Below are 45596 nucleotides of genomic sequence, written 5' to 3'. Positions count from 1 at the left end.
GCAAGCACATCAACCCCTTTGGGCGATACCACTTCGATCTGGGCCGCCTTCGGGACTGACTGGCACGGCGTTTAAGCCCTTAACGGGGGTTTTCGGGCGATTGAGGCTATAACGCGAGATACCTGTAGGCGAGCGCGCTCTTGCCCTGCCCGGAAGCACCCCGAACGACCACCAAGGGAGCGTGGGTGAACGCCTCGTCGATACTCCGCAAACGATCCTCGCGCGCAACGTCCACGTTCGCCAGGATGTGCTCGTAGCGCGCCGAGACGCCTTGGTAAAACTCAGCCTCATACGCACTCCCGGCCTGGACCGAGTCGCCCGTCAGGGGCACCAAGCTGGTGAACCACTCTGCGTGATGGGCAGCCCGGTCAGCGAGGAAGCGTCCAATAGCGCTTAACTTCTGCTGTACGTCCCGAAGGGAGATTCGTTCCTGCCTCTCGGCCAGGCGGAAGAGCCAGGCGTGCAGCAGGTCAAAGGCCGCGTGGGGATCGTAACCAGTGAACGTCGAGCACAACCAAGTGAAGACCTCAGCTTCAAGTACCTGTTCGTCGGCACGGTCAAGCTCGACGGCTCCCAGCAGGTACTCAGCCTCGTCCCGCGTGTAGCCCCAGGAAATGAACTGTGTGACCACGTCATGTCGTGCCACCGGATCATTCGCCCAGGCCCTGCCAAGGTCATCGCCATACGGACCGAAGCTAACGACGCGCTCGACAACGCCCGAAAGCTCACCCCGCCGCTCCAGCACCCTCCGGAAGAATGAGCGGTCCTTTTTGGGTTTTAGAATGGAAAGCGTGAGGTCACGCTCGTAGGCCTTGAGCTGAATAATTTCCAGTGCCTCACCCTGCGGGTCGAAGATGTCGAGGTCCTCATGACCCTCCAGGTGGAATACGACACCCTCACGACTGTGAAGCAGCCGATGCAAGGTGTAGAGGGCTTGCAGACGATAACCCCTCAAGGCTGCTTGTGCACCGGATTTCGACAAGTGACTCCCCCAAGAAGGCGTGATCTAGCTGTCCACAGTTATAGGCGCGTGCTGAGCTTCAAGATGTGCTTCTTTATGCCTTGACCTCTTATTGGTAGTTCGTTGACTCCTCCGATCATTGGGTCCCACACAGGGTGAAAGCTGATATCGACGGTTCTCGCGAAGCACGTGCTGAACGTCGATCTCATCCAAAGTCAACGGATTACCAATAATTAGCGGCTGTCGACTCCCTAGCACCCGATGGTGTCAGGGTAATCGGCTGTTCCTACTCTCAGGTCCCCTTCATGCGGGCGATTTCCGCTTTGAGGGCTTTGTTTTCGGTAGTCAACCCATCGATCTGCTCGGAACTCCTTCTGGGACAGAGTTCCGAACCCATGGAATCGACGTTTCCCCCTCGATTTCAGATGCTTCAATTGGGACAGGCAGGACGAGAGCTCAACGTACAAAAATTCGCAAATCGTGTAGTCAGCCTCGAGGAACAGCTGGTCGCTGAATCACAGATCAGTGGTGCTGGTTCCAGGATTGCTGAAACTTCAGCAGCCTATCGATAGCTTCTGACGGTTCTAGGCGAAAAAACTCGCGCCTGTCGGAGTAGCGTAGGCCCTCCTGTTCCAGTTCGCGGTGCAGTTGCTGCTCCGCACCAATATGGTTCCTGACGCCCACGGAATGCAGAAGGATGAAGGGTGTGGGCACGCCTGTAGAAGACGACAGTTCCCTGGCGCGCAACTCGCCCGAGCGGCCCGAGGAACCGACTTTCACGAGACCTGGCATCGCCGGGTTGAACAGAACGTAAATCTGTCCTATGTCATCCTCAGGTTGGCGGAAGCCGCCGTTTACAGGGGTCCATGAGTCTTTCAATCTGTCCAGTTCCCGGGAGATGGCGTGAGGCAGAATGCCAAACTGATCGTCCGCGAGTTTTTCCAGTAGCACATCGCGGATCGTGTCCGGACGTAGCAGAGGGTGTGCCAAGATCGGATTCAGAAACGTATCGACCGTTACGCCCGTCATGGTCCTGACCGTATTCAATGCAACTTCCAGAGCCTTTTCACTGGCACCAGGATTGTGTGCTACTTCCGAAGCTGAACCGTGACGCGTGGCCAGCTGCTGTAAGAGGGCATCGGGTAAGTTGGGATTTTCTTGCACAGCCCGACGAACCGCGAAATCGTCGGCGGTAGCTAACTCTTCTGCCAACCATGAAGGGAGCCTAGGGTTACGTGCCAAACTACAGACTACAAGGCTGCTGTTCTTCTGCAGGATCTCCTGCATTTCTCTCACGTTAGCGGTCAGGCGTGCATCGCACATCTCGCTGTAGCTAGGGAAACGTCTTTTCAACTTCATCAGGATGGAATCTGGGGTCACGGGTCTAGTAACAACCTCCAGCTCACATTCGTCCTCCAGCGCTAGTCTCGTGAGCGTGACTTCGTCTGTTAGACGGTGACGTGCGGCAACCCACATGACACTAGAGTCATTGGATGTTGAAAGCCAAGCGAGACCCTGTGGATGGATGATATCGTCTTCGTCGATCATGACATCTTGGTAGTTGGTAGGCGGTCTGGAGCCCACAATCCTGCCGAGGATGTCAGAGTCTAGCCTAGGATTACAGAGAAGGCCTATGATAGCCTGTACATTCCCTGTATCAAACAGTTGTCTTTGTAATTGAGCAGGAAGCAGAGGATGTTTCGCAAGTTGACGCCAATACCTCTGATCAAGGGAGTGGAATAATGAGTTGAAGAAGTCTTCGTCGAGAAAAGGAATTTTAAGCACACCCGCGGGGGATTCACCGTAGGCACCTGACCTCACGCGGTATAGTCGGGTGGCAGGATTGCTTTGCAACGCCCCCCAGACATCTCGCTGGCGCCCAAAGTTTTGCTCAATATATGCCAGCACATCTAGGTCCTGGTGCGGATCGGCTGCCAAGCTGCACAGAGTTGCTTCGTCGGCCGAACGCAAGGAGTTGTATTTTCCTTGCCGTTCGTGGCGTTCCAGGGAAGCCTGTAGGAGCGGATGCAGCCTCGTTATTTCCTCACGAACACCTTCCGGGATGGATGCAGTGGGAACACCTTGCCCACTTGTACTGACGCGAACGATCTCTTGATCAAATGGATGATCGTCGGTGCTCAGGCCACTCAGAACGGCAGCCGTGACACGAGCATGCTTGGCGACGAGCATGCGCACAGAACGATCTGGATGCTTGCTAAGCGTCTTCAATGCCGCCTCGCTGACAGCAGCGTCCACGCTGTCAGCGAGGCGAAGGAGACGGCTAGGACTTGTAGTTGTGTCACTGGCCATTTTGAGAGCAGTGGATTGGTTCATTGAAACCTCTGTGACTTTCTCGGGACGGTTTAGCCGCTTCCGGGAGTAAGGAGAAATCGGGTGATGGACGCGGATGTTGCAACCCACGGGACTCACTCAGCCTTGTCCTTGGCATGAGCGTGAATGGGGACAGTCGCAATAGTATTGACGGTGCCCCCTCGCGATTCCAGTCAATCTGAAATCCCAGCTACACGAGCCACGCTGCACTGCCTGTGCTTGGCGCGCAGGCTCTCTCAGGCTAGCTTGCCCCGCTGTTACAGTTCTTAAACGCTCCGATGAGAGTTGTAACATGGGTAGGTGCCCACCCCCGCCATCGCCTACTACCGAGTCTCCACCGCCAAACAAGGCCAAAGCGGCTTGGGTCTCGAATCTCAGCAGGCCGCCGTCCTCTCGCATGCCCGCAGCAAGGACCTTGAGGTCGTCCTCGAATTCACCGAGATCGAAACCGGCACCCGCAAACGCCGCCGGCCACAACTAGAGGCGGCCCTCGATCACACCCGCCGAGTCAATGGGGTTCTCCTCATCGCCAAGCTCGACCGCCTCGCCCGCAACGTCGCCGTCGTCGCCAGCCTCATGGAATCCGGCGTCCGCTTCGTCGCCGTAGACATGCCCGAAGCCGACAACCTCACCATCCACGTCATGGCCGCCGTCGCCGAGCGCGAAGCCCAACTGATCTCCGCCCGCACGAAAGCCGCGCTGGCGGCGCGGAAAGCTCGTGGGTTGAAGCTCGGTAAGCCGGAGAACCTCACCGCTGAAGCGCGCCTGGCGGGGGCGGCGACCTCACGAGCCCTGGCGGTCGCTGACATGCGACCTGTGGCGGCGTATGCGGGTGCGTTGCGCGCTCAGGGGCTCAGTCTACGAGCAGTCGCCGCCCAGCTGGACGCGCATGGCTTCCGCACCCGACAGGGCGGCCCCTGGAGTGCGGTGCAGGTCAAGCGCGTCCTGGACAGGAAAAAACAGGATGCTGCCGATCCGGCCGCATAGGATTGACCTAACCTGAATACCGCTCTATAGTAGAAAAAGCAAGGCGATCTTCGGGTCGCCTTCTTCTATTCCAGGCGTTGGGGTAGACACCTCACCTGTGATCGGAGAGCATCGCCCGCCAGTCACCGTAATGCTGCAGCGACTGCTCGATCTCGTTGCGCCGCCGAGAGGCGAGTAGCCCCGCTGGCTGCAGGAAATTCTGCACATCCCACTTTGGGGGCCACCGGTGATGGCCAAGAACCGCAGTGATGTGCATCTGCCCTTTGTTCAACGCCTTCATTTCTTCCGCTGAGATCTCCAGACCTCGGGGGTAGCAGCCGCTGAACCCTCGCGCATCCAAAGCCTGAAGCAGCAGAAGGACGGAGAGCACATGCTCGCGGGACTTCGGATAGACCCAGGGCTCGGGCTGCCAGAGTTGCCAAGTCTCCACGACATACGACCCCAGCGGTCGCCGGAGGGTCAGCACGACGGCCAGCATCGACCGCGGATCATCCGTGCCTATGCCAGGGCGGAGCCGGTCGAGATTCATCCCTCTGACCTTTAGAACCAGCACCTCTCGCAGCGTGTGTGACGTCGTTGCCGTGATGATCGCCCGCCAGAGTTCAGAGGGCACATTGTGGTAGAGGTTCGGATGAACGACCGGGTTCTGTTCGCGTCCCAGCAGATACTCCGGATCCACTTCGAGCCAGGCGCCGAGCTGATCCGCCTGAGTCATGCTGAGTTCGGCCGCCCGGCTGGGTTCGCAGCCACACTCGAGCAGCAGCCGCGCCTGATCCATGTCGTGCCACCCCAACGGCTGGAGGATGCTGTCGATCCTCGCCCACTCCTCCGCTGCGTCCAGTCGTCTCACTCTCAGCTGTCTGCCCCTGGGAAAGGCAGTCCGAGAGTCTGGCTGATGGTTTTCAGGGAGGTCACGAAGGTCGCGGACGCCGCGCCCAGTTTGCTCAGCGTCTCGACGGCCCGACCGGCACGGGCCAGCTTGCCCTCCTTCACGCCCTTGTCGAGGCTCTCGATGGTCATCGTGGCCTCGTCCTGGTCGTCCTCCGGCAAGGTGGCGACCTGGGCCCGGAGTTGGGCGAGAAGCAGGGCAAACTCCTCGACGGTGCCGCCGCTGCGCTGCTGCGGGGTCATGGCGTTGTGGTTCCCGACCTGGGTGGCAACGATGCCGACAGGAGCATGGAAATTCTGGACCAAACTTCCTGAAGGTGGAGTGTCCGCGCGATCCGCTGCGCGCATGCCCACCTCGGTGATCCGGACGAGCAACTCGTCGCCGCCGCGGTTCGCCACGATGGCCAGCTCTCCAAGCCCCTGCAGTTGTCGGCAACTCGCGGCGATCAGCGGGAGGTCCACCTGCAAGGCCTGGGCCAGCTCACCGGTGTCTGCAAAGCCCTGGCCAGACACGTAGGAGGCGCGCAGGTGAGCCAGGACTCGTCGACTGCACTGGGTCAGATCTTCAGGGAGGAGGGTCATTGTGCTCTGAAGGTATCGCAGCGGGCGCCGTTCCCGAGGCGAGATCTGCGCGGCATCGCTGAGCGCTCGCGCTGCAGATCGATCTGCAGCGCGAGCGCTCAGCGATGTGAAAGACCACTCTCGAGGATGCCGAGCCAGCCTTTCACCTCGTTCAGCAATTCCCGACCGTTCTCCTCCAGTGCCGCGCCACTCCCGTACGTTCCTGGTTCACTGGCCACCTGCCTGGCGAAACCGATCAGACCTTCCCACGCCTGACACGCGTCCTCGATGAGGTGCGGCTTCCATGTGGCGTAATGCATGGTTATCGCCTCCGCCAGCCGGGCGAGCGTCCGCCGTTTCTGCGCCTCCGCGCCGTTGATGCGGTGGCCGTTGCTCCCGAACTCGATCTCCAGGCGCGTGACTGTGCCCCTCAGAGTGGCCAGTTCAGCCCGTCGGTTCTCCCGGAAGGCCCGCAGGCTGCCCTGCGGGGACTGCTGCACCTGAAAGTTCCTGTCCCGCAGGTCACGAATGAATCGTGTCAGATGCAGATCGAGCTTTTCACCGAACGCATCCGTAGAGTTGAACGTGCTGTACATGCCCCTGAACTGCTGCTCGATGTCGGCACGATACGCGTGAACCCGTTCTAACTCCTTCATGTTAGTCGCGTCCCTCATAAAATCCAGGGACTTGGATCGATTAGAGAAGTACACCATCACGGGCCGCCCAGCCGCCGCCATCCTCCGGATCTCCTCCACCGTCCCGGACTCGTCCGTGCCAGAGTCCATGCCCAGGCGGGCCCAGAAGACCGCCACAAGCAGGTCCGCACGCTCCACGAGTTGCTCGTTGATCAGCGCCTGCGGCCGCTCGTTCCAGCCGGGATACGAGTGAAGTTGCCAGTGCTTGAACAGCAGCACCGCGCCGAGTTCCTCCGCGTGGCGCAGGTTCCACTGTCCGAGCACCTCACGTGCTTTCTCCACCTCCTCAGCGGTGTCGCCTGGACCGCCAATCATGACCCGGATCAGCCGCGCGTCCAGACCGAGGGGCTGCTGCCCCTGCACTTCCTCCGGCAACCGCCACGGGTCAGGACTCACTGCCCCACACAGCGCGTAACCCTCACCATCCACGCACAGGATGCCGGCCTCCACCTGGGCCCGCAGGTGCGCTTCAAGATCACTCATGGGGTATCCCGTGGACACGGCGAGGCTCTCGAGACTGTACGCCGTCGGCCCCAGGTGAGCGGCACTCACTTCGAAGAACGTCCGGACATCGTCCTCTACAGTGCCCGTCGGCACCACCGGGGCCTGCACGTCCTCCACCCAGAGTGGGGCCGGGGTTCGCGCCAGAGCGCCGCGATCCCTGACCGCGTGAATGTAGTGCTGCGCAATGCGGACCAGTAAATCGCGGCCCAGTTCCTTACCGAGGTCCTGAAACTCCTGAGGGCTGCGGGTTTTCAGCTCACCACGTTCGAGTTCCGTCACTCCACTCATCCCGTCGAACAGATACACACTGGGATTGCGGGGATTCTGGATGGTGATGTCGTGAAGTTCCAGAGCGACCAGGACCACGAGCTTCCGCCCGAGTACGATCACGGGAAGGCTAAGCTGCTTGGTCGTCATCTGAGCCCCGCTTCCTGAAGCACCTGCGTTACCTGATCCCGTAGGGCGTCACAGCAGCAATGCAGGCGGTACTCGTGCTGTACGCGCTCCCTGGACACGGTCAACTGATCCACGAATTCGATCAACGCGAACGACCCATGCTCCGGACAGTACTGGAGGGACACGACCTCCTCAATATTTGCCCGGAACCTCTCGTTCACGTCGTCCATGAGCCGCTTGACCATACCGTCGAGGTTGAACCTGGGCATCCCTGATGGTAGCCCGGACATCTGACCCGCAATGACTCATACGGACTCCGATTGAATGTGCTGCAAAACCCGTTCAATCGGAGCAAAGCGAGTGGGAGGGAAACGGTTTCCGGACGTGAAGCTGACAAGCCGGCGATGTTCCGGGTTATCGGCGAAACAAACGGAATCCGTATCAGCTGCCACCAACAAGGAAACGAGTCACGAGCTCTTCAAGAAGAGGGAGGGCCGTGTGTTGTGTCCGCACACACATCGTGCCGGCACAACCACGGGCCGCCTCGCCGGGCTTGTCTGCCTAACAGGAGACACAAGTGCTAATGACAGACGCCTCTTCTTCGCCAATTTAGCAAAGGTTTACGGCAGAAATTAGACAAGCGCCTCCAACAGCATAGAAGCCTAAGACATCAAATGCAAAATAATCCCATCCATCTAATCATAATAGATTACGCTTCAGCTTTGCCGACAAGAAGCTCTAATACCCTGTTTTGCGCATTGTCCAAGGTCTCGAATTCTATCAATTCAACGCTAGAAAACCTGTTATGGGATATCTTATTTCTATTGGAAATCGTATAAATAAGCTGCTCATACAGGCTGTAATCAATTTCTCCCTCTGAATATAGATAGTCAGCTATTATCTTAGATTCAAGTGCACCGATGGGTAACATAAATTTTTCAGCCAGGAGGGATAAACTCGATTCTAAATTTGAAAATTTTACTAAGAATATAGCAGAGGCCAATTGCTCATCAAGCCTGCTTCCCTCTGCCAAGAGATCCAGTTTCGCTCGAGAATCATGAATCATCTTGATCGTCGTGCTTAGTTTTTGTCCATAAGGAATGAAAAATGATTCAATATCCTGATCAACCTCACGCTCAGTCATAATAACGAATTTCCACATTCTGTCTGATGGGAGCGACCTTGAATATTCAAAATACCTCTCCATTCCCTGCATAAAGACGGATGATTTCACTTCAATAATGTAATTAATACCATCCGGAGATTTAGCAAGTATATCTGGTCTATATTTTATATTGCTCTCTGGTAAGCAATCTGGATTAGGCTCCATAGTTACCCGCATCCCTATATTGGCAAGCTTACTAGCAACCCGCTTTTCGAGAATACTTCCGTATCTATAGTCTTGACTCATGTAAAACTACCTATCCCCCTTGATTTACAAAGTCGAAAATATACGGTATCCGCCATCTGCTGTCGATTATCGAGTTCATTTCGAAGCTTATCTGGCAATTCTTCTATAATTATTTTTTCACTTGTAAATCGCCTGTGGGCAGAGATATCCGAGATATTGACATCATCCGCATATAACACACCTACAAGCGCATCCTGCACACCCTTAATAATATTATCAACATCAACGGGATTTTCGTGGCATATATAGATAATCTGGAAGTAATAGTCGCTACCTTCAAGTATTGACTCCCTCCAAAGTATTTTTGCATGGTTTATGATATAGTCTTTCCATCGTCTATATCCTGGCCTACCCCTCGCATTGTAGGAAACTGGCCTTCTAGGCAAAACCATCTCAAAAATAACATCATTTGTCTGCATTCTAGTCAATTCGACGCCTCCTATATACATTCCTAAAGGAAACAACCAATGCTTTATAGAATATCGGAATAATAAATATAGACTGCAAAAATATCAACCCATTTGCTTTGTAATCGCGAGTAGCTTCTTAGCAAGCGAAATCATATAGAGCGGTTATTTTCGCACGCCATGCATCCGGTATATACGATACTCTAAAGATTTCAGAATATATCTGCGACCGCATAGATTATCGTCTGTATTTTATTCTCTCATACCTAATAATACTCTCGGATGTACCCGAGCGCCTTCTCGAAAACGTCGTTGTCACGGATCTTAAACTGCACATAGAGGGTTTTCCTCAGGGCTTGCCGCACCTCCTGATCGCCGCGGATGGTGGACTGCCACCCGTCGAAGCGGATGGCGCGCACGACCTCGTCGATGCGGTTGACGATGTTGTCGACGATGATCGGAGTCTGCTCAGTCTTGAGAGTGTCGAAGAGTTCCGAGAGGGCTGCTTTGCCTTTCTCTTCTCGTGGGACTTCCTTGACGGCTTTCTCCGCGGCCACCGTGTCGCGCGCGAGTTCCAGCAGTTCCCGCAGGAAGTCGAGGCTGGACTGCTGGATGTCAGCGTACTTCACCCTGAGGGCGTTCAGCCGCTGCCCAAGCGCGACGAAGACAGGATTGTTCAGGTGCCGGGCAATGCGGGCCGTGATCAACTTCTCGATTTCTTTCGGCGGGACGTCTCCGCCCTTCCCGAGCATGAGATCCTCGATGGTCTGAGCATCCAGTACAACCGTCTCGGCGCTCTCGGGGATCTCGATGCGGACGTGCTCATTGATCAGGTCGATGGTCTTGGCGCCCAGCGCGTGCCAGACCAGGCGACCCGTGATGTCCGACGGACGGACCGACTCGTACACGTCCGTCAACCAGCGGTAGTCAGCCTTGTAGTCGGCGAGCATGGGGTCCGGGCTCAGCGCCTCCCACAGCTGGGACACGACGCTGTACGCCAGGCCGAAAGCGTCCCGTGTGGCTGTGTCGGCAATTGCCGACTGTGCCTGAATGAGCCCTTCGTACCCGCCGACCGTGCGGTCCACACCAGGGAAGAACTGGATGGCCGCGGCCATGGCCGGCTCCAACTGGTTCTTCAATTCCTCGATGTTGGCAATGACGCGCTGCACGGCCTGATCGTCGAACGCCAGCGATTTCGCCACGTCGTCGAACACGCCGAGGTAGTCCACGATCAGACCGTACTTCTTGTACGGCGGGTAGACCCGGTTCGTGCGGGTAATGGCCTGAAGGAGCGTGTGTTCCTTGAGTGGCTTGTCGAGGTACTGGCACTGCAGGATCGGCGCGTCGAAGCCGGTGAGGAGCTTGGCGGTCACGATGATGATCTTCAGTGGATCAGCCGGGTCGTTGAACCGGGCAAGCACCTGCTCGAGATCCTCCGCGCCGGGCGTCCATTTGCTCCACTCGGGCTTATCCCCACGGGCCTTCGACATCACGATCGTCGAGGCGTCCGCGCCCAGGTGATGGTCGAGCTCTTCCTTGTAAGCCACGCAGGACGCCTTGTCGTACACCACAACCTGCGCCTTGAAGCCTTCCGGTTCTATCTTCGTCTTGAAGTGCTCGGCGATGTCGGCCGCGATCTGGCGCACCCGGTCCGGCGCCTTGATGAGCACCTCGATGGACGCGGCCTTCTTCGACAGGGTGATCTTGTCCTCTTCGGACAGGCGGCGCTCGCTGGCGAGTTCCGCGAAGGCCGTGTCGATGGCCTCCTGATCGATGTGTAGTTTGGACAGGCGCGGTTCGAAGTGCAGGGGCAGCGTCGCGCCGTCGCGGATGGAGTCCTGGAAGGAATACCGGGACAGGTACCCGCCTTCGTCCTCCTGGGCGCCGAACCACATGAAGGTGTTGCGATCGCGCTTGTTGATGGGCGTGCCCGTCAGACCGAAGAGGAAAGCATTCGGCAGAGCGGCGCGCATCTTCTGCCCGAGGTCGCCCTCCTGCGTGCGGTGGGCCTCGTCGACCATGGCGATGATGTTGTTCCGGCCGTCCAGGACGCCTTCAGCATCTTTGAACTTGTGAATGGTCGTGATGATGATCTTGCGCGCGCCGCCGCCGAGCAGTTTCAGTAGCTGGGCGCTGTCGTCGGTGGATACCAGCCCAGGCACATCGGACGCGGTGAACGTCCCCGTGATCTGCGTGTCCAGGTCGATGCGGTCCACCACGATCAGGATCGTCGGGTTCGTCAGCTGCGCCATGGCCCGTAGCTTCAGCGCGGTGAACACCATCAGCAGGGACTTCCCGGAGCCCTGGAAGTGCCAGATCAAACCCTGCTTTACCTTCCCGAGTAGCACGCGCTCCACGATCAGATTCGTCGCCTGGAACTGCTGGAAGCGAGCGATGATCTTGATCTTCCGGTGCTTCTTGTCCGTCGCGAACAGCGTGAAGAATCGCAGGAAGTCCAGCACCGCCGCGGGCTTTAGAACCCCGTCAACCGCTTCGCCCACCGCCGCGAGGCCAATCTTCGCCGGGGCGTCCACGTCGGTGTCCTCTTCCCGCCAGGGGCCCCACAGCTCGACCGGCATGCCGACCGTGCCGTACCGGAAGTCCTTGCCTTCCGTTGCGAACGAGAAGACGTTCGGCACGAAGAACGGCGCGACGCTCTTCTCGTAGTCGTCGTGAATCTGGGCGGCCGCGTCGATCCAGGTGTAGGCGGGCCGCGTGGGCGACTTCGCCTCCCCCACCACCAGCGGAAAGCCGTTGCACCACAGCACCAGGTCGAAGCGCTTTTCCACCCGGCCCTGAACGAACGTCACCTCGGTGGAGATCGTCCACTCGTTGGCCTCGGGGTGGTCGAAGTCGATCAGGCGGACGGTGACGTGCTCACCTTCCTTGCCCAGAGGCATGGACTTCTGGCCGGTCAGCCAGGCGGTGAACTCCTCGTTCGCCACCACCGGGTGTGGGCTGGTGCGGGCGCTGAGCAGGATGGCGCGCAGGTTGTAGAGCACCTGCTCGGCCTTCGCCGGGTCGGCCGCAATCTCAGGGTTCAGGCGAATCAGTGCCGCTTTCACCTGACTTTCCAGCAGCACATCGCTGGTGGTGCGTGACAGTGCAGAGCCCGGGGCGAACGGCACCTGCGTGGAGGACACCCGGTCACGCACGAAGTCGCGCACGGAGTTGGCTTCGTTGAAGAGGGTCATTGGGGATCCCCAAAGATGCTGCTGAGAAGCGTGCTTTTCGTTCTCCTAAGCTTTTCAAGAGAATGAGCTGTGGCTACTTCCGCATGACTCATTGCCCTCAAATCACGTAGCAGTTCAGCCTCTTTTTCAAGCCCAAGTCTAGGTACCGGTAGATTACGTAGTGCAGCTAAGGTCAATTCCGTAAAAGTTGAACCTTTCGCATTACGGTTGATTTCAGATGCCATCCATGCGGAATTCATCACGGCAACAACAAAGTCTGGATTTATTTGCTCGGAGTTAATAGCAACACGTGCCGTGCCTTGCGTAAGATTCGCTCCAGCCAGCTCATCAGGAACTTTTAGGGTTAAGCCAGTTCGTCCACGAAGAGCCACCACGAGGTCACCAGTCTCAACTCTGGATCGCTTGAACTTTGCGGCAATTTCCGGCGCAGTCCTTTTCATACCTTCGAGGGAAAGCTGCCCGTCAGTCATGTCCGAGACTCGAATGTAAGGAACGCCATTCTCGACTTCTGGGCCGGCCTGGACAATGCCGTAAGTAATAGTGGTATCTGGCTTGATCAGGGATTCTAAGGGCAGCGTCTCAACACTCATAGCAGATAAGACCTGATCTAATAGTTTTTTCCGTAAGACTTTCACTGCCGTATTTTCTTTTACCAGCGCTTCTTGGTGGGTTTCAGACGCCCACAGGAGATCTGCCAGCCGCTTCTGCTCTTCAATAGGCGGAAGTGCAACTTGCATATCGGATAGCGGCTTCCAATTCAGGAATTTATTCACGGAGCCAGTAAAGTTATCCTGCAAATGGGCTTGCACTCTTGCACTGAGCAAGAGCCACGGAAGAAATTCTTGAAGAAGTAAACTTTGATCTCGAGTGCGCAGAACAAATAACTTTTCGCCCGTCACTCCGATTCTGTCTACGACAGCAAGCTTTTCGATGCCGCGAGAATGGAGCAGAACATCGCCAGGGTGAAATCTTCGTTTGAATGTCGGTGGGAAGTCATCGTCTGCCGTGGAACCATAGGCAGATATCATTATCTTGCCGAGGCTTATATGAGGACCAGCAACGTAAGGTAGTATACCATCACGTACAGAATCAAAATAGTCATTGATGTTTTTTACAAGATTGCCAAACACGTGACTAGTCCAACCTTGCCTTCCCATACTCGAATTCACGCCAATACCTCTCTGCTAAACAGGTTCATCACGTCAGTTATCGCCTGGTCCGATTCTTTAGCTGCCACCCTCCACGCGGTCACAGCATCTTCAACGGCAAGTTTCTCTACGCCATTGGCGGCGTTAGCCGCCCCCACGTACAGCTGGAGTGCCAAGCTGAAGTTCTTACTGGCGATCTGGCTGAGATCAGCGACCGTCGCGAAGCCGTCGACACTGGCGAAATCCCGGTAGGTCCCCAGGATTCTCGTCTGGTGCGCTTCCTCGAGGAAGGACTGCGCCTGCTCGCGGGTCACTTCGTTCACCGCATTGATGAACAGGATCTTTCCACGGTGTTCGGCGGGCTTGTTCGCTCGGAGCGTGATCACCACGGCCTCCATGGGGCTGTTGTAGAACAAGCCTGCGCCCAGGCCGATGACCGATTCGATCAGGTCGGACTTGATCAGGGCCTCGCGCATGGTGGCCTCCTCTTTACGGAACAGGACGCCGTGCGGAAAGAGGATGGCCGCCCGTCCCGTCTTCGGGTCGAGACTCCTAGCGATGTGCTGGAAGAAGGCGTAGTCGGCACGGCCCTGAGGGGGAACACCCCAGATGTTGCGTCCGTAGGGATCCTTGACGAAGGCGTCACGATTCCAGGCCTTGATGGAGTACGGCGGGTTCGCGAGGACCACATCGAAAGTCATGAGCTGCCCCTTCTCGTCAAGGAAGCCCGGCTTGCCCAGCGTGTCCCCGTGGGCGACATGTCCGTCCGTGATGCCGTGCAGGAAGAGGTTCATCCGCGCGATGGCCGAGGTGCCGTAGTTGAGTTCCTGGCCGTACAGCTTCAAGCCGCGCCACTCCTTGCCCTGGCGTTTCACCTCGGCTGCGGTGGAGATCAGCATGCCGCCGGTGCCACAGGTGGGGTCGTATACCGACTCACCCGGCTGGGGCTCGAGCATCTGCGTCATCAGGTGCACCAGGGTGCGGTTGGTATAGAACTCCTGCGCGGTGTGCCCGGAGTCGTCGGCGAACTTCTTGATCAGGTACTCGTAGCCGTTCCCGAGTTCGTCCTCGGGGAGGTTGGCGATGGAGAGCGTGCGGGTGGAGAAGTGCTCGATTAGGTCCGCGAGGGTGGAGTCCGGGAGCAGGTCCTTGTTGCCCCAGTCCCCGTCCCCGAAGACGCCGGGAAGGGTGTCCGGGTTGGCGCTCTCGATGGCCTTCATGGCTTTCAGGACCGTCTGGCCGATGTTCGTGGTGGTTTCGCGGACGTCCTTCCAGTGCGCTCCGTCGGGAATGGCGAAGCGGTGGTTCTCGGGGAGGTCGGCCAGTTCCGCGTCTCCATAGACCTGCAGGGCGGCGGCATGTTCCTCGTCGTACACGTCCGAGATGCGCTTCAGGAAAACCAGCGGGAAGATGTACTGCTTGTAGTCGCCGGCGTCGATCAGCCCTCGCAGGACGACGGCCGCGCCCCACAGGTAGCTTTCGAGCTCGCGTTGCGTGATTCGTTTCGTGCTCACAGGTTGACTTCCTCAGGGGCGAGGCCCCATTTCGCCAGCTCGGCTTCCAGCGCGGCGCGCGTTTCGAGCACGCGGGCGTGGGCGGCTTCCAGGTCGGCGAGGGCGTCCGCCAGCGTGACCTGCTCGCCGGTCTCGGCAGGGGCGACGTACAGCGGGATGTTCAGGTTGAAATCGTTCCCGGTGATCTCCTCCAGGGGAACCACCCGTGCCAGACCGTCGACGTCTTCGAAGTTCTGGTAGGCCGCGAGTATCTCCTCGGCGTGCTCGGGCTCCATGGTGTTCTGACTCCGACCTCGTTTGAACAACCGCTCGCCGTTGATGAACAGCACCTTGCCCTTGCGCTCGGCAGGTTTCCCGAGGCGCAGGATCAGCACACAGGCTGCCAGTCCAGTGCCGTAGAACAAGTTGGGAGCCAGGCCGATCACGGCGTCTACCAGGTCGGCGCGGACCACGAGCGACCGGATCCGTGCTTCTGCACCCTGACGGAACAGCGCCCCCTGCGGCAGCACGACGGCGACCCGTCCCGTCTTGGGCGTAGCGGAGATCAGCATGTGCTGCACCCACGCCCAGTCTGCGTACCCTTTCGGCGGAACACCGAGCGCCTGCCGGCCCCAGGGGTCGGTGACCCAGGCGCCTTCACCCCAGTTCTTCAGGGAGAACGGCGGGTTGGCCAGGACGCAATCGAACTGGGCGAGGTGATTGCCGGTGTAGAAGGCGGGGCTGCGCAGGGTGTCCTCGCGGGCGACCTTGAAGTCCTCGACGCCGTGCAGCAGCAGGTTCATCCGGGCAATCGCGGAGGTCGCCAGGACCTTCTCCTGTCCGTACAGCTTGCCCCAGAGGGTCTTCGGGCTGCCGCCGGCGCGCCGGACGTGCTCGATCACCTCGATCAGCATGCCGCCGGTGCCGCAGGCCGGGTCGTAGATCGTCTCGCCTTCCTGCGGGTCGAGGATGTCCACGAGCAGCTTCACGACCGAGCGGGGCGTGTAGTACTCCCCGGCCTTCTTGTTCGACTGGTCCGCGAAACGCTTGATCAGGTACTCGTATGCGTTGCCGAACACGTCCGGCGCCACCGAAGCGTTCGCGAGATTGCGGCCGGAGAAGTGCTCGATCAGGTCGGCGAGCTTACGGTCCGGGAGCTTGTCCTTGTTCGTCCAGGTGGCGTTCCCGAAGATGCCGTAGAGCGTCTCCTGGTTGGCCGTCTCGATCGCCCGGAAGGCCGCCTGCAGGGCCGCACCGATGTCCTGCGTGCGCTTGCGGACGTCTTCCCAGAGGTGGCCCTCAGGGATCTGGAAGCGGTGGTTTTCAGCGAACGCCGCGAACTCGTGATCCCCGTCGGAATCCGCAATGGCCTGCGCGTATTCCTCGAGGTAGACGTCACTGATGCGCTTGAAGAACATCAGGGGGAAGATGTACTGCTTGAAGTCAGCCTGGTCGATAGACCCGCGCAGCAAATCGGCCGCCGCCGCGAGATAGTTCTCCAGCTCGGACAGGGTCAGGGCGCGGGGCGCCTGCACCAGTCCCAGGGCATACTGACGGGCTTCGAGTTCCGTCACGGGCGCACCGCAGCCTGCGCCGAGTGGCGGGTTGATGGCTCCCTTGTCGCAGATTTGTGCTCGTTGGTCAGCTGTCGGGCCTGGTGTGCGCCCAGCGGCGTGAATTCTTTGCAATTCATACTGTTCCTCAGCATAGGGTCTGGGGGGGTCGCGCGCAGGATAATTTCGTCCTGGACGGCAGGAAGTGAATTTCTTCGCGGATGCTCGCCTCTGGGGCTATTCAAAACCCACCGGGCTCTGTGATGGTGGGGAGGCGTTTCAAGCAGCACCCAGGCTGCACGTCCACGCAGCCTGGGTGAATGAGCGAGTCGTTCAGGGGACGGATGGCCGTTCCGATGACAGCGCCTCAAGGCAAAGCTGCAGCTCCGTCGCCACGTTCCCCTTGACCCGGTTATGGATGACGTTGGGGATCGGGAAAGCGCTAGCTCGATGCTTGAACAGGTGCTCCTGGTGAGCGTAAAGCGTTTCATTGCTCACCGTGGCGTCGGCTCGCCGCAGCATGGCTTCAATGCCGTTTTTGACGCCGTGCAGATTGAGGAGTGAAGTGCGGCTTTCGACATGCAGGACCAACAGTTGGTACAGGAACGGTAGGGCTGGCAGCAGCAGGGTCACGGCCGTCTCCCGGAACGGACGGTTGAGCCCGGCGGCCAGAGCGACGATACCGACTCCGTACACGCCGGCACTCCACAGGGCGGCCTGGGAGAGTCTCACGCGAACCTGGTAATCCCATGTGGCGTTGATCAGCTGGCAGACGAGCGGCTGCAGGGCCGGCGGGAAGAGATCAAGCCCCTCGTACCAGTCTCTGAATGGGGTGGTGTCCACACCGGCCGCCATAGGCATGACGTCAGTGATAGAGGGGTGCCGCACCGTCCTGCCGGTAGGTACGGGCAGCCCGTACAGGCGGTAGTCGTACAGGTCCGCCAGCACTGCGCCAGCTTCCAGTTGCTTCTGGCCCCACAGACGGTAGATGATTTCCATGACCAGGATCAGCGCGGCCACAACGGCCAAGGACCCGGGCAGGCGGTGGAACCACAGGTTGTCCACCACCGTGAGTACCGCGAGCAGCAGGGTGCCGTAGAACACCACGGTGTTGACCTGCTTCAGACGATTGAAGGTGCGGAAGATGGCGACCCGCAGGGCCAGCAACTCAGGCTGGTTCTGCCGCTCACTGATACCGGAGGCCTGATCAGGCACCGAATTCCTCCCCCAGCAGGGCCTGCCAGAGCCTGACGGCCTTGGTGGGATTCGAGTGTTCCAGCGCGATGGCTTCGCCGCACTGAGTCGCAGCTGCCGAGAAGGCCTCGGACGCCTTCATACGGTCAGTGAAGCTGAGGTGATTGATGTTGCCGTCGATGCCCTTGGGGTCCTGAACATCGGACTGTACGAGGGTCGCCATTCCACCGAGTACGTCCCGCAGGTTGCTGTCCATGTACTGGTCGGCGCTCACCCCAGGAGTGCTGTAGTACGCGAGGACCAGCGCCTCGGTCAGGTACGACCCGAGCTGCAGGCCCCACTTCCGCTTGACCCAGAGCTTCACGAGCCGCACCACGTCCAGAACGTACCCGCCGTGCTCCTGATTGATCCGGGTGGCCCGGTCACGGTCGATCCGGGGATCCGTTTTGCGCCAGTGCCCTTTGCCGTCGGGAATCAGGAAGTAGGTGCGGCCGTCCCACTCTGGGGTCGTCAGGAAGGCGGGGACAACGTCGAACACCCACGGGTACGAGTCCAGATCCAGGACGGCCGCCGATCCCCTTCGGTTGAGGGTCGCCTGACGGTAACTGGGAACGGCCGCCAGCGACTGCGTGAACTGATTGACCACCTGTCGGGAATTCAGGAATCCCTCGGCGTCCCGGCAGCGGGCCAACCGGTGCCCGTCCGGCAGGATGATGCGGCAGGTGCCCAGACCGTCATCCTGGTAGATGCCGCCCAGGGCGGCGATGCCGACCATCAGGTCGATGTCGTCCAGGGGACGGCATTTGGTCCGGCGGGCGAAGGAGCCGAAGTGCAGGTGGGCGTCAGGGTACAGGAGGGGAAAGGCGGGGTCGTTGGCGCTCAGGCCATTCACCTGCTTCAGAAGCCAGTCGCGGCTGGTGCGGGCTGCAGCAACCTGCGTCGAGGGCAGGCGGACAGACGAGAGCATGAACGTGCGGAAAGCGCCGTTGATCGTGTAGGTCGTCATAGGGAACTCCTTCGTAAAAACAGACGTAATTTTTCCAACTTATACGCCTATAGCATAACAACTGCGAGGATGGTGGTCGCTGGCAGGGACATGCCTCATGCCCCTGCCAGCGCTACAGGTCAGTTGGAGTGCTGGAGCAACTGCATGAGGTGCGGCTCAGCGTCTGCGCATCGCGGCAGGTGGGAGCACCAAGCGCACTGCGCACCTATCCGCCGGTGAAAGTGCTGATCGGCGTAAGCGGCGATCGCAACGTCGTACAGACGCTGGAGATCAGCCTCGAGCCGCTCGGGCGGGTAGGGCAGCACCTCCGTTCCCTCTTCAGGCCCGAGGTACACCTCAGCAGCCTCGACATCCAGTCCGTACTGGAGGCGCGCGTACATCACGTACATCGCGAGCTGCGAGCCCGCGGTCCCGCCCCGCGGCACTTTGCCAGTCTTGTAGTCGTACAGCACCAGGGCGCCCGATTCCGGATCCTGGTAGGCGAGATCGATGCGTCCCGTGACCAGCACCACGCCTCGCTCGCCATGCAGCTCAACGCTGAAAAACTCCTCCACCAGAATCCCGCGCTTCCCCACCAGTTCCGGGGCAATACGGTCGTAGTGCGCCATGACCTGCGGGAGACCGGAGTCAAACAGGCGATCGCGTTCGTCGTCATCCAGGCCGGGGTGCGGCTTGTCGAGTTCATGCCGGAGCCACCCAGGGACTTCGGAGGCATCGGGCAGCACTCCCGAGTTCCGGACTGTCATGGCCACCCGGGCGACCACCGCGTGCACGACCTGCCCGAGGTGCAGGGATGCCTGGTAGTAGGTCGGCGAGGGCATATGGTCCATCGCGTAGCCGTACGGGCAATTGAGGTAGCTGCTGGCTGCCGAGTGGCTGATCCGCAGCCGCATCAGAACCTGCCCACCATCTGACCGTTGATGGCCACGACGTTCGCGTAGTGCTCGCCGTTCAGGCCTTCCCTCACGTGCACCTGGACGGTAGCTTCTCGGCCCCTGAGGCCGAGCAGCTGCTCCGGCACGATGGTGTCGCTCGGGTTCAGGGGACTGCCCAGCGCACCGAACGCAGCCGGAATGTTCCGAGTGAAGTCCGGGACCATCAAGGACGCCGTGCGCCCCTCGTCGTCCTCGAAGCTGAGGTGAAGCGCCGTGTACTCCCGGCCCGTCCTGGCTCGTGACCGGCTGAGCTTACTCGTGGCGACCCTCGCTCGCCACTGACCGGTCGTCAGCTGCACCTTGCGCGCAGCAGTGACGACGAGCGTCCCTGTAGGGGTCGTCTGATCCATGGTGCCTCCTGGATTGGCACGTCAGGCGTAGTTCAAAACCTCATGGCGTGGTAAACTCAAGATCCGACTCGAGAGTGTGCACCACGCACATATAAGGCCCCGGAACTACTTTCTCGGGGTCTTTCTCATTTCTGGCGCATATGCGCCAGGAACTGTGCCCCGGCAGCCTCGGCTGCAAAAAAAGAATACCCTACAAAGATACGGAGTGTCAAGATTTATCAGTTATATCCACGCATTGCTCGGCATACAAACTTACGGCGCCGCTGCCCATAGGGGCAATCGGGAGGGAATACCGCACCGATAGGCATTGTCGCCCATACAATTTGGTACAGTGTGGGCATGCGTCCCAACTTCATGCGCCTCACCGAGGTGGCCAGCGTGCGCCAAGGGCCAGCTGTACCGAAGGACGAATCCACAAACGGTCGATGCTTGAGCGTCGGCGTAACGGACCTGGTGAGCCTCATGGTCGGCCCTAACTCACTCCAGCCGGCCCCCTGCCCCAACTGGCCCCAGAAACACATGCTTCGGGATGGAGAAATCATCGTGTCCAACAGAAACCGCCCCCTGCGCGCCTCTGTTTTCGAAGGGCAGTGGGCCGACCTTCCTGTGGTTGCGGCCAACCAGTGCTTGGTCATCTCACCCAATCAGGACATGGTGCGTCCCGTGTATCTGGCAGGCCTCCTCCGAAGTGGCTACGGTCAAGTCCTGGTCGACAGTCTGTACACGGTTTCAACATCCATCAGCCTGATCAATATCAAAGCGTTCAATGATCTTGCCATTCCCCTTCCGCCTTTAGAGGTACAAGACCTGATCGCACAGACGTTCATTGAGCACCAGGAGTACGTCAGTGCCCTGACTGAGGAAATTACGCTCGCAAATACACTGCTGACGGCGACACTGGCTCGAGTCTTGGAGGTCGGCCGTGCCTGACCCCATCTTGCAGGCTCTCTCGTCAACCGTCTTTCTCGTCAAACGTGAACTCCGCATGGAGTTGGTAGAAGCCCAGCATCTCGCCCTCACGCTCTTGATCCTGAAGCATGCCAGTGACGTCTCAACCAAGCTGGGACCGTTACTTGAGAACAGCGCACTGGAAGAGCAGGATCTGTACCTCCCCACGGAGTACTGGTGGGACATTCGGGATAGCAGCGAAGAAATCGTCGCCTCACTGGACCGCGCCCTTGAGAACCTGTGGGACGGCGGGACAGATTTGAAACGAGCGCTGGCCCAGAATCGGCTCTCCCGTCTTTTCGATAGATCGTCGGGCCGATACCTCCTCATCGATGTGGTGAACCTCTTCCGCAACTTGGATTGTGCAGAGGCAGAAACACTACGAACGCCAGTCAGGACATTTATGGAGTTGAGCCCAGATGGCATGAACCATGTCCTGGCAGTGACCCCGCCAGACATCAATCGTCTGCTGGCCGCCCTGGTCGATCCCTCTCCACGCACGCGGGTGTACGACCCCGCTGCCGGCGTGGGGAACACGCTCCTGGCCTACGCCGAACTGGCGATGGAACGCGAGCCGGAGCGATCTCGTGAAGACCTGTCCATCTCTGCGGTGGAAATCGATCCCCTCACTGCGGCTGTGGCGAAACTCAGCCTCTGGCTCTGCGGCTATCCGTCCGCGAACGTCGTCGTGAAAGACGCACTCACAGAATCCGACCTCCGAGACGAGCAGCGGCCTAGACGCTTCGACCGGATCGTCAGCGACATCTCCCCGACGAGCAACTGGGCTGCAGAACGCAGCCACCCCAGCGATCCGAGCTACCCCTACGGCATTCCCTCGGCTTCCCGGGCGGCTTACGCCTTTATCCAGCACATGATCACCCGCCTTTCCGACCAAGGGCGGATGTGCGTGCTGATAACCCCTTCGTCCCTGAGTAGTCAGGGGGCAGATCACCGAATCCGCTCTCGCCTCGTCGAAGATGGGTGGATTGAAGCCATCGTCCTGCTGGCGCCTCGCCTGCAATTCGGTTTTTCTCTGCCGCTGGTCGCCCTCGTGATTTCAGAGCAAGCAGCCCGGGGAAGGCGAAGCCCCATCACGCTGGTCGACGCCAGCAAAGTCTTCACACATGGACGGTCCCGGAACGCCCTGAACGATACCCAGATAGAGATCATCGTCAACGCGGTACGAGGCCACGACGTTGCGGAACACGAGGCGGTCATCCATTACGCCACTTTCGAGGAGATCAGATCCAACGATTACGACCTCGCACCCCAGCGATATCTTGCCGCCAGGACCCGTGAGTTCCCTGACTTTGAAAGCAGCAACCAAAACCTCGCCGCTATCGTTCAGCGCCGGGCCTACCACGAGGAGCAGTTTCAGGAGTCGATCGAAGCCCTGTTGCAGGTGAGGTGGACCGAATGAGCTTCTCAGAGCGACATCTCACCGATCGCGTCTATGAATTCCTGCAGGCCCTGGGGTACCGCGCGCTCGGAAATCGGCCGTCTGCCGAACTCATTGACCGCGTCACCTCAGATCGGCTCATCGCTCTCAATCCGCACCTGAGCGAGCAGCAGCGCCGCGAGGCACTCGAATTGTTCAGGAGGCGCACACTGTCCTTCGCAGAGCGGGAATGGGGACACACCGCACTCCTACACGGCATCCGGGTGGATCCTGAGGACAAGCCCGCTTTCACCGCGCAACTCCTCACATTCGATGCCCTGGACGACAACATCTTCCAAGTGGCCCGTGACGTCGCCGTGGGGAACGCCATCATCGACATCGGGCTGTACATCAACGGCGTCCTCGTCGGCCTCATCGAATGCACCAAGGATCTCAGGCCGGGGGAATCCAATGGGGTACTCGAACGCCTGAATCGACTTGGACAACAGGGCGGGGCCGGTCAGACGACCGCGCAACTCGTCGCGGCCTTATCACCCAGCGACGCCATCTACGGCGGGTTGGGCGCACCGCCCAGCACCTACCGCAGATTCCCAACGGCTTACCCGAGTGAGGCCGACTTCCGGCATGCCTACCAAGCGGCTCCCACGCTACATGGGGAATTCCTCTACAGCCTCTTCGCCCCAGTCAACCTGCTTGAAATTCTGTACTTTCTGACCGACGTCGACTCACAGGGCACGAGTGTCGTCGCCGGGCCTTTCCAGCGAATCGCCGTACATCAGGCCCTGGAGTATTTCAACCTGACTTTAAAAGGAAACCGGCCCCTCCCCGGAATCCTATACGAGCACCCCAGTGACCGTCCGCCCGCAGCGCTCCTCCTCCAGCCAATCCAAACTGGTCGGTTAGCCACCATCGCCTGGATCGCTCACGCCCTCCAACTCCAACCGTCCACTCGAACACTTGGTCTGATCATCGTTACCGACATGCGCGTTCTGGCCGAGCAAATGCACCAAGTACTCAGAGCACGGCTCAAGTCGGACGTACTACTCGCTTTCACTTCGAAGGAGTTCCAATCCTGTGTGAAACAGGGGCGTGGCGCAGTCATCGTCACTGCAGCCCACTCTCTCCGCAACTGGACAGAGGTACCTGGTCCGACCGAGCGGGGCTGGATGGTCATCGTTGATCAGCTATCGCCCCCAACCTCGCGACTGCTGGACACCCTCGACGTCCTGTTCCACCGACCGATTGTCCTCGCCTCGGGCGCCTCCGCTCCCACTGCGCGTAGTGAAGGGAACTTCTTTGTGTTCGAGCAAGCAATGGACATCCCGGTACTTCTTAGTGAGTTCAGTGTTCCCCTCGTCGTCAAGACACCACAGCAGCTCTCAGCTAAGAGAGCCTTGGCAACAGCAGAGTTATTCGAAAACTCATTTTCAGAAAGCCGTCAAAACAGAACGCCACAGAACTTAGCACTTGAGGCGCGGCGCAGGATAATGAGTGTCACCCTGGACGAGCATCGGCTCCAAGCAGTGGCCCAGGACATCGCTAAGCACTGGCAGGCGCTCCTGGGACCGACACGAAAGAAAGCCCTGGTCATCGTGCACAACTGGGAAGCGGCCCAGTATCTCTCTCACTACCTCGAAAGCAACTTGGGTTCAGAGACGGTTGCGGTCGCTGGCACCCAGTTTGAGGAGGATCAGTCTCGGCAAAACCGGCGTCCTGTCGGAAGTTTCGGCGCAGGAATTCTCAGAGGGCAGATCCGGGAGTTTCAGCAGGACGGCCCACCCTATCTGTGGGTTTCGACGCATGTCCCTGCCGCAACAGATCTGTCCATCTCGGCGGTCTACCTCGACAAGAAGGTCAACCGCACGGAACTCCTGAAGTTGCTAGGTCCCCTGACCCGGAAACAACCCGAGAAGGCGGCGGCGTATCTGGTCGACTACTGGGGCAACCTCGCCGAGGAGGACAACCTCGCTCAGGAGCTCATGCTGCCCATCCTCATGGAAGAGGAAGCCCTGGTGCAACTGGAGCGCGTCGCGAGCCGCGCCCGCCAAGTGCTGTCCCTCTCGCCGCTCCTCGCGCAGGCCAGCGCGCAAGATCCCACGCAACGCAACGCGGATGCCCAACTTCTGCAGGACTTCACCGCAGCGTTGAACCTCGTCGGCGCCCCCTTCGCCCCGCCGGCAGTACGTCAACTCCATACCGACTTCGAAGAGCACCTGGAGAAGCTGTACCAACCCGCTGCAGCGGAAGAAACACCTGAGATCACCGTCCCGCACACCCACCCCGAAGTGATCATCAGAGACTTTGACTTCGACTTTGACCTAGCACCGCTGTTCGCAGTGCCGATAGAAGCAGAAGATCCGGATGAAAGCCCACTTGGACGGGATCTCCGTTCCTCCTTTCAGCAGAGATGGGACCGCTCGACACTCCTTTCACTGAGTCGTGACATGCAGCAATTGATGGCTGACGCGCCCTACCTATGGTGGGAGAAACCAACGGCCCGCCGCCTCGTGCGCCGGGAACTGCGACAGCTGCTGACAACCTCTCTCCCTGACTCTGACGAAGTAGATGTCGACCTTCCATTGCTGCTCGACATGCTTGAGAAACATGCCCGAGTGCAGGATTGAAAACTGAGAGGAGGCCCATTTCGTCGGGTAACAGGGGAATGCATTGGTGTCTCATCCCAGCTTGCGCAGAGGCCAAACCCGCTACTTCATAGGTTCCCAGCGTGTCATCTCCTGGACACGGGTCGCCCATGAACGGATCTGCGCCACCTGCCGTCGGGGCGCCTCTTCCAGCTGCTGCCCAGCCCAGAGGCGCCACTCGCGGTACGCCTCAGACCCGACCGATTCCGACTCCAGCAGCCCCCGATCCAACGCCGCCAGGTAGGCCCGCAGTCGTTCCGTGTCCTCCCACTGACGTGCCAGGTCGTGCAGGCTCTCGCGACATGCCGACGTCTCCTGCCGACGGCGTTCCCGCTCGGCCTGCAGAGCAGCCAGCCGAGCCTGCTCCTCTTCCCGCCGTCGCTGCTCGGCGAGCCGCGCCTCTTCCTGCTGCCGGCGGACCTCCCGCTCCTCGGCAGCTCGAAGTGGGACGCCCTGCAGGTAGACGAGCATCGATTCCAACTGCTCTTCCAAGGGAACCTTGCCGTCCCGGAACTGCACGGCGTAATCGCCGAATCCATATTGCCAGGGGACGCTCACCAGCAACTGCAGTCTCCCGGTCCCTACAGCCTTCTGTGGTCTGGGCGCATTCCAGGGTGAGGCGTATTTCGGCTCGAGCAGCGGCAGCCCGTCTCGGGCCTGTACCTGTTCCTTGATGCGGAGGCGGATCTCGTCCTGACCCGCGCGTGCGAGGGTCCGGCCCCGCTCGGTCACCAGCGCGACCGGGCTGCGTTTCAGCCCGTGCATGATCAGGGCGTACAGCTGCAGGGCCCTGGGGAGTGCCTCTCTGGAGACCATCACGTCCAGGACCTGTCCACGCCCTGGTCGTTCGAGCCGCCCCCATACGTCGACGGGCGCGTCGCGGTAACCACGGTCCGTCGCCTGGACGAGAGAGGGCCAGGGCACCTCGCTGTTCACCGGGGGCGCCGCATACGGCGCGCGTGGGGCAGCCGACTTCTTCTTCGGCCGACTGCTGACCGGAAGAGGAAGTTTCTTGACCTTCTGACCTGCGGCCCGCTTGGCCCAGTACCCGCGTGGCGGCTTCGGGACGTTCAGTGCCGCGCAGCGTTTGGCGAGCGCGACGCCGGAGACACCCAGTTCGGCGGCGACCTGCTCGCTCGGTCTGGCCCAGACCAGCTCGTAGAGGGCTTCGCGGGTCGGCCAGGCAGCGGAACGTCTCATGTCACAGATTCCCTGATTCCATCCATGTGCGTCAAACAAAGTCGCCACGATAAGCAGAGGCAAGGAATGGTGGAAACCGTCCTGACGTGCGCTATCCAGCGCAGTGTGACCCTCATGAGTTCGCCTCATTTGCGCCACACAGGCCTGTATGGCTGGCTTATGTTGGAGCCATATGTGCAATGGGCATAATCATCCACCTGGATGTACTTGCGGCTGGGGGGGCGAAGGACATCTTGGTAGTTCTTACGGCCATCTCTGGCACGGAGGCCTATTGGGTGATCCTTATCAGCATCCGACCCTTCTCAAACAGATCGCCATCAAGCACAGGAGTTCTTCTCAGTACCCGACAGTTTCCCGGGGGCTTGAAAAAGTACGGCTGACACGCGAGAACAGAACGCGTCTCCCGATGTCCTCGCCAAGCTGACCCGCTGCTTCACCGCGCACTTCCCGGAGTTCCGCAAGAACCAGGTCGAGTTGCTTTCTCTCATGGTCCTCGCGCTCCTTGGGGGCAAGGACGTCCGGCATGCCGAACTCGCCGCGCGCTTCCCCGGAAGCGCGCACAACGCCTCCGTCATCCGCCGCGTGGAACGCTTCTTTGACCGGCATCCCATCCAGCCAGCCGACGTTGCCCGGGTGGTTCTGACGCTCCTTCCGTCCGCTCAACCCCGCGAATTCATCCTCGACCGGACAAATTGGAAATACGGGCAGACCGATGTAAACGTCCTGCTCCTGGCTGTCATCTGGCGGGGCGTCGCGATCCCCCTCCTCTACGAGCTGCTGCCCCACGGGGGCGGCAGCCATACGGAGATCCGGCACACTCTCATGGACGATGCCCTCTGCCTGCTCTGTGCAGCGGAGATCCGAATCCTGTATGCCGACCGTGAATTCGTCGGCTATGACTGGATTCAGGGATTGGCCTGCCGTGGGATTCCCATCTGCGTGCGCCTGCGGAGCGACACGCTGATGGACGACTGGACGGCGAAGGACTGGCTGAGTCGCTTGCAGACCGGCACGGCCGGTCTGCTGGTCGAGGACACGCTGGTGTACGGGCAACCGATGAACGTGGTCCTGATGCACACGCGAGACGGCGAGGCCCTGATCATCGCCAGCAACGCCGGGGCGGTGACGACGATCCAGACGCGATATCGCCGGAGGTTCCTGATTGAATGTCTCTTCCGGGCATTGAAGAGCAAGGGCTTCCAACTGGAGGGAACACACATGACGCTCCACGATCACGTGGAGCGCCTGCTGTGTCTGTTGACGCTGACCTACACGTGGTGTGTGCTCGTCGGAGTCACGCTGGACTGCCCGAAGAAGGCGCATGGTCGTCGGGCGTGGAGCGTGGTGAAGATGGGCTTGCGGGAACTGGTCCGATCGTTCAGCCGGGAGTCAGCACGCCTGTGTGACTTGATCGACCTGTTGATGCCGTCCCAGACGAACTCCCCGGAAAGTGTCGGGTACTGAGGGAGTTCTTTCAGTATTGTCACCTCATGCTGGTATTGCGGTCAAAAGATTTATATCTATGCCAATGAACATGGCAGCGTGGTGCTGTTCGATGAAATGGGTTGGCCCTGGCCAAAACATGATTGCCCAAATGCACCCAATGATTTGAAAGGGGCAAGTCTCAGGCGCCCCACACTTTTTATGGCACGCATGCCTATTGAGATGACCAAGTGGTTCCAGGGCGTTCTGGAGAAGTTAGAGGTCGAAGGGAAAGGCAGCATCTATGCTGATGGGAAACGAATCCCTCAGGCTGTATTGGATGGCCGGTACGATAAACAGCGACCTACGCTTGAATTTCTGAGATATCTCTCTGAGTCAAATAAACTAAGGCGCGGACTATTCATTCCTTTTTCCTGCGCTTCTTGCACTGGAGATGTCTGGGCCTATGTCCCCACTTCTGGCGATCCATACATAATGGAAACGCGCGCAGACGGCACACTACGCCATCATCATTGCGGCAACCGAGGGTCTACAAAAAAAGACATCGTTCGGGCCTGCCTACCCACCACTATGTCTTGGCGTGAAGTTGAAGTAAAACTACGATCTGGCAAGCGTGGTCGAATTGCAGGTCAGGATGAAACCGTTATCGGCTTTACGAGTGATAAAAATTCAAATTACCTAAAAATAAAAACGCACCTCGATGAGGTTATTCAAGTACCAAGCTCAATTAAACACCCCATTTACACTTTTGTTGTTGCAATGCCAGATCCTTTTAACAAGGGGAAATTTGTAATTCGAGCTCCAACTATTGAACAATTCATGCACGGACTACCCAGCAGCTTGCCAAAGATCATACCCGAGGAGAATTTAGAGGCATCCCGCTCACCTGTTGAAACCAAGGAAACCATTAATAAACAAGCAGGCCGCGCTTCAGGACCAGTCAAATCAATGGCAGATGCATGTCCACAATATCCTTCAGTATTTGATCGCCCCGAGGTCATAGATTTTCTAAAAACCGTCAGCGTAGATACTCTTTCTCGCTCTGATCAGTTGGCCTGGAAGATTTTGGCAGCTCGGTATGGCTGGCATTTGGGTGGACTTGTTCCACTGGGGCTAGCTCAGCAGTTCGCATCTGTGCTTCAAGAGGCGGAACGCCACCCGAAGCACAGGGAAAGATTTTTGCCTCAGCTGAAACAGATAGGGCGAAAAATTGCCTTGATAGCGAGACGTCAATTGAGATAGCGGAGCAGCCGGAAGTCCGTAGGATTTTACCTTGATCGAACGCATGGTCAGATGTGGTCGACGCGGCCCGGGTGGGACCGTAGGCTCAGAGCAGGTCCCGCAACTCCACGTTCAGTCCGTCCGCGAGGGCCGCCATGTTGTCGATGCTGACGTTCCGGATGCCCCGTTCCACCTGCGCGATGTACGACCAGTTCAGGTCCGCGCGTTCCGCGAGGTCTTCCAGCGTCAGGTTCAGGGCGCGTCGGCGCGCCCTGACACGCTCGCCGAACGCTTTACGGGCTTCGCTGGGTGGGCGGCGACTGGACGGCATCCGTTCAGGCTGCCGCGCTCTATCAAAATATGTACAGTTGCTCTACGTACTATCACTCTAAGTTCTGGAGGCCTGATATGCACCGCACCCTGCTCCGTCGTCTCGCTCTGCTCCCCGCCTTCCTGCTCACCGTCGCCGCCGCCGACCGCGTCACACTCGTGGCCACCGGCCTCCCCTCAGACCTCGCCGCAACCGTCCTCGTCGGTAGCGCCTCACTCACCAGCGGCAAGACCCTCGACGTCCCAGCGGGAACCTACACGGTCACGCCCCGACCGGTCGCCAGTGGCGCCCAGGTGTACGTGGCCGCCCCCACCCGCCTCATCGTGCGGACCGCGGCCACGCTGCGCGTCGCCTACACCCGCCTGCCACCCGGCTCCGCCGACCCGTTCTTTGGTACGGGCGGCACCCTCGACGTTCCCGTCAATCCCCTCGACGTCTTCGATACCTGGCTCCTGACCAACTCGGGCGACCACGCACCGTTCATGAGCAGCAGCGGCTCGAACATGGGCGAGATGCGCGCGGTCCTCGTGCGCCCGGACGGCCGCCGCCTCGGCAGCATGATCAACATCACCACACCGCAGCGCACCCTCGACTGGGCGTATCTCCCCACGCCGCTCATCCCGGACCGGGACGGGTACCTGATGGGCCTGAGTGGGCAGACGAACACGCTCGTGCGCTTCACCGCACAAGGCACCCTGGACCCTGCGTGGAAGACTCCCTCGCAACCCGGTGTGCTCCGCGGACTCCTGCGCCTCCCGGAGAGTGGCGTCCTGGCGTACGGCGGCGGGCAGGGCCGCGCGCAACTCTTCAAGTTCACAGCGACGGGCCAGCCCGACGCGGCCTTCGGGTTGGGCGGCACGCTGGAACTGCCTGCACCAGAGAGCGGGCTCGTGCATGCCGCGCGTGTGCTCAAGGACGGCCGCGTGCGGCTCCTCGTCACGTCTCCCCGCGCGGCGCAACTGCTCGACCTGAGCCCCGACGGAGCACTCACGCCGGCCGGACCGACAGTGACGCTCCCGTACGACGCGCAGCAATCCGAGCTCTCCAACAGCCGCCTGGTGAACGCTGTGATTCTGCCGGACGGCGCTGCCCTGATCGGCACCAGCGACGGGATCGAGCAGCGCAGCCGGGTAGTGCGGCTCACGCCGGACGGGCAACTGGACGCCCAGTTCCGTGCGGTGGACGTGACTGGCGCCACGACGGTCGCTGGCGTGCTGCCGGATCTGCAGGGGCGCGTCCTGGCGGTGTTCCAGTTGGCGGACCTGCGGGGCAGCGTGCTCATCCGCTACCGCGCGGACGGCACACCTGATCCCACGTTCGGGAAGGGCGGGCGGGTCACGGTGGACCGGGAGACTGTCCAGGGAATGGCGCTGACGCCCAACAGTCAGATCCTGCTGGCCAGTCACGTCATGGACTTCCCCAACACGGAAACAGCCAAACTTCGACTGCGACGCCTGCTCAGCGAGTGACTGACTCGGCAACGTCGGCCGCGCCGTGTTCAAACCACCCCTTACTCAAAATTCCAAGTGTCGAGTCTTCTCCTCCTTGGCAGTTGGCGTAGACCATAGATCACTCAGTGCAAGATTCGTGACGACCCCGCTTGCTCACAGTGAAGCCGTCACTCACTCGGTTAGATTCACGGCAATGAAGTGAGGGCAAAATGCTTCTGGCGTGTCCCCCAAGTGACCCACCCTAAACACATTAACCGCCCTCTGGAGAGTGAACTCCGGCAAGGCGCCCCTGGACGCCGTGTGGTGGCCTGTACCCCTCTCGACGCCTTGGGATTGTTGGAAACGGGGGTTCATCCATCCACACCGGGCACAGCCGGACGTGACTTTGAAACGCACGCGCACCACCATAGTGGCAAGGACATGACCGACTACTTCTGTGATCACTGTGGGGATACCTCCGCTCTGCCTTTTCACGGCTCCTTCCTGTGCCCTATCTGTAGCGCGAAGGTGGGTCTGCAAGAGGCAGCCGCCTCGCACCTGCACGAACTCATGAATCCAGTTATTCGGCAGTGGGCTGCACACTGGGGACACACATTCACCCCCAAAGATTTGGCGGTCATTCTTGCTCTTGAAGGTGAATCATGGGGCGGATCGACAGACCAACCGGATGAGGACACGGCACTCGCATATTTAAAGCGCGTCACGGGTGATCAGGCATGACTGCCGCACCCTGAAGGCTCTCCAGATTCCTCACATCAGCCGGGCCATATATGGGGTGACGTGCCTAGTGGATAGCGCCGCAGGACAGCGTGGAGCATCAGAACGGGGCGTGCCAGGTCACCAAAACGAGCCATTTGCTTCCAGTTCTACCCATCGCAACTTCGGGACGTCGAGACACTGTGGAGCCTGTCTCGGAGAGCATGGATGGCATTTGAGGCAGCAAGTCACGACTGGGCGTCTCGATGCCTCATCCAGGGTCGGAATCGCCTGCCTGTGCCCTTCCACACCCCTCCACGCTGTTCTATGGTCCTACCGCCCAGAGTGTTGGGGACCGCAACGGCCCCACGCCTGCTCTGACTTGATGCATGGCATACGGCAGCGAATAGGGATGTCGACTGAAGATGCGAACCGATGCTGTTCGGTATATCGGGACGAAATTTCGCGGCCCGCTCAAGGGGGATTAGGTCTGAAACCCAAAAGCACACAACCCTGAGGCATGACATTATCCCTCGCCCAGACGTCATTTTCGGCAAAGCGCCCGTCGATCGTCGCGAAATTCACGGCACTCGGATTGAGGCGTGTTGACCCTGTGTACCAGATGCCAAAGCTCTGTCAGACGCCAAGAGCTCGCGTTACCCCAAGTGCGTTTGCCTCGCTCCAGGGTCTCGTGCCATGCGCTACAGTGACAGACAACCCGGAGGTCGCCGAGCAACAGACCAACGGGAACACCCCTCGGGTGGATTGCAGTCCATTAGTCCCAAGGGGTGCCGCTCTTCAGAAAGTTGTTTCGCGCGATAGAACGCGCGAGGCCTTCGCCTACTGCCATGTTACGCGCATGGCGGTGTCCGGTCAACGTCCCGGACGGGTCACCCATACCCAGGAAAGCGCTGGAGCAGACGTGACCAAGGAATTCATGAAGCGCAGCAGCGAAGAGGCAGTCCAGCTTACCCCCCATACCAAAGGGAAACCCATCTGCGACTTCGCCCGTATCTTCAACCTGCTCCAGGTGCTGGCATGACCGGCGCGATTGTCACCAGCAGCGGTGATCACCACCGTGGCTTTCATCAGTGCCCGAACGTTCTGCGTGACAAATACATGCCACTGATCGGCGGCGACGGGTACGGATACCTGAACTACCTGCTCAGCTGGGCGAACACGAACGCCACGCTATCGGTCCGCCGCATGAAGAAGGATCTCGCCTGGAGTCAAGACAAGCTCCAGCGGGTGCAGGCACAGGTGCTCGAGCATTGCGCCCACTTCGTCAGCATGACCCCTGGGGATCGCGTCAGCGCCAACAGCTGGCACCTCGACATGGAAAAGGTGTGGCTGGAGAACCATGTTCACATGGGACAGAGCGCTGCCGAACGACTCGCGAAGAAAGGTGTACCGGAAATCGGTACACGTCGGAAATCCTCCCCCCAGGGTGTACCGGAAACCGGTACAGAGGGTGTACCGAAAGTCGGTACAGGGGGTGTACCGGAAATCGGTACGTATAAAGACACTTCTTTAAACACACCTAAAAAGACAGGTGGTGAATACAACTTGGAATCAAACGCGCGCGCGAACCAGCCCCAGGGCGCGCCGGTGGTCGAACCCGGCAGCGCGCCGGTCACCACCTCTTTCGCTGCGCGAGAAACAGCAGGCGGCCAGACCAGCCCCGCTGCTGGTGTGGCCGTGCTGCCGCCTGACGGCGGGGCCGCTGACGCGGCCGTCACGGACTCGGACCTGAAATTCCTGTTCGGGGATCAGGTCACTGAAGGGCAGGAACTGGGAACGGTCACTGAAGTGCCAGAGGTTCTGGGCGGTGCGGTGGGCCCGCTGACCGCACAGGATGCCCAGGAAGCCCTGTCCGGCCTCAAGGACGAACCCCACGACCCCGAAGCGACCCGCGCCCTGCTGCTGCCCGCCCTGGGTGGTGAGAAGCGACTCAACGCCTTGATGCAAGAGACCCCCCCCAGTCTGAAGGCGGGCGGGCGTCGCGGCTGGATCATGCAGATCACGCCAGAACGGGCTGCCGAGTTGATCTCTCTGGGGCGCCAAAATGCTGGGTCCGGCAATCAATGGACGTACATCATTCGCCTTCTTGACGAAGAGGTCGGTGCACAAATCCGGAAGGGTCAACAGGCAGGCAGCGGACGCAGTTGGGACACGGATGTGTCCGGTGGGGCGAATTTCCCTCAGGCTAAACCTGCTGTGACCCCCGAGCCCGAGCAGCCCGCCGATGTCGTGAGAGTCGGTACCATCTGGGAGCACAAGCACACGGCAGGCCGCATCGTCACTGTGACGGCCGTGGACGGTGGCTATGTTGAGCTTGATGGCAGCGAGACCGTGATGCAGTACCTGATCAACAAGGACTTCAGGCGGGTGGGTTGACGGAGCGTGACAAGCACTTGAACTTTACTAATATAAAACTCATAAACCCATTTGCACATGAGATTACGCCCTTAAAACTCGATGCGATCGATGCCCCTGGTCTGCCCCCCAAAAACTGGACGGTATGAAGTGGAGAGTTAGGTTCGCCTGACCTGGCCACAAATCTGGGGGCGGCTCACTGCTGCTTGATTTGCAATCAGACTGGCACCGGAAACAGGGGCAAGGTCAAAGTCTGCAACAGACCCAGGTTCAGTGGCGTGACGGACCTCAGTGCCGCGAGGTTCAAACGGGCATTCCCGTCTGCGCCATCAGCAAGAGCCGCTGCACGGTCTTCACCTTCCCCGCCCGCAGGCGGCTGATCGGCACCTCGCTCCCCAGCGCTGGATTCGGCGCCTGGAGCCACATGCGGCTGACTTCCATCGACCCGAAGTACGCCCGCAGCCGCACCGCCAGCGCCTCCAGCGGCACCAAGGCCTCCTGCACGCCCGCACTGTCGGGCCACCGGGCCAGGCCGCTCGGGTCCCGCCCAATGATCAGCGCCATGTCCTTGACGTTCAGGCCGTACACGGCGGCCAGCTGCCGCGCGTCGATGTGCCCGTCGCCCGGCTGCGCGCCTCGGCATCGTCACGCAGGGGCGCGCGGGGAAGTGGCGGGGTCAGCAGGGTATCCATGCATCACACCCAACCCGCTCGTCCTTCCGGCGTCTGTAGGACGTCCAATTTTCGTCCTGAGGCGTATCCCTGACGGATCAGACCTGCCCCTCCTCACTTCAGGCAGTACGTCGCACTCAGGTACGACGCGCTCACCTCCCGCCACTCCCCATTAAATTTCACGCTCGCCGCCACCTTGAACGCCGTCCCGCCGTTCACGCACGAACTGTAATTCGACTTCTCCACGCTCCGTCCCTGCGCGGCGAGGGTCCGCAGGTACTCCTCAATCAACGCCGTCACCTGTGAGCCCCGGTACGTGTTGCCCGACAGCGCCCGCGGCGTGGCGTCCAGCGTCACCGTGACCGACCCCGACGTATTGACCCCACCGCTCGACGTCGAATACACATACAGGCCACTCGTGTCCAACTTTACAGTTGGCCAGCCGGGTAGCGTGAGCCGCGCCGCCACCCCATCCCGCACGGCTTTCTCCGTCGCGTCTCTCTTGGCCCGGGCTTCCTGCGCATCTAGGTCCACCAGTTCCGTCGCCGGCACCTTCGCCGCCGCATCCTTCGCCGCCTGCTCTCGCGCAGCGGCCAGCGCGGCGCCTTCTTTCTTGATCTGTGCGGCCTCACTCGCTGCGCGCGCCGGATCGAAGCGCCGCTTGAACACCCACTCTTGATCCCCGCCGATCGCGCCCAGCACCGTGATCAACTCCCACCCGTACCGGCCTAGCGTGTCCACCTGTGCCTGTACGTCCAGCGCCTCACTGGCCACCACGCCTCCCAACGGCCCGAACAGCATCAACTTGCCCTGTCCCGACTGCTTGGCGGCGATGTCCGCCGCGGAACTGAAGTACGTCTTGCCGAACGAGATCACCAGGTACTCCCACTGCCCGTCCGGACTGACCTTCACGGTGGGCGCCGGGGTTGGGGCAGCGGGGGCGCCTGCAGCGGCAAGTGACGTGGACGTGGTCAGCAGGGTGGAGGAGACCAGCACGGACGTGAAGAAGCGCTTCATGTACCGCTCACCTTAGCGTCCCGCTGGACGCGGGGCACCCGCACCTGCCCGCGGGAAGCGCCAGCGCCCAGCCTTGACGCCCCCAGTTGGCCTCCAAACTGCGATCTGACCCACGTGTTCATGACGGCGAATCTCACGGGCCACACGTGGCGGTCCCCGGCCAAATGCAGCGTCGCCGCCCGGTATACAGCCGCGTGCACCCACCACATGGGGGAACACTGCCGTAAGGAGCGGGCGACGCTCCACAGGGCGAACCGCGTCACCGGGGGACCGCACGCGCCGCTCCCCCAGCTGTCCCCCCCCGGCGGGTGCGTCACGCCGCTGACAGTCGTCTGCACCTGACCAATGCAGGTGCCTGGCCTAGTCGCTGCGCGCCGTGGACTGCGTCGTACAGGAATAAACACCCTTCGGTGGTCACATTGAGCGGATCCCATGAGGGTCAACGCGGCGTCCTGCGCTGGCGGAGGTGCGGCGCGCCAGATCTGCCCGCATAACCTATTTGACGGGGACGTGTAGGGGCCGACGGCTAACATGCGCCCATGAGAATTCTGCTCGGCACATGCGTGCTGCTCTCCTGCGGCATCGTAGCCTGCTCGACGAAACCCGACGGTAACAGTCAGGCCCAGACCTCGAGCGCAACGCAGGCGGTGGCGGCAGAGACGTCGCAGCCCCCACGCACACCCTCGGTTGAGGTGACCTTTTCCGATGACTCGGGGCAGAATATTCGGTCCGCCGTCAACGAGACCCTTCCACGCTATGGTTTCGAGGAAGATTTTACGCGGCTCCATGTTGATGAGGGCGGGCGTAGCTTGGCCGTGATTCACCCGGTTGATCCCCAGGCGCGGGCTAATAAACGCTATGCTAGAGAAGCGCTGAATGAAGGGAAGTTCGACATTACCCTGACGAAATTCATGAGCAACAAGGTCAGACGGTTCGCCAAAGGTGTTGAGTTCACGACAATGCGAGGCGAACTGGTCCGGGCAACCCATTATTCACAAATGATCGTTCTCGAAAACAGGAAACGAAAGGAACGCCTCCTTTTCCTATCCCTTACCAACGAGTACGAAGGTGTCGGACCAGATGCGGTTTATTTCGCAAACGCAGATGATGCAGAGCCAATTCTTATTGGGTATACGTGTCCATCTGGTCAGAACGACAAATACCCCTACAACAGCGCCTGTCTGGAATCTGAAGACCTTGACCCAAGGGAAGCGGTCTACAACTTCTACAACGACCTGTAAATTGACGTCATTGCCAGTCCAGCTCTGGCGGATGTCGCAACTCGTCAAGCCCATGACGGCGTGCGGGATGGGAGGGGACGCGGCGTTCCTGTCCTCAGGCGGTCCCTGGCGCCTGCCACCAGAATGGGCAGGTCCTGGAGGAAAGGGGAAACCGCAGGCGAGCAGCACGCCCGACCACAACACCCAGCGGAACCTCCGCCGCTCGTGCGCGCCAGGTCATCACCCCGGACCGGCGCGCCCTGGTCCCCCGATTCAGGCAGCGCCCGGTTCAGCGGAGCGGCGTCACGGTGCCGCACACGCCGAGTCCGGCCAGTCCCCGTCGTGAAACATCACGCTGGCCAGGGTGATGAGCGGGTCTGTCGGAAAGATCCGCATGGACACGGTGCCCTCTATGGCCTCCCCAGGGTCCAGTCTGCCCGTCCAGTACTTCGACTCCCCCAGGTCCCGTCCGAGCCAGCGTGTCCGGAGGGTCACCTGCTCCACCGTGCAGCGCGACCGGTTCACGACCCGCAGCACCGGGAGTGGCCGGGCGAGCGTCACGGTGACCTCCAGCCCCTTCATCCCCCGCAGCTGCCGGTCGGATGTGTGGTCGAGCAGGCCCGCCTCGCGCATTACGTCGTCAACGATCCGCGTCGCCTCATCCGGAGTGCTCACCTCCGCATCTGGGGGCAGAAGCATCACCGACGCGGCCTTCCGCTCACCCGGGAGGAAGCACCGCGCGTCCCCCCCCGACCGACCGCGGCCCCACGGGCGTCAGGACCTTCTCGCATCCCCGCACGCGGTCCCGCAGGACCGTCATGTCCTGGCCGCGCGACAGGCCCCGCAGGACCAGCAGCGCCGGTACGCCAATCAGCAGGATCAGCCCGAGTTCCGCTGAGCCGATCCCCCCGGGCGCCACCCCGCCGAGCTCGACCGCCTTCTGCCGCGCGGCCAGCAGGTTCGGAATCAGCACCGCCGCGAGGATGCCCAGGCCGCCGAGACTGGTGAAGATCAGGTTGAACCAGAACTGAATGAGCCGCGCGGTGCGGAGCGTGCGAAGGCGACCCATACCGCACGCTACCCGTCGGGTGAGGCCGCGTTCTGCGCATCTGCCGCGCTGCGCCTCACGCCCCCGGCGGGAGCGGTCATGTGAAGAGTTCTGTTCCCAGCACGGCTTGAACACGGCCAACGAACCGAGAGGTTAGTTGCGGGCGGGCCCTCCGCGTCACGCTGCACCGCGTGACCGGCGACGTGAGGAGCGGCTCAATCTATGCTTGATTTGCAATCAGACTGGCACCGGAAACAGGGGCAAGGTCATCGTCCTAGGCCGGAAACTGCTGATCAGTCAAGCACAATAAAGTCGGTTCAGGTGGGTATGCGCCTATGCACATACCCACCTGAACCGACTGCTGCTAGATGGACTTCAAAGCAACTTGATGTCGTCTGACGGGAGTTCCACGGCCCCCCACTCCTCGACAGTCGGCGCCGTTTTGCGCCCTTTCCGGGGGGGCAGCTGGCCGGGAAGTCGGGCCCCGTCGTCCGCTACAAATCGCCGCATGCCGATGCGGCGAATGCTCCAAAAATCAAAATCGAACCGTTTTGCGCGGCCATAGATGGCTTGAGCGATAGGAGTGATCTCCGCCAGTTCGAGGCCCGCTAGCGGGGCCAGCTTGTCTGCGAGCTCGTCGGCGCTTGCAGCATCAACGTCAAACTCGCGTGAGCCCACCCGCACGAGGTACACAATCTTGTCCGCCAGCATGGTCTTATCGGTGCGTTTTTTGCTCATTTGGTATCTCCCTGAGATCCGAGAGTGGGGCCGTTTGTGGCTGTCGATAGGGCAGGTACGGCATGGTCGGCCAGTGCGGATAAGGCTGGTCGGGATGCGTGCTCCGCCAGACGCGGGTGCTGTGCTGCGCCAACTCGTAGACGTCCCGGCGTATCCCTGCCAGCCCCGGATAACGCTGCAGATGCTCGGCGAGCAGCAGGACTTGCGTCCGGGCTGTCTCGGGTGGGTACTGGTACGGCCGTTCCCCTGGTCCTGGCCTGCCGCCACGACCCGTGATGAGGCGGTTGATCCTTACGCGGTAATGCTCCCTGATTGCGCCGCTGAGGCGCCAGGTGATCGCGCCCGTCGGACCGGTGGACAGCTGGTAATTGCGCCAGCGCAGGGGCCAATCCGGGTCAAGGGCCAGCTGCCACTGCTCCCGTTCGTCCGGCGCCACGTTGGACAGCAGCACCAGGGTGATCGTGTCCTTGTTCGGCGGCAGGATGACCAGCTGCACGGCAGGCATCTCTACCCGTCTTAGGGCAGTCCGGGTGCCATGGGTCGCGCCGATCGTCGGGTAGCGGTCTGCCTGCCGCTTAGCCACCTGGAGTGCCTTGCTGAGAGGGGCCTGGATGGTGGCGACCTGAGGGGAGGCCCGCGCGAGGCGGGCAATACACTGCAGGCCGCTGGTAACGGTGGTGTGGTATCGCACACCTCAGTTATGCTGTGCAGTTGAGTTTCTCGATTTACCGACGCGTATCGCGCCGCAAATGCGCACACTTGAGGCGTCGGCCACGGCTGCCAAACGCCATGACGCGTGGGTTGAAAGTCAACCCATCTTCACTTCTGAACCAAGTACAAGCATTGAGCCTGAGCTTTTTGGAAACTCAAAAAATGCGTCCCAGCGGGCTAATTTCAATGTATATAATGAATGTTCCTATTTGGGGCCACATAGGCCGTACGCTCATCCCATGGTGCTGTCCTCGCAGACAACCATGGGCATGGCTCGCCACCATGACCAAACCGACGTAGCTGCGTGCTGGGCAAAACTCGCTGGCGCGGCTGCAACAGGGGCTGGAGGGTGCAACTCCCTCCTTCTACCTAATCCCCACAAGCGGTTAAAGATGTTGGGCGACACGGACACGGGCCGCGTGGTGACACGCGCAACCCGGCCATTTTGGGATGATGGGATGGGGCGCTGGGAACGGTGCAACTTCCCCCCTGCTGGTGGGCGTCAGCATGCTGGTAACAGCATGAGCAGCAACAGCGTGATGTCGGGTGATGACCGGCACGCAAAGGGTGCTGTGGTACTGCACGGGGCAACCTGGGCAGATCGGCGGATAGCTCAAGCCAGTCACGTCCGCGAGGACCGCGGATTCAGGGTGTTCAACCTTCGGGTTGAGGATGCACGTGGTCAGAACCTGAGCGACAGTTCAGGGCCGTCGAGAGACGTGGACAACAGGGACGAGGGTAAACCCCGAGTTCGGAACATTTGCGGGGCTAAAGGTGGAATTTCCACTGACTGCACAGCGAATCGTCCCTGGATGCTGATCGGGCGACATCTCCACTTCGGTGGACGGAAACTATGGCTAACGTGGGAAGCTCCTGGCAATTCATCACTGTCCTTTTTCAGGGACTGGCGGCCAGGAGTGGGAGCGGCGGAGAGGAGGTTCAAACAGGTCAAGATGCGGTTGCGCATCGAGCCCTGTCGACTGGTTCATCCAGGCCGAAAACTGCCATCGGTAAAAGGTCATGCCGCAGGCATGACTGGGAACATCTGCGAGGACTTACGGACAGCAGTGCCGAGCACCAGGACGCAACGGGTTGGCCCCCAGAGCGTCAGCATCAGGAAGAGGGTGACTCCTCCTCAGGGTGTGGTCAAATCTGCACCGGCCACCGACTCCAGACCATCGGATTCGGCAGCTGGAATCACAAGCACCACCCACCCCACTCGACTGGTACGCGACCAGTCCGCAGAAGCTCTCCATGCGGGGCTACGAGTGGACGTTTCCTTCCCCGTGGATGTGCGGTTCACCGTTTGGAAGGAATCACTTCAAGTGCAGGATGCAGGGCGCCTCTGGCGTTCCGTGTTCCGACTTCTTTCCCGAGTTGCTGGATCACTTCCAGTTGGCTGGAGGCACCTGCTTCTGGGTTCTTCCTGTCACCGTGTTCGGGGTGTCTGTTGCCCAGGGATCGTTCCTCTGGAGTTCAGCAGACGTCTGTGCCGGGTGACCGCTTCACATCCGGTCCGGCCGATACCACCGTGGGAGTGTAGTCGCGCTCCTTAAATTCTGATTACAACACTGGGAGCCATTCCCTGTGTTGGGCCCCTGATCACGCGTGAAAACGTAGTGTTCAGGGGTTTCTCTTCGGTCTCCGAATCTGCCACCGAAAAACGTCCAGGCGCCGGTCCCCCGCTCTCCAGCATTGAGCAGTCGCAAGTCACGCGAAGTTGACTTGAAGATCTCCATCACCGATCTCTCTGCGGGCCGCCGGCGGAGGCCAGAGATTCGACGTGGTCGTCAGTACAGGTGCTCGAACAGCGTCCCTGGTTGTTCCTGCAGAACGCCGATGAGGAGTTCAGGGAACAGGAAGGGCATCCCACGCCGCTGACAGCGGAGGTGGTACTCGATGTGCGCGTGGTACCTCTGGCTGGGCAGGACGATCAGGTTACTGGGAGCATTGTTGGTGCGGTCGCCGTCACGGTGATGCACCACTTCACTGGCAAGCAACGGACGGCCCAGCAGCGTTTCGGCAACTACCCGGTGGAGCCGGCGGCGGCGACCGGTACGGGGATCTCGGATCGTGGGATAGTTCGCGGATTGGGGCATCTCTGCTGCTCCTAGTCAGACGAGGCGATCCTGCTTCAATATCTCCATCAACGTTCTACGTACTGTTAGTGTGACGAAAATCCGACCAAAATCCAGGGGGCATACTCCGGCGCTCTGCCGTGGTGCCGCTGGAGTCGAGGTATGCCGTCCTGCTGAGCATCCTCGACGAACGCGTCGAGCGCCTCCCACACCTCGCGGCGGATCCGTCCGCACATGACGATGCGGGGTTTGGGCGTGCTCCAGTGGGCCATGCGTTGACGGCCACGTCAACGCTTACTTCAGGCGCTGAATGACGGCCGCGAGGACGGCGGGGTCTTCGAGGCTGGCCAGCAGCGCCTCCGCCAGCTGGTACCGCTTGAGCGTGCGCCGCTGCTTCTTGAGCTTCCCGTACACCTCTTCGAACTCGTCGAGGACATCCAGGCGGATGGGGCTGACCGTGAACTTCCCGGTCGGGATGGTCTCTTCCGGTGGCAGGACCAGCGCGGCCTGAGCTTCCTGCTGCGCTTCCACCTCGCGGTTCTTGTCGAGCATGGTCGGGCCGCTGGCCTTGTCCTTCTTGGCGGGTGGTGATTTCAGGGTCATGCGTTCAGCTCCCGCCACACCTGGGCGTAGTGGTGCCCATCGGGTCGGTTGCCGGCGGCCGCCTGGTAGTCGCCGCGCAGCGGGATCCGGGCTTCCAGGATCGGGAAGCCGGTCTTCTCGCACTCCTCGACGGTCTGGCGCTCGCGGGCAGGCGCGAACTTGCCACGGTTGATCAGGATGTACGGTCGCAGGTCCGGGCGCAGCTGGAGGGCGCGCTTCACCTGCCGCTCGGTGGTGCCCAGCATCCCGGTGTCGCTGCTGCCCACGCCGACGGGGATGATGGCGATGTCGCTGACCATCAGGGTCTCCAGACTGGCGTCACGGTCGTTCGCGGGAGTGTCGATGAAGATCGCGTCGAAGTCTCCCTCGTCGCGCAGCTGGGCAATGTAGGCCTCAAGGTCCGCCTGCTTGATGTCGATGTGCAGCGCCGGAATGCCCAGACCTGCTACCTCAATCCAGTTCACGCTCTGCCGGGTGGGGTCGAGATCCAGGACGGCAACCCGCTGGCCATGCGCGGCGGCCTGGAAAGCTAAGTGGACGGTTGTGTGCGTTTTTCCCGCGCCGCCCTTCACGTTGGTGACTCCATACACTTTCATGCAGGCAGAGTAGAGTCTGTCTCCCCTTCAGGACAAGTTTACGGACTTCCGGAAAGTTTTCCGTATTTCCGGAAAATGAATATCAGGGATATACACGAATTAGTCCGCAAGCGCAGGGGTGTAAGAAACGCCCCCAGCTTGGTTCTGGAGGCGACTTCCGAAATGCCACATATCAGAGGTGCAGGCGACGCTTGATGGCCTTGTAGAACTGGTTGTCGTTACGTCGGTCCACCAGTACGATCGTCAGCACATGTTCGGTGGCGGTCTTATGTTCGGTCCAGCCGATGCGGTATTCCCCTGAGTCCATCCGGTACACACCGGGATAGTCGGTCATGGGGCGGCGGTCAGCGGGCTGAGCATTGGTGCGAAGGGCGTCGATTTTCGCCTTGACCTGCCTGTAGTGCTTGTCGGAGAGAGCATCAAGGTCCTTCTCCAGAGCGGGATGCATCGCCAGCCTAACGGCGAGCGGAGCGGCGACGGTCGTAGTCGTCGAAGTCGATGCTTTCTGTGGTTTCGAGGGTTTTGAGCCGTTCATTGAGGATCTCCTGGATGTCCACGTCATCCAGAAGCTGAAGAATAGCCAGGTCTTCCATGGTGACCAGCGCGGCGGCGGGCTTGCCTTTGTTGGTGATCACCAAGCGCTCGCGTCCGTATCGGACACGGCTGATCACTTCCATGAAGTTCGCTCTTGCTTCGCTGGCGGGGAAGATGGTCTGTTCAGCTTCCTTTGTCGTGGCTGCGGTCAGAGTTGGATCTCTGACACGCTTCTTGGGTTCGACCGTGGTGGTCATACTTACCTCGCTGGCTGCGGCATTAACCGAGCGCCGTATGTGTTAGAGGGCTTGAGGGTGCGCGGATCCGCTTACGCGGTTGAATCGGGCGCCCCTTATGCGGGCCTGTCGAAGCGCTAAGTCAACCGGTACGGGCTGCTGCTGCTGTTCGGCGGGTAGGAACTGGTGGGATGTTTTGTCATGTATCTCCTTGTTGCGGTGCAGCTTGGTAGGGCCCCTGTCGGGACACTGCATCCTAATGGTACGCCTGTACCACTTGTACAAATGGTACATCGTCAGCCCTCTCAAAACTGTGAGAGGCGCTGTAGCCTCAATCGACTTTGTTGGCAAATTCGAAAACCGCTGTTCGGCGGGGCGGATAATCACAACGCGGCAACGAGAGATGCGGAGTCTGGGCGCCCTCACCCGGATTCGCCAACAGAGTCAGATCAAAAGTACGAACTTCCCCATCGATCTCTGAATTTCCTTGACTGCTCGCGTCCATAACGACTGGGACGACAATGAGATCCTTAACGGGGTTTTTCGGGTGATTGAGGCTATAACGCGATGGGCTGACTCAGTATTTGAAGAAGAGTCGGCCCAGGCAAGTCCGGCTCTCTACTTCACACCATGCAGTTTTTGCGGAGCAAGCCAGCTGCATGCTCAGGTGGTTCTGGAGTCCTGGCGTACGTTCCACAACACTGGGCGGCCTCTTTCGTCGTTGGGTCACTGGACACCGGATGAGTGGGCTAAGGAGACCGGTGGTCGGGATGACGGCCGGGTGAAAAAGGGAAGACGACAGTGTACGCTCGTCCTTGAATCGAGTCTCTACTCGAAAGTGTCCAAGTGTTAGGGTCAGGCCACGTGGGAGCCACACCTCGCTCAGCAGCGCCCTCTCGTCATCGGTGAGGTCGGAACCATACGTCTGAGAGGCCATTCTTCATGGTATTTGCTCACCCAGAGCGGCGTGAAATTCCCAAACCGGCTCTAGGCCAACGGCACCTTCGTGCACAAGGCCCCACCCACGCCAGAACAGATCACGAGGTCCTGGATGTCGACACGCCCAACACCTGTCTGCGCCATAGGTTCACAGGACCGCTGACCTTCACCTACAAGGACAAGGAATGGGTCACGGAACTTGCGCTCAGGCACGCCATGCAGGTTGCGCTCATCAAGCGTACCTACCGTCGTAGAGAAAATTCACCTGCGCCCACTTGATTTGTCCGGCAAATTGCCGTACATTATTTTTTAGAAGTAATCTTCGGCTAAAAAACCTAGCCATTTCTTTGCCGAAGAAGGAGGGGTGAAATGACTGCAACCAAAGAAAAAACGGCCAAGGACGCCCGCCTAGAATTTCGCGTTCCTGGACGTCAAAAAGAAATTATTGAGAGCGCCGCTAACTTGCAGGGTGTGACGGTATCGGATTTTCTGGCGAGTGTGGCGCACCGGGAAGCAGTGAAGGTTATTCGCGATAACGCCGTGATCCAGCTGACCCATGATCAGAGTGTCCGTTTCGTCGAAGCTCTTCTATCGCCGCCAGCACCCAACGAAGCCCTGCGCAACTTGATGCGTAGCAAGGCGGCTGACCGAGTACATTAACCTGTGCCTGAAGAATCCCCTGTGCAATTCATCCCGCTTAATCCTGCTGTGCATGACAGGCAGGGTTTTTCCTGTGGGGAGCCGTCGTTGGATACGTATTTGCAAAGACAGGCAACACAGGACATTAAGAGCCGCGCGGCAGCTGCTTATGTAATGACGCGGGTAGAGGAACCGGCGCGCATTCTCGGCTACTACACGTTGGCGGCCACCAGTGTGCAATTGGAGGGCATACCAGAAACGAAGCGAAAGAAGCTCCCCCGTTACCCGGACGTGGCGGCAAGCCTGATTGGCCGCTTGGCGCTCGCTGACGACCTGAAAGGCCAGAAACTAGGTGGCCGATTGCTGGGTGACGCGTTAGGGCGCATCCTCGCTCAGAGTCAAGAGATGGGCATAGCCGTGGTGGTGGTCGATGCCCTAAACGACAATGCGCGAGATTTCTACTTACATTATGGATTTATACCGTTTGGACACTCTGAAAATCGTCTTTTCCTGCCGGTGGAAACTCTGGCTAAGGCCAAGACCTGATACTAACTGTACTTCGGGGAATATTCATCAGCTTCGTCCTGGCCAGCATCTGCGATGCTGGCCTTCTTGTTAAAGCGTGCTCGACGCCCCCGGTGGACTCGTCACTTCCCGACTTGGTTCTCCCCGTTCCAAACGTGTTTTCGCCATCAGGCCCAGCAGCGCTGGGCCCCGGTCTACGTGCAGCGCGTTATAGCCTCAATCACCCGAAAACCCCCGTTAAGCCCTCGACGGCCGTTGCTCACGGTCTTTACAAGGTGGCCGGTGGCGTCTTAAGGCGCCGCCGATGAGCGGCTGCTTTG

41 protein-coding genes and 1 pseudogene are annotated in these 45596 nt (G+C 60.1%); 13 read left to right on the top strand and 29 right to left on the bottom strand.

Features of this window, described 5'->3' with window-relative positions; genetic code table 11:
• Positions 1 to 106: 106 nt before the first annotated feature.
• Positions 107 to 982 (bottom strand): hypothetical protein, encoded by an 876-nt coding sequence (locus ABDZ66_RS17160; RefSeq protein ID WP_343761553.1) that lies wholly within the window; start codon positions 980 to 982, stop codon positions 107 to 109.
• A 501-nt stretch (positions 983 to 1483) separates the two neighbouring features.
• Positions 1484 to 3295 (bottom strand): GIY-YIG nuclease family protein, encoded by a 1812-nt coding sequence (locus ABDZ66_RS17155; protein WP_343761551.1) that lies wholly within the window; start codon positions 3293 to 3295, stop codon positions 1484 to 1486.
• Positions 3296 to 3592: 297 nt separating this feature from the next.
• Between ABDZ66_RS17155 and ABDZ66_RS17150 the strand changes: the two genes are divergently transcribed.
• Positions 3593 to 4279 (top strand): recombinase family protein, encoded by a 687-nt coding sequence (locus ABDZ66_RS17150; RefSeq protein WP_343761548.1) that lies wholly within the window; start codon positions 3593 to 3595, stop codon positions 4277 to 4279.
• 91 nt (positions 4280 to 4370) lie between these two features.
• Here ABDZ66_RS17150 and ABDZ66_RS17145 read toward each other — a convergent pair whose 3' ends face one another.
• The 14 genes from ABDZ66_RS17145 to ABDZ66_RS17080 all read right to left on the bottom strand — a co-directional run bounded on the left by ABDZ66_RS17145 (position 4371) and on the right by ABDZ66_RS17080 (position 20014).
• Complete coding sequence (locus ABDZ66_RS17145) at positions 4371 to 5129, bottom strand: hypothetical protein (RefSeq protein ID WP_343761545.1); 759 nt, start codon at positions 5127 to 5129, stop codon at positions 4371 to 4373.
• A gap of 2 nt (positions 5130 to 5131) precedes the next feature.
• Positions 5132 to 5749 (bottom strand): hypothetical protein, encoded by a 618-nt coding sequence (locus ABDZ66_RS17140; RefSeq protein WP_343761543.1) that lies wholly within the window; start codon positions 5747 to 5749, stop codon positions 5132 to 5134.
• A 98-nt stretch (positions 5750 to 5847) separates the two neighbouring features.
• Complete coding sequence (locus tag ABDZ66_RS17135; protein WP_343761541.1) at positions 5848 to 7344, bottom strand: hypothetical protein; 1497 nt, start codon at positions 7342 to 7344, stop codon at positions 5848 to 5850.
• Positions 7341 to 7592 carry a hypothetical protein gene (locus tag ABDZ66_RS17130; RefSeq protein ID WP_343761539.1) on the bottom strand — a complete coding sequence of 84 codons (252 nt, stop codon included), beginning with the start codon at positions 7590 to 7592 and terminating at the stop codon, positions 7341 to 7343. Before ABDZ66_RS17130 ends, ABDZ66_RS17135 begins: the two co-directional genes overlap by 4 nt.
• A gap of 440 nt (positions 7593 to 8032) precedes the next feature.
• Positions 8033 to 8734, bottom strand: a complete 702-nt coding sequence (locus ABDZ66_RS17125) for a hypothetical protein (protein ID WP_343761537.1) — start codon at positions 8732 to 8734, stop codon at positions 8033 to 8035.
• Complete coding sequence (locus ABDZ66_RS17120) at positions 8731 to 9153, bottom strand: RusA family crossover junction endodeoxyribonuclease (protein ID WP_343761555.1); 423 nt, start codon at positions 9151 to 9153, stop codon at positions 8731 to 8733. Before ABDZ66_RS17120 ends, ABDZ66_RS17125 begins: the two co-directional genes overlap by 4 nt.
• A gap of 254 nt (positions 9154 to 9407) precedes the next feature.
• A complete protein-coding gene (locus ABDZ66_RS17115) occupies positions 9408 to 12335 on the bottom strand; it encodes a type I restriction endonuclease subunit R (protein ID WP_343761534.1) in 2928 nt (975 codons plus the stop codon).
• The gene (locus ABDZ66_RS17110) at positions 12332 to 13465 is read right to left on the bottom strand and encodes a restriction endonuclease subunit S domain-containing protein (RefSeq protein WP_343761532.1); all 1134 of its coding nucleotides are present in this window, start codon (positions 13463 to 13465) and stop codon (positions 12332 to 12334) included. The genes ABDZ66_RS17115 and ABDZ66_RS17110 overlap by 4 nt, the downstream gene beginning before the upstream one ends.
• Before the next feature lie 35 nt (positions 13466 to 13500).
• Complete coding sequence (locus ABDZ66_RS17105) at positions 13501 to 14997, bottom strand: type I restriction-modification system subunit M (RefSeq protein WP_343761530.1); 1497 nt, start codon at positions 14995 to 14997, stop codon at positions 13501 to 13503.
• Positions 14994 to 16550 (bottom strand): type I restriction-modification system subunit M, encoded by a 1557-nt coding sequence (locus tag ABDZ66_RS17100; RefSeq protein WP_343761528.1) that lies wholly within the window; start codon positions 16548 to 16550, stop codon positions 14994 to 14996. Before ABDZ66_RS17100 ends, ABDZ66_RS17105 begins: the two co-directional genes overlap by 4 nt.
• A gap of 312 nt (positions 16551 to 16862) precedes the next feature.
• Positions 16863 to 17744, bottom strand: coding sequence for an S-4TM family putative pore-forming effector (locus tag ABDZ66_RS17095; RefSeq protein WP_343761526.1), 882 nt, complete (start codon positions 17742 to 17744; stop codon positions 16863 to 16865).
• Complete coding sequence (locus tag ABDZ66_RS17090; RefSeq protein ID WP_343761524.1) at positions 17737 to 18729, bottom strand: hypothetical protein; 993 nt, start codon at positions 18727 to 18729, stop codon at positions 17737 to 17739. Before ABDZ66_RS17090 ends, ABDZ66_RS17095 begins: the two co-directional genes overlap by 8 nt.
• 119 nt (positions 18730 to 18848) lie before the next feature.
• Positions 18849 to 19622 (bottom strand): RecB family exonuclease, encoded by a 774-nt coding sequence (locus tag ABDZ66_RS17085; protein WP_343761522.1) that lies wholly within the window; start codon positions 19620 to 19622, stop codon positions 18849 to 18851.
• Positions 19622 to 20014: a hypothetical protein gene (locus ABDZ66_RS17080; protein ID WP_343761520.1), complete on the bottom strand. Its 393-nt coding sequence runs from the start codon at positions 20012 to 20014 to the stop codon at positions 19622 to 19624. Before ABDZ66_RS17080 ends, ABDZ66_RS17085 begins: the two co-directional genes overlap by 1 nt.
• A gap of 339 nt (positions 20015 to 20353) precedes the next feature.
• On the opposite strand from ABDZ66_RS17080, the gene ABDZ66_RS17075 reads away from it, so the two are divergent.
• Genes ABDZ66_RS17075 through ABDZ66_RS17065 form a run of 3 tightly spaced genes read left to right on the top strand, consistent with a single transcriptional unit; the run spans position 20354 to position 24985 of the window.
• The gene (locus ABDZ66_RS17075; RefSeq protein ID WP_343761519.1) at positions 20354 to 20944 is read left to right on the top strand and encodes a restriction endonuclease subunit S; all 591 of its coding nucleotides are present in this window, start codon (positions 20354 to 20356) and stop codon (positions 20942 to 20944) included.
• Positions 20937 to 22382 carry an N-6 DNA methylase gene (locus ABDZ66_RS17070; RefSeq protein WP_343761518.1) on the top strand — a complete coding sequence of 482 codons (1446 nt, stop codon included), beginning with the start codon at positions 20937 to 20939 and terminating at the stop codon, positions 22380 to 22382. The genes ABDZ66_RS17075 and ABDZ66_RS17070 overlap by 8 nt, the downstream gene beginning before the upstream one ends.
• Positions 22379 to 24985, top strand: a complete 2607-nt coding sequence (locus ABDZ66_RS17065) for a type I restriction endonuclease (protein ID WP_343761516.1) — start codon at positions 22379 to 22381, stop codon at positions 24983 to 24985. The genes ABDZ66_RS17070 and ABDZ66_RS17065 overlap by 4 nt, the downstream gene beginning before the upstream one ends.
• An 81-nt stretch (positions 24986 to 25066) precedes the next feature.
• Here the strand turns inward: ABDZ66_RS17065 and ABDZ66_RS17060 are convergent, their stop codons facing one another.
• Positions 25067 to 26203, bottom strand: a complete 1137-nt coding sequence (locus ABDZ66_RS17060; protein ID WP_343761514.1) for a hypothetical protein — start codon at positions 26201 to 26203, stop codon at positions 25067 to 25069.
• A 486-nt stretch (positions 26204 to 26689) separates the two neighbouring features.
• On the opposite strand from ABDZ66_RS17060, the gene ABDZ66_RS17055 reads away from it, so the two are divergent.
• A complete protein-coding gene (locus ABDZ66_RS17055) occupies positions 26690 to 27667 on the top strand; it encodes a transposase (protein WP_343761512.1) in 978 nt (325 codons plus the stop codon).
• 78 nt (positions 27668 to 27745) lie between these two features.
• Positions 27746 to 28888, top strand: coding sequence for a hypothetical protein (locus tag ABDZ66_RS17050; RefSeq protein ID WP_343761510.1), 1143 nt, complete (start codon positions 27746 to 27748; stop codon positions 28886 to 28888).
• An 85-nt stretch (positions 28889 to 28973) separates the two neighbouring features.
• Here ABDZ66_RS17050 and ABDZ66_RS17045 read toward each other — a convergent pair whose 3' ends face one another.
• Complete coding sequence (locus ABDZ66_RS17045; protein WP_343761508.1) at positions 28974 to 29198, bottom strand: helix-turn-helix domain-containing protein; 225 nt, start codon at positions 29196 to 29198, stop codon at positions 28974 to 28976.
• A gap of 77 nt (positions 29199 to 29275) precedes the next feature.
• Here ABDZ66_RS17045 and ABDZ66_RS17040 point away from each other — a divergent pair, with 77 nt between their 5' ends.
• The 3 genes from ABDZ66_RS17040 to ABDZ66_RS17030 all read left to right on the top strand — a co-directional run bounded on the left by ABDZ66_RS17040 (position 29276) and on the right by ABDZ66_RS17030 (position 33742).
• Entirely contained in the window at positions 29276 to 30667 is a 1392-nt protein-coding gene (locus tag ABDZ66_RS17040; protein ID WP_343761506.1) for a hypothetical protein, read from the top strand.
• Positions 30668 to 31069: 402 nt separating this feature from the next.
• Positions 31070 to 31369: a hypothetical protein gene (locus ABDZ66_RS17035; protein ID WP_343761504.1), complete on the top strand. Its 300-nt coding sequence runs from the start codon at positions 31070 to 31072 to the stop codon at positions 31367 to 31369.
• Positions 31370 to 32383: 1014 nt separating this feature from the next.
• Positions 32384 to 33742: a hypothetical protein gene (locus tag ABDZ66_RS17030; RefSeq protein ID WP_343761502.1), complete on the top strand. Its 1359-nt coding sequence runs from the start codon at positions 32384 to 32386 to the stop codon at positions 33740 to 33742.
• Between the two features lie 282 nt (positions 33743 to 34024).
• Here ABDZ66_RS17030 and ABDZ66_RS17025 read toward each other — a convergent pair whose 3' ends face one another.
• Positions 34025 to 34309 (bottom strand): antitoxin Xre/MbcA/ParS toxin-binding domain-containing protein, encoded by a 285-nt coding sequence (locus ABDZ66_RS17025; protein ID WP_343761500.1) that lies wholly within the window; start codon positions 34307 to 34309, stop codon positions 34025 to 34027.
• 197 nt (positions 34310 to 34506) lie between these two features.
• A complete protein-coding gene (locus ABDZ66_RS17020; protein ID WP_343761498.1) occupies positions 34507 to 35409 on the bottom strand; it encodes a hypothetical protein in 903 nt (300 codons plus the stop codon).
• 539 nt (positions 35410 to 35948) lie between these two features.
• Between ABDZ66_RS17020 and ABDZ66_RS17015 the strand changes: the two genes are divergently transcribed.
• On the top strand, positions 35949 to 36650 hold the full coding sequence (locus tag ABDZ66_RS17015; protein WP_343761496.1) for a hypothetical protein: 702 nt from the start codon (positions 35949 to 35951) through the stop codon (positions 36648 to 36650).
• A gap of 282 nt (positions 36651 to 36932) precedes the next feature.
• On the opposite strand, the gene ABDZ66_RS17010 is transcribed toward ABDZ66_RS17015, so the two are convergent.
• The 9 genes from ABDZ66_RS17010 to ABDZ66_RS16970 form a co-directional block, all read right to left on the bottom strand.
• The gene (locus tag ABDZ66_RS17010; protein ID WP_343761494.1) at positions 36933 to 37331 is read right to left on the bottom strand and encodes a hypothetical protein; all 399 of its coding nucleotides are present in this window, start codon (positions 37329 to 37331) and stop codon (positions 36933 to 36935) included.
• 16 nt (positions 37332 to 37347) lie between these two features.
• Complete coding sequence (locus tag ABDZ66_RS17005; protein WP_343761491.1) at positions 37348 to 37698, bottom strand: hypothetical protein; 351 nt, start codon at positions 37696 to 37698, stop codon at positions 37348 to 37350.
• 354 nt (positions 37699 to 38052) lie between these two features.
• Entirely contained in the window at positions 38053 to 38415 is a 363-nt protein-coding gene (locus ABDZ66_RS17000) for a hypothetical protein (RefSeq protein ID WP_343761489.1), read from the bottom strand.
• On the bottom strand, positions 38393 to 39106 hold the full coding sequence (locus ABDZ66_RS16995) for a hypothetical protein (protein WP_343761487.1): 714 nt from the start codon (positions 39104 to 39106) through the stop codon (positions 38393 to 38395). Before ABDZ66_RS16995 ends, ABDZ66_RS17000 begins: the two co-directional genes overlap by 23 nt.
• Positions 39107 to 40916: 1810 nt before the next feature.
• Positions 40917 to 41225, bottom strand: a complete 309-nt coding sequence (locus ABDZ66_RS16990; RefSeq protein WP_343761486.1) for an HNH endonuclease — start codon at positions 41223 to 41225, stop codon at positions 40917 to 40919.
• Between the two features lie 273 nt (positions 41226 to 41498).
• Positions 41499 to 41807: a hypothetical protein gene (locus ABDZ66_RS16985; protein ID WP_343761482.1), complete on the bottom strand. Its 309-nt coding sequence runs from the start codon at positions 41805 to 41807 to the stop codon at positions 41499 to 41501.
• Positions 41804 to 42403 (bottom strand): nucleotide-binding protein, encoded by a 600-nt coding sequence (locus tag ABDZ66_RS16980; RefSeq protein WP_343761480.1) that lies wholly within the window; start codon positions 42401 to 42403, stop codon positions 41804 to 41806. The genes ABDZ66_RS16985 and ABDZ66_RS16980 overlap by 4 nt, the downstream gene beginning before the upstream one ends.
• A gap of 172 nt (positions 42404 to 42575) precedes the next feature.
• The gene (locus tag ABDZ66_RS16975; protein WP_343761476.1) at positions 42576 to 42851 is read right to left on the bottom strand and encodes a type II toxin-antitoxin system RelE family toxin; all 276 of its coding nucleotides are present in this window, start codon (positions 42849 to 42851) and stop codon (positions 42576 to 42578) included.
• A 7-nt stretch (positions 42852 to 42858) separates the two neighbouring features.
• A complete protein-coding gene (locus ABDZ66_RS16970; RefSeq protein ID WP_343761474.1) occupies positions 42859 to 43194 on the bottom strand; it encodes a type II toxin-antitoxin system Phd/YefM family antitoxin in 336 nt (111 codons plus the stop codon).
• A 1287-nt stretch (positions 43195 to 44481) separates the two neighbouring features.
• On the opposite strand from ABDZ66_RS16970, the gene ABDZ66_RS16965 reads away from it, so the two are divergent.
• The 3 genes and pseudogenes from ABDZ66_RS16965 to ABDZ66_RS17285 form a co-directional block, all read left to right on the top strand.
• Positions 44482 to 44772, top strand: coding sequence for a type II toxin-antitoxin system TacA family antitoxin (locus tag ABDZ66_RS16965; RefSeq protein ID WP_343761472.1), 291 nt, complete (start codon positions 44482 to 44484; stop codon positions 44770 to 44772).
• A gap of 3 nt (positions 44773 to 44775) precedes the next feature.
• Complete coding sequence (locus ABDZ66_RS16960; protein ID WP_343761470.1) at positions 44776 to 45297, top strand: GNAT family N-acetyltransferase; 522 nt, start codon at positions 44776 to 44778, stop codon at positions 45295 to 45297.
• A 54-nt stretch (positions 45298 to 45351) separates the two neighbouring features.
• A pseudogene (locus tag ABDZ66_RS17285) lies at positions 45352 to 45507 on the top strand (IS701 family transposase); the annotation flags it as partial.
• Positions 45508 to 45596: the final 89 nt, after the last annotated feature.

It is taken from the genome of Deinococcus depolymerans, assembly GCF_039522025.1.
In the GTDB taxonomy this organism is placed as follows: domain Bacteria; phylum Deinococcota; class Deinococci; order Deinococcales; family Deinococcaceae; genus Deinococcus; species Deinococcus depolymerans.
Note: the sequence above shows the minus strand (reverse complement) of the source record. Positions and strands in the feature narration are given on the sequence as shown.

Excerpts from the sequence above, each read along its gene's own strand:
- ABDZ66_RS17005 (WP_343761491.1), bottom strand. The coding sequence starts at position 37,698 with ATGGGTCGCCTTCGCACGCTCCGCACCGCGCGGCTCATTCAGTTCTGG.
- ABDZ66_RS17030 (WP_343761502.1), top strand. The coding sequence starts at position 32,384 with ATGACCGGCGCGATTGTCACCAGCAGCGGTGATCACCACCGTGGCTTT.
- ABDZ66_RS16975 (WP_343761476.1), bottom strand. The coding sequence starts at position 42,851 with ATGCATCCCGCTCTGGAGAAGGACCTTGATGCTCTCTCCGACAAGCAC.
- ABDZ66_RS17080 (WP_343761520.1), bottom strand. The coding sequence starts at position 20,014 with ATGGATCAGACGACCCCTACAGGGACGCTCGTCGTCACTGCTGCGCGC.
- ABDZ66_RS17065 (WP_343761516.1), top strand. The coding sequence starts at position 22,379 with ATGAGCTTCTCAGAGCGACATCTCACCGATCGCGTCTATGAATTCCTG.
- ABDZ66_RS17040 (WP_343761506.1), top strand. The coding sequence starts at position 29,276 with ATGCACCGCACCCTGCTCCGTCGTCTCGCTCTGCTCCCCGCCTTCCTG.
- ABDZ66_RS17035 (WP_343761504.1), top strand. The coding sequence starts at position 31,070 with ATGACCGACTACTTCTGTGATCACTGTGGGGATACCTCCGCTCTGCCT.
- ABDZ66_RS17045 (WP_343761508.1), bottom strand. The coding sequence starts at position 29,198 with ATGCCGTCCAGTCGCCGCCCACCCAGCGAAGCCCGTAAAGCGTTCGGC.
- ABDZ66_RS16970 (WP_343761474.1), bottom strand. The coding sequence starts at position 43,194 with ATGACCACCACGGTCGAACCCAAGAAGCGTGTCAGAGATCCAACTCTG.
- ABDZ66_RS17075 (WP_343761519.1), top strand. The coding sequence starts at position 20,354 with ATGCGTCCCAACTTCATGCGCCTCACCGAGGTGGCCAGCGTGCGCCAA.
- ABDZ66_RS17085 (WP_343761522.1), bottom strand. The coding sequence starts at position 19,622 with ATGCGGCTGCGGATCAGCCACTCGGCAGCCAGCAGCTACCTCAATTGC.
- ABDZ66_RS16985 (WP_343761482.1), bottom strand. The coding sequence starts at position 41,807 with ATGACCCTGAAATCACCACCCGCCAAGAAGGACAAGGCCAGCGGCCCG.
- ABDZ66_RS17155 (WP_343761551.1), bottom strand. The coding sequence starts at position 3,295 with ATGAACCAATCCACTGCTCTCAAAATGGCCAGTGACACAACTACAAGT.
- ABDZ66_RS17115 (WP_343761534.1), bottom strand. The coding sequence starts at position 12,335 with ATGACCCTCTTCAACGAAGCCAACTCCGTGCGCGACTTCGTGCGTGAC.
- ABDZ66_RS16980 (WP_343761480.1), bottom strand. The coding sequence starts at position 42,403 with ATGAAAGTGTATGGAGTCACCAACGTGAAGGGCGGCGCGGGAAAAACG.
- ABDZ66_RS17120 (WP_343761555.1), bottom strand. The coding sequence starts at position 9,153 with ATGCAGACAAATGATGTTATTTTTGAGATGGTTTTGCCTAGAAGGCCA.
- ABDZ66_RS16990 (WP_343761486.1), bottom strand. The coding sequence starts at position 41,225 with ATGCCCCAATCCGCGAACTATCCCACGATCCGAGATCCCCGTACCGGT.
- ABDZ66_RS17135 (WP_343761541.1), bottom strand. The coding sequence starts at position 7,344 with ATGACGACCAAGCAGCTTAGCCTTCCCGTGATCGTACTCGGGCGGAAG.
- ABDZ66_RS17000 (WP_343761489.1), bottom strand. The coding sequence starts at position 38,415 with ATGAGCAAAAAACGCACCGATAAGACCATGCTGGCGGACAAGATTGTG.
- ABDZ66_RS17015 (WP_343761496.1), top strand. The coding sequence starts at position 35,949 with ATGAGAATTCTGCTCGGCACATGCGTGCTGCTCTCCTGCGGCATCGTA.
- ABDZ66_RS17140 (WP_343761543.1), bottom strand. The coding sequence starts at position 5,749 with ATGACCCTCCTCCCTGAAGATCTGACCCAGTGCAGTCGACGAGTCCTG.
- ABDZ66_RS17055 (WP_343761512.1), top strand. The coding sequence starts at position 26,690 with ATGGTCCTCGCGCTCCTTGGGGGCAAGGACGTCCGGCATGCCGAACTC.
- ABDZ66_RS17125 (WP_343761537.1), bottom strand. The coding sequence starts at position 8,734 with ATGAGTCAAGACTATAGATACGGAAGTATTCTCGAAAAGCGGGTTGCT.
- ABDZ66_RS17020 (WP_343761498.1), bottom strand. The coding sequence starts at position 35,409 with ATGAAGCGCTTCTTCACGTCCGTGCTGGTCTCCTCCACCCTGCTGACC.
- ABDZ66_RS16965 (WP_343761472.1), top strand. The coding sequence starts at position 44,482 with ATGACTGCAACCAAAGAAAAAACGGCCAAGGACGCCCGCCTAGAATTT.
- ABDZ66_RS17060 (WP_343761514.1), bottom strand. The coding sequence starts at position 26,203 with ATGAGACGTTCCGCTGCCTGGCCGACCCGCGAAGCCCTCTACGAGCTG.
- ABDZ66_RS17130 (WP_343761539.1), bottom strand. The coding sequence starts at position 7,592 with ATGCCCAGGTTCAACCTCGACGGTATGGTCAAGCGGCTCATGGACGAC.
- ABDZ66_RS17090 (WP_343761524.1), bottom strand. The coding sequence starts at position 18,729 with ATGACGACCTACACGATCAACGGCGCTTTCCGCACGTTCATGCTCTCG.